Raw genomic sequence first — 57,671 nt, 5'->3', positions numbered from 1 at the left:
GAGGCGGCGCTACGCAAGATGATCGGCGGGCCCGCGGTGATGGCGGAGCAAATGCGACATCTGATTGAGGCGGCTGCTGCCCCGCACGTAACGATTCAGATTCTTCGTGACTCGGCTGGTGCGCATGCGGTGATGACCGGAGCATTTACGATCTTGGACTTTGCGACCGAACTCGACCCCTCGGTGGTCTACTTGGAAACTGCGACAGACTCACTCCACCTGGAGAAGCCGGAGGAACTACAGGCGTACGGTCGGATCTTTACCCGGGCGGTGGCGATTTCGGAGCCTCCGGAGGAGTCTGTTAGGTATCTGGCAACGATGGTTGATCAACTGGAGAGAGGCGATGGAACTAACCCCAACTGAGCTCGCCACGCTCACCTACCGCAAGGCCAGCTTCAGCGGCCCTCACGATAACTGCGTCGAGGTCGCCGAGTTGCCTAGCGGAGGCCGCGCGGTGCGCAACAGCAAGAGGCCGGAAGCGGCCACCGTGACCTTCACCACAGGCGAGTGGGACGCCTTCATCAAGGGCGTCAAGGCCAACGAGTTCGGCTAGGAAACAGGTTCATAACAAAAGCCCCCATCCTCCCGGATGGGGGCTTTTGCGTGGAACTAACCCGCCGTCAGTCTACGGGCCGTAACCACGATCGGCGCGGGTCGAGGATGGGAGCGAAATGGGAGTGAGCCACTCCCGGCCAGGCTCACTCAGACTCGGTGATCCTCGGCCTATCACACCCCTTGAGCTGCTATTTCTTCCCTATATGCAGGTAATGGCGCCGGAAAAACCTGCTTTGGGAGCAGGGGGCCGCAGGTTCAAATCCTGTCACCCCGACATATGCCGGGCATCGGTTTCGACCGGTGCCCGGTTTCTCGTTGTACGGGGTGCGAGTTTTCGGCCACGCGAGAGGGGCGGGGCACGCGGACGCGTGCGGGGAGGATCGCCTCACGGTGTGGGAGCCATGGTGCGGGAGCCATGGTGCGGGAACGTCAGTGGTGGGCGCTGAAGAGGGCCCAGACGGCCTTGCCGCCGCAGTTGAGGTAGTCCCAGCCCCAATCCTGGCTGTAGGTCTCCACGATGTAGAGGCCCCGGCCGTTCTCCGAGATGAAATCCGGTTCCTTGGGGGTCGGAATCTCGTCGCTCGGGTCCGTCACGGCCAGGAGCACATGGGGGGAGAGGCGCAGCAGGACGAGCGTGATCGGGGTGTTCTCCGGTTGCCCGGGCGGACACAGCGCGTAACGGACCGCGTTGGTGACAAGTTCCGAAACCACTAGCGCTGCGTCATCGCTGAGTTCTGCCAGTCCCCAGTCGTGAAGCGTCGAGCGCGTCACGTCCCGGGCGGTCTTCACCGAGTCTGCCTGGCTGGGCAGGGGACACGCGGTGGCGTCGGAGTGGTTGACCCCGAGCAGCTCGTCAAAGCCGATTTCGCAGGTCGCCTGCAGGTAGTCGGCAGCCGATTTTGGCTCCTCCACCATCCTGCCGGTACCTCCCGCTGTCATCGTGAGTCTCCGTACCGCTTGAGAGTTTTCAGAGCTTGTGCACCATAAGCCCAATATGCACTAAACCATCATGGGTCACCGGAACGTCTGCTGCAAGACCCAAATGCACGTGCAGTTGCAATGTGCAGCAGCATGGGGGTTAGGTCGGCGACTTGGCGAATTGGGCAGGGAGTTGAGACCTTGTCATAGCGGCCGGAAGTAGTGACACTGTGTGCGCTGGCCCAAGTAGAGAGGGAGGCGAAGTGGCGCAGCTTCAACCGGGATCAGGTCCCACAGCTCTGCGTATCCTCTTAGGCTCCCAACTGCGTCGTCTGCGCGAGGCCAAGGGGCTCTCGCGAGAGGAGGCAGGCCATCTGATCCGCGGATCCGAATCCAAGATCAGTAGGATGGAGCTCGGCCGGGTTGGTCTGAGAGAACGCGACGTGGCGGATCTGCTCACCTTCTACGGGGTGGAGGACGAGCGCGCTCGGTCGGCGATCATGGACTTGCTGCTCAGAGCCAACGAACCCGGTTGGTGGCACCGGTTCAACGACCTGCTGCCCTCATGGTTTCAGACGTACGTCGGCCTGGAGGAGGCAGCCTCCCGGATCCGTACGTACGAGGTGCAGTTCGTGCCCGGCCTGCTGCAGACGAAGGAGTACGCCAGGGCGATCGTCACCGCGGGGAGCGCAGGCATCGCGCCCGACGAGATCGCCCGCCGCGTCGACCTGCGGATGGAGCGCCAGCAGGTGCTCAAGCGGTCCGACGGCCCGTTCTTCTGGGCCGTCATCGACGAGGCCGCGCTGCGGCGCCCCATCGGCGGTGCGGACGTCATGCGGGGCCAGTTGGAGCACCTGCTCGATCTCATGCGGCGGACGAACATCACGATCCAGGTGATGCCCTTCAGCTTCGGTGGCCACAGCGCGGAGGGCGGCGCCTTCAGCGTGCTCCGCTTCAACGACAGCGAGCTTCCGGACGTCGTCTACGTCGAGCAGTTGGCCAGCGCCCTCTACCTGGACAAGCGCGAGGACGTCGACCGCTACAGCGAGGTCATGGAGCGGCTGTGCGCGGTCAGCACCACCCCCGGCGAGACGAACGACATCCTGAGGCGGATCATCAAGGAGGAGTGAGCGGCCGTTGGTCGCTCCATGGTGCCGCTCTGCCCTAGACTGGCCTGCGGCGCTGAACACCCGCCGCAGTGGAGCGTGCCCTAATCTTGCACGTCTCGATGGCTGTGCCAAGTGCCACTCATGTGGGCGCGGCGCGAGAGCTTGCCGCGGTAGCCGCTACGACTTGGCGCGCCCGCGATCACTCGAAGTTTGATCAAGGAGACGACCCCGTGAAGACCGCTGTGGAGGAGCTCAGCCCGACCCGGGTAAGGCTTACCGTCGAGGTGCCGTTCGAGGAGCTCGGCGAGAGCCTGCAGGCGGCGTACAAGAAGGTCGCGCAGCAGGTGCGCGTTCCCGGGTTCCGCCCCGGCAAGGTTCCGGCCCGCATCATCGAGCAGCGGTTCGGCCGCGCGGTGGTGCTGGAGGAGACCCTCAATGACGCGGTGCCCAAGCTGTACGGCCAGGCCGTCGACGAGAGCGAGATCTTCCCGGTCAGTCAGCCGGAGATCGAGGTCACCAAGATCGAGGACGGTCAGCAGGTCGAGTTCACCGCCGAGGTGGACATCCGCCCCCAGTTCGACGTCCCCGACTACCAGGGCATCGAGGTGACCGTCCCGGTCTCCGAGGTCTCCGACGCGGACGTCGACGTCCAGCTGGACGGCCTGCGTCAGCGTTTCGCCACGCTGACCGGCGTCGAGCGTGCCGCTGCCTCCGGCGACTTCGTCGTCATGGACCTGGCCGCCGCGATCGACGGCGTCAACATCGAGGAGCAGCAGGCCAACGACGTCTCCTACGAGGTCGGCGCCGGCTCGGTGCTGCAGGGCCTGGACGACGCACTGGTCGGCCTGTCCGCCGGTGAGACCAAGGAGTTCACCACCAACCTGGTCGGCGGCGAGAACGCCGGCGAGGAGGCCGTGGTCACCATCACCGTCAAGAACGTCAAGGAGAAGGTCCTCCCCGAGCTCGACGACGAGTTCGCCCAGCTCGCCAGCGAGTTCGACACCCTTGACGAGCTCAAGGCGAGCATCAGCGGGCAGGCCCGCCGCAACAAGCTGATCGACCAGGTCGTCCAGGCCCGTGAGAACGCGCTCGACGCCCTGCTCGGCAAGATCGACATTCCGCTGCCGGAGAGCGCGCTCAAGGCCGAGGTCGACAATCGCAAGCACAATCTTGAGCACCAGATCGCCGACAGTGGCCTGAGCAAGGAGGCGTTCTTCCGCCTCTACCAGACCACCGAGGAGGAGCGCCTCGCCGAGTTCGACGAGAGCGCCGCCAAGGCACTCAAGACGGGCTTCGTCCTCGACAAGATCGTCAAGAGCGAGGAACTCGGCGTCAGTGAGCAGGAGCTGACCAACTTCGTGGTGCGCCGCGCCATGCAGATGAACGTCGCGCCCAACACGCTGGCTCAGCACCTGGCCGACAACGACCAGCTCACGCTGGCCATGGTCGAGATCGTCCGGGACAAGGCCAAGAGCGTCATCGGCGACGCCGCGAAGGTGACCGACGAGGCGGGCAACGAGGTCGACCTCAAGGCCATCTACACCGAGATCAACGGTGAGGAGCCCGCCGCCGAGGAGGCCCCCGAGGCCGACGCCCCTGAGGCCGACGACGCGAAGTAGTCCCAGGCTGAGAGAGGGCGCCATCGAGCGCGCCCGACGCCCCCGCCGCGCTCCGCGTGACGGGGGCGTTCGCGTGCTCCCGGCTCCGGCCGAGGCCTGCGGTGCCGCTCGTCCGGGGCCGCAGGCCTCGGACGAGCCGAGGGCGATGTGGGGGGTGAGTGCGCCGCAGAGCGCTGCCTGACGGTCTCCGGTATTCCTTCGGCTCTCCCGACCTCCAAGGGGACTCGCGGGCTCCTGGGCCCGCTGAGGGCCGCGATCTTCCTCTCTTCGGCCCCGGAAGTGTCGTGCGTCCCTCCTTCGCGGCTCCCCGCGACCCGCTTCCGGCCTTCGCACACGGCCCCGTGAGCTCCGACGCGCCGTACGGACTCCGGTTTCCGAGCCTTTACCAGGGGGCGCGGCGGGAGGTTCCAGGCACGGCGAGGAGGCGGCGGCCAGCATGCGCCGTCAGCGAACAGTGCGTTGAGGGGGCATGTCCGGTAGGCCGCGCGCGTTAAGGTCACAAGCAAAGCCAATCGATTACGACGCATCGGAAGGTGACGCTGTGACCAGCCCGCCGACCTTCTACCAGCCGACCGGCTCCGGGCCCGAGTCGATGAGCCAGCCGAACGGCTCGTTCAGGCTCGAAGACCAGCTCTACCAGCGGCTGCTGCGTGAGCGAATCATCGTGCTGGGCACCCAGGTCAACGACGAGATCGCCAACCGAATCTGCGCCGAGCTGCTTCTGCTCGCCGCGGACGACTCAGAGCGCGACATCTGGCTCTACATCAACTCGCCAGGCGGTTCCGTGACCGCTGGTATGGCGATTTACGACATGATGGAATACGTGCCTAACAATGTGTGCACGGTCGCGATGGGTCTGGCCGCTTCCATGGGCCAGTTCCTGCTCTGCGCCGGTGAGCGGGGCAAGCGTTACGCCCTGCCGCACGCCCGCATCATGATGCACCAGCCATCCGGTGGTATCGGCGGTACCGCAGCCGACATCGCCATCCAGGCGGAGCAGATGCTCTACGTCAAGAAGACCCTCGCCGAGCGCATCGCGTTCCACACCGGTCAGAACCTGGAGCAGATCGAGGCCGACTCCGACCGTGACCGCTGGTTCACGGCCGAGGAGGCCAAGGACTACGGCTTCATCGACCAGGTCGTGCGCAGCGCTCGACAGGTGCCCTCCACGGGCGCCGTCTCCTGAAGGGGCACAAGGTGAGTGAGTTGATCCGGCCGGGAGACATCAACGGCCGCTACGTTCTTCCGTCCTTCACCGAGCGCACGTCCTATGGCATGCGGGAGATGAACCCGTACGCCAAGCTCTTCGAGGACCGCATCATCTTCCTCGGCGTGCAGGTGGACGACGCGTCGGCCAATGACGTCATGGCGCAGTTGCTGACCCTGGAGTCGCTCGACCCCGACCGTGACATCAGCATCTACATCAACTCGCCGGGTGGTTCTTTCACCGCCATGACGGCGATTTACGACACGATGCAGTTCGTCCGGCCGGAGATCCAGACGGTCTGTCTGGGGCAGGCGGCCTCGGCGGCGGCGGTCCTGCTGGCCGGCGGCACGCCCGGCAAGCGCTTCGCCCTGCCGAACGCCCGCATGCTGATCCACCAGCCCTCCACCGAGGGGGGCGGCCAGGGAAGCGACATCGAGATCCAGGCGCGTGAGATCCTCAGGATGCGCGCGCAGATGGAGACCATCATCGCTCAGCACTCGGGCAGGGCGCCGGAGGCGGTCCGCAAGGACATCGAGCGGGACAAGATCCTTGACGCTGTGGAGGCCAAGGAGTACGGGCTGATCGACGACATCATCCCGTCCCGCAAGAAACTCGCGAAGGCCGTAGCCTCCTAACGAGGCATATCGCACCGGAACCGTGCCGAATCAGGCACGTTCCGGTGCGACTCGCCGCTAGGGGGCTCACTGAGGGCTCAGAAGACGGTAACGTCGAAACCTAAGCGGGATGACTTTTCGATCGGGTATCGGGCCGGTCGGAAGAAACGGACCGCGGCAGCCAGGGCGGTCCCACGCAAAGGAGTATCTGGGGTGGCACGCATCGGCGACGGGGGAGACCTGCTGAAGTGCTCTTTCTGTGGAAAGAGCCAGAAGCAAGTCAAAAAGCTCATCGCCGGACCCGGCGTATACATCTGCGACGAGTGCATCGACCTCTGCAACGAGATCATCGAGGAGGAGCTCAGCGAGTCCTCTGAGCTCAAGTGGGACAGCCTTCCCAAGCCGAGGGAGATCTACGAATTCCTCGACGCCTACGTCATCGGTCAGGACCAGGCGAAGAAGGCTCTCTCCGTAGCGGTCTACAACCACTACAAGCGGGTGCAGTCCGGCGAGCGCGGGCGTGACGACGGCATTGAACTGGCCAAGTCCAACATCCTGCTCCTGGGCCCGACCGGTTCCGGTAAGACGCTGCTCGCACAGACGTTGGCGAAGATGCTGAACGTTCCGTTCGCCATCGCCGACGCCACAGCCCTGACAGAGGCGGGCTACGTGGGCGAGGACGTCGAAAACATACTGCTCAAGCTGATCCAGGCCGCCGACTACGACGTCAAGAAGGCCGAGACCGGCATCATCTACATCGACGAGGTCGACAAGATCGCTCGCAAGAGCGAGAACCCGTCGATCACCAGGGACGTCTCCGGTGAGGGCGTGCAGCAGGCCCTGCTGAAGATCCTGGAGGGCACGACCGCGAGTGTGCCGCCGCAGGGCGGCCGTAAGCACCCGCACCAGGAGTTCATCCAGATCGACACCACCAACGTGCTGTTCATCTGCGGTGGGGCCTTCGCCGGCCTCGAAAAGATCATCGAGTCCCGGATCGGCCGCAAGGGCATCGGTTTCAACGCCATCATCCGTTCCAAGGAAGACATCGACAGCTCAGACATCTTCGGGGACGTCATGCCCGAGGACCTGCTGAAGTTCGGCATGATCCCCGAGTTCGTCGGCCGGCTTCCGGTGATCACGAGCGTTCACAACCTTGACCGTGAGGCGCTCATCCAGATCCTCACCGAGCCGCGCAACGCCCTCGTCAAGCAGTACCGTCGCCTGTTCGAGCTGGACAACGTCGAACTCGAGTTCACAGACGACGCGCTTGAGGCGATCGCGGACCAGGCGATCCTGCGCGGCACCGGTGCCCGCGGCCTTCGAGCGATCCTGGAGGAGGTCCTCCTCTCGGTGATGTACGAGGTGCCGTCGCGGCAGGACGTGGCGCGCGTCGTCATCACCCGCGAGTCGGTGCTCGAACACGTCAACCCCACGCTCGTGCCACGTGACCAGCTCAACAAGCAGCAGCGGCCGCCGCGCGAGAAGTCCGCGTGATCCAGCCCGGATAAACCGGTTCGTACGGCTGACGCCCCCGCAGGGAGATCCTGTGGGGGCGTCGCTGTTCTCGGCGGTTTCCGGAGGGTCGGCCGGTGGGGTCGATGGCGTGGCGGAGCTCGCAAGGATGTGAACATGTCGCAAGTCTTCGGCTGGGGGACATCGAGTGCGCGGACATCCCTAGACTTGGACATCGTGACGACGCCAGAGCTGCCCACCCAGTACACACCTGCCGACGTGGAGACCCGGAGCTACGAGCGCTGGGTATCGGAGGGATACTTCACCGCTGACCCGAGCGGCGAGCGCGAGCCGTACAGCATCGTCCTGCCTCCGCCGAACGTGACCGGTGTCCTGCACATCGGCCACGGACTCGACCACTCGATCCAGGATGCGCTGACCAGGCGCGCTCGGATGCGCGGCCAGGAGACGCTCTGGCTGCCAGGCATGGACCACGCCGGTATCGCCACCCAGAACGTCGTCGAACGCGAGATCGCCAAGGACGGCCTGTCCCGGCACGACCTCGGTCGCGAGGCGTTCGTCGAGCGGGTCTGGCAGTGGAAGGAGGAGTCCGGGGGCCGGATCCTCGGCCAGATGAAGAAGCTCGGCGATGGCGTCGACTGGTCGCGCGAACGCTTCACCATGGATCCCGGGCTCTCACGTGCCGTTCAGACGATCTTCAAGAAGCTCTTCGACGACGGGCTCATCTACCGCGCCGAGCGCATCATCAACTGGTGTCCACGCTGCCTGACCGCGCTGTCGGACATCGAGGTCGAGCACAGCGAGGACGAGGGCGAGCTCGTCTCGATCCGCTACGGCGACGGTGACGACTCCATCGTGGTCGCCACGACCCGGGCCGAGACGATGCTCGGTGACACCGCCGTGGCCGTGCACCCCTCCGACGAGCGCTACGCGCACCTGATCGGAAGGGAAGTGGAGCTACCGCTCACCGGGCGCCTCATCCCGATCGTCGCCGACGAGCACGTCGACCCGGCCTTCGGTACCGGGGCGGTCAAGGTCACCCCGGCGCACGACCCGAACGACTTCGAGATCGGACGGCGCCACTCGCTGCCGTCCCTGACGATTATGGACGAGCGCGGTGTGGTCACGGCCCACGGCCCGTTCCAGGGGCTCGACCGCTTCGAGGCCAGGCCCGCGGTGGTGGCCGCGCTACGCGCCGAGGGCCGGATCGTGGCGGAGAAGCGCCCCTACCTCCACTCCGTCGGGCACTGCTCGCGCTGCAAGACCGTGGTCGAGCCACGGCTCTCACTTCAGTGGTTCGTCAACGTCTCGCCCCTGGCGAAGGCGGCGGGCGACGCGGTCCGTGACGGCCGGACGAAGATCCACCCGCCGGAGCTGGCCAAGCGCTACTTCGACTGGGTCGACGACATGCACGACTGGTGCATCTCCCGGCAGCTGTGGTGGGGACACCGCATCCCGGTCTGGTACGGCCCCGCCGGCGAGGTCGTCTGCGTGGGCCCGGACGAGCAGGCACCCGATGGCTATGTCCAGGACCCCGATGTCCTCGACACCTGGTTCTCCTCTGGGCTGTGGCCGTTCTCCACCCTCGGCTGGCCAGACAGAACACCGGAACTGGCGAAGTTCTATCCGACCTCCGTTCTAGTGACCGGCTACGACATCCTGTTCTTCTGGGTGGCCCGGATGATGATGTTCGGTGTCTACGCGATGGACGGCGAGCCGCCGTTCCGAACCGTGGCTCTGCACGGCATGGTCCGGGACCAGTACGGCAAGAAGATGTCGAAGTCGTTCGGCAACGTCGTCGACCCGCTCGACTGGATCGAGCGCTTCGGCGCCGACGCCACCCGTTTCACCCTGCTACGCGGAGCCAACCCCGGCTCCGACGTGGCGATCAGCGAGGAATGGGCAGGGGGGTCGCGTAACTTCTGTAACAAGATCTGGAACGCGACCCGCTTCGCGCTGATGAACGGTGCCGTGACGGGTGAGCTTCCGCTTGCGGAGCTGACCGCTGCCGACAGGTGGATCCTGTCCAGGCTCCAGGAGATCGTCGCGTCGGTGGACGCCGCGTTCGAGGACTTCGAGTTCGCCAAGATCTCCGATCTGCTCTACCACTTCGCGTGGGACGAGGTCTGCGACTGGTACGTGGAACTCGCCAAGATCCAGATCGCCTCAGGGCAGGAGCACACCCGGCTCGTGCTCGGCCATGTCTTCGACTCGCTGCTCCGTCTGCTCCATCCGCTGGTGCCGTTCGTCACCGAGGAGCTGTGGCGAGCGGTCACAGGGGACGAGTCGATCGTGGTCGCGCCATGGCCGACGGTCCAGGAGTCGCTGCGTGATCCCTCGGCGGAGGAGGAGATCATCGCGGTGCAGGGGCTGATCACCGAGGTGCGCAGATTCCGCTCCGATCAGGGCCTCAAGCCAGGGCAGCGGGTCGCCGCGCACCTCTCACTCGCCGGTACGGCTCTGGCCTCCCACGAAGGGGCGATCCGGTCGTTGCTCCGGCTCGACCAGCCGTCCGATTCGTTCGCCGCGACCGCCCGTCTCGATGTGAGCGGGGTCGTCGTGGAGATCGATACGGCGGGAACGATCGATGTGGCCGCTGAACGTAAGCGCCTGGAAAAGGATCTCGCGGTGGCGCGTAAGGAGGCGGCTCAGGTCGCCGCCAAGCTCGGCAATGAGCAGTTCATGGCCAAGGCACCGGACGATGTGGTGACCAAGGTGCGATCCCGTGCCGCACAGGCCGACCAGGACATCGCGCGGTTGCTCGCTCAGCTGGCGGCTTTGCCGGCGAGCTGACGGGCCGATGGCCTGAGTTCAGATGGCCTGAGTTCAGAGCGGTACGAGGGTTCTGACCGGTGGGTTGGGAAGAGAACGGCCCTGGTCAGGGAGACGGGTCGAGCTGAGAACCCGGAGTCTCTTGACTCCGGGTTCTCGTGTTTGAGAGCTGGGGTCTCAGGGAAGGCCTAGTCGTTACCAGGAAGTTGGTCATGGTGCCCCTAGGGGGCTGCTAGAGTTCTTCAAGCAGGGCAGGAGTCCTGCGCCCCCTCTGAAAATCTGAGAATCAGGCGTGTCTGCACGAATTGGACACTGGCCGGATGTTGGAGTAAGTTAGAGGGGTTGCCCTGGAAACAGGGTGGTCGCAATCCTAGCGGATTCGGCGGGTTGGGGTCGATGGTCGGAAAACCGGCAATTTGACACAAGCCCGGCAGATCCGATAAGATGGTGACACGGAATGGAACGCCCTGAAGTCTGGGACACCGCGAAGGCGGGTCCGCGGACGACGGTGTACGCGTCCGTTTCTTGAGAACTCAACAGTGTGTTAAAAGCCAGTGCATGAAGCACAACCCTGTCCGACCTGCCCTTTGGGGTGGGAGGACGGATTCCTTTGGTTGAACATCCATCATGTGAGATGGGTGCTTTCAGCCGGGAGCAACTGTTCAGACATTGTTTGGAGAGTTTGATCCTGGCTCAGGACGAACGCTGGCGGCGTGCTTAACACATGCAAGTCGAGCGGAAAGGCCCTTCGGGGTACTCGAGCGGCGAACGGGTGAGTAACACGTGAGTAACCTGCCCCTGACTCTGGGATAAGCCCGGGAAACTGGGTCTAATACCGGATACGACACCTCCCGGCATCGGGTGGGTGTGGAAAGTTTTTCGGTTGGGGATGGACTCGCGGCCTATCAGCTTGTTGGTGGGGTAACGGCCTACCAAGGCGACGACGGGTAGCCGGCCTGAGAGGGCGACCGGCCACACTGGGACTGAGACACGGCCCAGACTCCTACGGGAGGCAGCAGTGGGGAATATTGCGCAATGGGCGAAAGCCTGACGCAGCGACGCCGCGTGGGGGATGACGGCCTTCGGGTTGTAAACCTCTTTCAGCAGGGACGAAGTTGACGTGTACCTGCAGAAGAAGCGCCGGCTAACTACGTGCCAGCAGCCGCGGTAATACGTAGGGCGCAAGCGTTGTCCGGAATTATTGGGCGTAAAGAGCTCGTAGGTGGCTTGTCACGTCGGGTGTGAAAGCTTGGGGCTTAACTCCAGGTCTGCATTCGATACGGGCTGGCTAGAGGTAGGTAGGGGAGAACGGAATTCCTGGTGTAGCGGTGAAATGCGCAGATATCAGGAGGAACACCGGTGGCGAAGGCGGTTCTCTGGGCCTTACCTGACGCTGAGGAGCGAAAGCGTGGGGAGCGAACAGGATTAGATACCCTGGTAGTCCACGCTGTAAACGTTGGGCGCTAGGTGTGGGGACCTTCCACGGTTTCCGCGCCGTAGCTAACGCATTAAGCGCCCCGCCTGGGGAGTACGGCCGCAAGGCTAAAACTCAAAGGAATTGACGGGGGCCCGCACAAGCGGCGGAGCATGTTGCTTAATTCGACGCAACGCGAAGAACCTTACCAAGGCTTGACATCGCCCGGAAACACTCAGAGATGGGTGCCTCTTCGGACTGGGTGACAGGTGGTGCATGGCTGTCGTCAGCTCGTGTCGTGAGATGTTGGGTTAAGTCCCGCAACGAGCGCAACCCTTGTTCAATGTTGCCAGCACGCTCCTTCGGGGGTGGTGGGGACTCATTGGAGACTGCCGGGGTCAACTCGGAGGAAGGTGGGGATGACGTCAAGTCATCATGCCCCTTATGTCTTGGGCTGCAAACATGCTACAATGGCCGGTACAGAGGGTTGCGATACCGTGAGGTGGAGCGAATCCCTAAAAGCCGGTCTCAGTTCGGATTGGGGTCTGCAACTCGACCCCATGAAGTCGGAGTCGCTAGTAATCGCAGATCAGCAACGCTGCGGTGAATACGTTCCCGGGCCTTGTACACACCGCCCGTCACGTCACGAAAGTCGGCAACACCCGAAGCCCGTGGCCCAACCAGCTTGTCTGGGGGGAGCGGTCGAAGGTGGGGCTGGCGATTGGGACGAAGTCGTAACAAGGTAGCCGTACCGGAAGGTGCGGCTGGATCACCTCCTTTCTAAGGAGCATCGGCTGCGGTCGTCTTCGGGTGGTCGTGGTTCAGGTCGTGTCTGCAGGCGTATGTTCTGCACACGGCGCGCTCATTAGTGGAGCGCTGGCTATTCGGTTCGGCGGGATCGCTGATCGGTTAGTACCGCCTTGGTTCTTCGGAGCTGGGGAGTGGGAACGGCGGTTGCGGGGTTTCGCTGGGGTGAACACACTGTTGGGTCCTGAGGAAACGGACTTTGAGGTGGGCCCGCTTGCGGCGGGCTTGCTGTCTGTTTGGGCCTCATGCGGGACCGATCATCTGTCATACCGGCTCGTTCGTGGCGCACCGTGGGTGCGACCCGGGTGGGTGTTGGTGGCGGGTCTGGTCTGGTCGCTGTTTGTTGTTTGAGATTTGCATAGTGGACGCGAGCATCTTTGTGGCCAAGTTTTTTAGGGCACACGGTGGATGCCTTGGCATCAGGAGCCGATGAAGGACGTGGGAGGCTGCGTTAAGCCCCGGGGAGTCGCCAACCAGACTTTGATCCGGGGATGTCCGAATGGGGAAACCTAGCACCAGTCATGTGGTGTTGCCTCCGCCTGAATGTATAGGGCGGTTGGTGGTAACGCGGGGAAGTGAAACATCTCAGTACCCGTAGGAAGAGAAAACAAATAGTGATTCCGTGAGTAGTGGTGAGCGAAAGCGGATCAGGCTAAACCGTAGGCGTGTGATAGCCGGCAGGCGTTGCGTTTGCGGGGTTGTGGGACCCTCTGGGAGGGGCTGCCGTTCCTCCGGACAGTAAGAAATCCTTTCGATAGCCGAAGCTTCTGGGAAGTGGCGCCGTAGACCGTGAGAGTCGGGTAGGCGAAATCGGTTGGACTGTTGGAGGGGATCCCAAGTAGCACGGGGCCCGAGAAATCCTGTGTGAATCTGCCAGGACCACCTGGTAAGCCTAAATACTCCCTGATGACCGATAGTGAACAAGTACCGTGAGGGAAAGGTGAAAAGCGCCCCGGTGAGGGGTCGTGAAATAGTACCTGAAACCGTGTGCCTACAAGCCGTAGGAGCGTAAACATTCTTCGGAGTGTTTGTGATGTGACTGCGTGCCTTTTGAAGAATGAGCCTGCGAGTTATGGTGTGTGGCGAGGTTAACCCGTGTGGGGGAGCCGTAGCGAAAGCGAGTCTGAATAGGGCGTTTGAGTCGCATGCTGTAGACCCGAAGCGGAGTGATCTAGGCATGGGCAGGTTGAAGCGCGGGTAAGACCGCGTGGAGGACCGAACCCACCAGGGTTGAAAACCTGGGGGATGACCTGTGTTTAGGGGTGAAAGGCCAATCAAACTCCGTGATAGCTGGTTCTCCCCGAAATGCATTTAGGTGCAGCGTTGCGTGTTTCTTGCCGGAGGTAGAGCACTGGATGGCTAATGGGCCCGACAAGGTTACTGACGTCAGCCAAACTCCGAATGCCGGTAAGTGAGAGCGCAGCAGTGAGACTGCGGGGGATAAGCTCCGTAGTCGAGAGGGAAACAGCCCAGACCACCGACTAAGGCCCCTAAGCGTGTGCTAAGTGGGAAAGGATGTGGAGTCGCAGTGACAACCAGGAGGTTGGCTTAGAAGCAGCCACCCTTGAAAGAGTGCGTAATAGCTCACTGGTCAAGTGATTCTGCGCCGACAATGTAGCGGGGCTCAAGTACACCGCCGAAGTCGTGGCATTCACACGTATACTGAGCCTTTGTGGTTTAGGTGTGTGGATGGGTAGGGGAGCGTCGTGCGGCCGGTGAAGCAGCGGAGTGATCCAGCTGTGGAGGCTGTGCGAGTGAGAATGCAGGCATGAGTAGCGAATCAGAAGTGAGAAACTTCTGCGCCGGATGACCAAGGGTTCCTGGGGCAGGCTAATCCGCCCAGGGTAAGTCGGGACCTAAGGCGAGGCCGACAGGCGTAGTCGATGGACAACGGGTTGATATTCCCGTACCCGCTACGATGCGCCAATACTGAATCCAGTGATACTAAGGGTCCTTAACCCCTCCGAGCCTTCGGGTTTGGGGTGAGGGTGAACGCCTGGCCTGAATTGGTAGTAGGTAAGCGATGGGGTGACGCAGGAAGGTAGCCCAGCCCAGGCGATGGTAGTCCTGGGGTAAGCATGTAGGACGTGTTGTAGGCAAATCCGCAGCACATTAAGTCTGAGATGTGATGCCGAGCCGATTGTGGCGAAGTGGGTGATCCTATGCTGCCGAGAAAAGCCTCTAGTGAGTGTCGTGGCGGCCCGTACCCTAAACCGACTCAGGTGGTCAGGTAGAGAATACTAAGGCGATCGGGTGAACTGTGGTTAAGGAACTCGGCAAATTGCCCCCGTAACTTCGGGAGAAGGGGGGCCTTCGCTGGTGATGAGTTTTGCACTCTGAGCTGGTGGGGGTCGCAGAGGCCAGGGGGAAGCGACTGTTTACTAAAAACACAGGTCCGTGCGAAGTCGTAAGACGATGTATACGGACTGACGCCTGCCCGGTGCTGGAACGTTAAGGGGACCGGTTAGTCGCACGTGTGTGGCGAAGCTGAGAACTTAAGCGCCAGTAAACGGCGGTGGTAACTATAACCATCCTAAGGTAGCGAAATTCCTTGTCGGGTAAGTTCCGACCTGCACGAATGGCGTAACGACTTCCCCGCTGTCTCAACCGCAGACCCGGCGAAATTGCACTACGAGTAAAGATGCTCGTTACGCGCAGCAGGACGGAAAGACCCCGGGACCTTCACTATAGCTTGACATTGGCGTTTGGAACGTCTTGTGTAGGATAGGTGGGAGACGGTGAAGCTATCACGCTAGTGGTGGTGGAGTCATTGGTGAAATACCACTCTGGTCGTTTTGAACGTCTAACTTCGGTCCGTGATCCGGATCAGGGACAGTGTCTGGTGGGTAGTTTAACTGGGGCGGTTGCCTCCTAAAGAGTAACGGAGGCGCCCAAAGGTTCCCTCAGCCTGGTTGGCAATCAGGTGTCGAGTGTAAGTGCACAAGGGAGCTTGACTGTGAGACCGACGGGTCGAGCAGGAGCGAAAGCTGGGACTAGTGATCCGGCGGTGGCATGTGGAAGCGCCGTCGCTCAACGGCTAAAAGGTACCCCGGGGATAACAGGCTGATCTTCCCCAAGAGTCCATATCGACGGGATGGTTTGGCACCTCGATGTCGGCTCGTCGCATCCTGGGGCTGGAGTAGGTCCCAAGGGTTGGGCTGTTCGCCCATTAAAGCGGCACGCGAGCTGGGTTTAGAACGTCGCGAGACAGTTCGGTCCCTATCCGCTGCGCGCGCAGGAGACTTGAAAGGAGCTGTCCCTAGTACGAGAGGACCGGGACGGACGAACCTCTGGTGTGCCAGTTGTTCCGCCAGGAGCACGGCTGGTTGGCTACGTTCGGAAGGGATAACCGCTGAAAGCATCTAAGCGGGAAGCTCGCCTTGAGATGAGGTCTCCCACCCTGTGAGGGGGTAAGGCTCCCGGTAGACGACCGGGTTGATAGGCTGGAAGTGGAAGCGCAGTAATGTGTGGAGCTGACCAGTACTAATAGGCCGAGGACTTGACCACAAAGCAATTCTTGCTCGCGTCCACTAGGCAATTCTGAGACAGCAAACAGTGGTTTGTGTGTTTCATAGTGTTACGGCGGTTATGGCGAAGGGGAAACACCCGGTTACATTCCGAACCCGGAAGTTAAGCTCTTCAGCGCCGATGGTACTGCACCGGGGACGGTGTGGGAGAGTAGGTCGCCGCCGGACAATCTTTCATGTGAGGGCCCTCACCATTCGTGGTGGGGGCCTTCGTGTTTTCTGCCGGGAACCCGCACCGCCGGTTGGTGGGATTCTCATGTTTTCCAGGGGAGTCCCGAAACGGGACCGGCTTCGGGCCCTCGCCGGGTGGTGAGGGCCTTTTTTGCGTTGGGGGTACTCGTGTCCGGAACCTGACCGGGACGTCAGTAGGCTGGAGACGTGGACTATCGAGCGGTTGAACAAGCGATCATGCAGCGCGGGGTCGAGTGGAACTTCGAGCCCAGCCTCGACAGGATCGCCGCGCTTGTGGATCTGCTCGGTTCCCCGCAGCACTCCTATCCCGTCGTGCACGTGGCCGGTACGAACGGTAAGTCGAGCACGACCCGGATGATCGAGGCGCTTCTGCGCGAGCGCAATCTGCGTGTCGGCCGGTTCACCAGCCCGCACCTCGTCTCCATGCGCGAGCGTATCAGCGTGGACGGTGCTCCACTGAGTGAGGAACGCTTCGTCGAGGTCTACGAGGACATCGCGCCCTACCTGGAGATGGTCGACGCCCAGGGGCGACGGCTCTCCTTCTTTGAGACCCTCACCGCGATGGCGTTCGCGGCGTTCGCCGACGCCCCCGTGGATGTCGCGGTCATCGAGACGGGAATGGGCGGCATCACCGACGCCACCAATGTCGCGGACGGTGCTGTGGCGGTCATCACGCCCATCGCCCTCGACCACGTCGACTACCTCGGGCCCGATGTCGAGACGATCGCGGGAGAGAAGGCCGGCATCATCAAGGCCGGGGCGACCGCCGTGCTCGCGCAGCAGGAGCTTCCCGCGGCCGCGGTGCTGATGCGGCAGGCGGCCGACACGGGCGCCACCGTGGCACGCGAGGGGCTGGAGTTCGGAGTGCTGAGCCGGGAACTCGCCATCGGCGGGCAACTGCTCCAGCTCAAGGGCCTCAAGGGTACCTATGACGACATCCTGCTCCCCCTGTACGGTGCCCACCAGGCGAGCAACGCCGTCTGCGCGCTGGCCGCGGTCGAGGCACTGACCGGCGGGGACGAGCCTCTCGACGCCGAGCTGGTGCGGCAGGCTTTCCTGGGGGTGCGCTCGCCCGGCAGGCTGGAGGTGGTGCGCCGGGGACCCACGGTGCTTGTCGACGCCGCGCACAATCCGGCGGGGATGCGGGCCACTCTGGACGCGGTGCATGAGTCCTTCGACTTCGCGAAGCTCATCGGAGTGGTGGCGGTGTTCGAGGACAAGGACGTCGAGGGCATTCTGGAGCTGCTGGAACCGATGATGGACGAGATCGTGGTGACCCGGAACTCCTCGCCCAGGTCCATGGACGTGGACGATCTCGCTGCGCTGGCCGAGGAGATCTTCGGCCTTGACCGGGTGCACCAGGTCGAGCGGTTGGACAGTGCGATCGACCGGGCGATCGGCATTGTCGACGCTCTGGGGGAGTTCAGCGGGGCCGGGGTACTGATCACAGGCTCCGTGGTCACCGCCGGCGACGCGCGGCTCCTCCTCAAAGCGGACGAGACGCAGTAGTGAACGGCGAGTGCCAACGGCCGCCGACGGGGCGACTGAGAAGGAGTGAGAAATGATCACGGTCACTCCGGGCATGAGGCGTCTCTGCGCCAGCGTGCTCGGTATGGAGGCCATAGTCGTCGGGCTGTTCACGCCGGTGGCCATCAACACGCAGGGGATCGAACCGGCCGTCGCGGCCACCGTCGGGCTGGGCCTGGCGCTCCTCTGCGTGGTGGTCATCGGCCTGCTCAAGCGGCCTTTCGCCTACGTCGCGGGAAGTCTGATCCAGGTGCTCGCCATCGCCTCCGGCTTCATGGTCACGACCATGTTCTTCCTCGGAGCGATCTTCGCCGCGCTGTGGATCACAGCGATATTCGTCGCTCGCCGTGTCGAGGGCGTGACTTCTCGCTAAAGTCGGCCAACATGGCCGTCCCTCCCATTCAGCCGACTCGGGCGGTGGGCGCCGGGCCCACGGGCCTGGTGCGCGCACTCGGTGTCCCCTTGATGCTCGACGTCGTCCTCGGACTACTCGTCGCGGTAGTGCTGCCGTTGGCGATCGTCGCCATTCCCAACACCATCTCGGTGGTCGCCGCCCTCCTGCCGCCGGAGGTCTCGCAGATAGCGATGATCAGGGCACACGGGCTGGCGCTCCCCGCGATGGTCCTGACCATGCCGGTGGCCGCGGTACTGGTGCGCCGGGTGAGGGCGGCCCCGATGGTGGTCGCGGGGCTGACCCTGCTCGCCTTCGCGGACGCCGCCGGCGGCTATGCGGGGTCCACGGCGCTGGTGGGGATCCTGCGGGTCCTGCACGGTGTCGGCGCGGGCCTGCTGGTCCCCGCCACCCTGATGGCCGTCTGGGGGCGTTCCCCGTTCCTGCGGGTGGTGTGGGCGGCCACGCTGGCGGCCAGCCTCCTGGCCGCACAGGCGCTCGCGCTCTGGCCACTCGACCAGGTCGACTCCTGGCGCGTCACCCTCCAGCCGTACCCGATGCTCACCGGGGTGGCACTCGTGCTGGCCGCGCTCTACCTCGTGCTGTGGCTGAAGGACGGTGAGGGCGCTGCCGGCCCGGACCCGGGCGGCGCGGCGCGTGGGCGCACGCTGTGGGCGGTCGTGCCCGCCGCGGGCGTCGCGGCCCTCGCCCTGGGCAGCACGTTCGACTGGTCGGCGAGTCTCGTGATCCGCGCGGCCCTGGTGTCCGTCCTCGTGCTGCTCGCCCTGGCCTCCTCGGGTGCCTCACGGGGGGCCGTCGGCCGTGCGCCGGCCTACGCGATGGTCGCGGTCGGCGTCGTCGTCCTGCCCACCGCGGCTCAGGTCACCTACGTCGAGCTCGGTGGGCTGGGGGGTCCAGGTCTGTCCGGCCTGTGGTCGGCCTTCGCGATCGCCGCCGTGGTGGCTCTCCTGGCCGCCGCGCTGACGAACCGGCTGGGCGTCACGACCATGCCCATGGTCACCGCCGGTGGCCTGGTGGTGGTGGTCGCGGGCCTGTGTGCCGTACGGCTCTTCCTTCCCACCTCGGGCGGGCTCGCGCTGATCCTCCCGTTCGCGCTGCTCGCGGGGGGCACCTCGGTGGCCCTTACCGGCGCGCTGCGTTCCTGTGCCGAGGAGGCCGCGCTCCTGGCACTGTCGCTGTTCTTTCCTGCGGTGCTGGCGGGTTTCCTGCTGGGCAGCGGCGTTCAGGTCGCCCAGCTGCGGGAGGCCAGGACCCCGCAGGCACTGGTCGACGGGTTCGTGGGCGCTCTGCACCTGTGGACACTGGTCGGGGGTGGCCTGGTGCTCGTGGTGATCGTGCTCGCCGCCGTTCTGGCCCGTCTCCTGCCGGGGAGTCCGGACAGCCTGCCGGGGAGTCCGGACAGCCCGCCGGATGCCGGTACGGCGGACGTCTCGCCGATGGCGGGCCCCGCCTCCGGGCTGGTGCCCTCTCCCGCGGGGGAGGCCGATCCCGCCGGCGGAGCCTGGCAGGGAGCCGTCACGCGCGGACAGCCGGGGCCCACGGTGGTGCGGCCGCGCTCCGAGGCAGTGGCCGGTTCCCACACGCCGGCCCGCTCGAAGCCGGAGGCCAGGCCCATGAGCGGGTCCGTCGCCGCGGCCGGAGGAGGGACCGGGGCGGGCAAGGGCAACAGGTCCAGGCCTCGGCACGAGCCGGACCGCGTTCCCGAGAGCGACCCCGACACGGAGCCGGAGCCGGAGAAGGTGGTCGCGCCACCGGTGGTGGTGCCACCGCCCGCGCCCTCGCCGGAGGACGGCCCTGGGGGCGGCCCGGCCCTCCAGTGATTCCGTCGACCACGGGAAAGCGTGTGAAGGGCGGTAAACTTCGCGCGATTACCGCAGTCCGCGACCCATACATGTTCGAAGGAGAACTTCAGTGTCCGAGCGCACCCTTGTCCTGATCAAGCCCGACGGTGTGGCGCGTGGTCTCATCGGCGACGTGATCGCCCGTGTCGAGCGCAAGGGTCTGAAGGTCGTGGCGCTGGAGCTGCGTACCCTGGACGTCGAGACCGCCAAGACGCACTACGCCGAGCACTCCGAGCGGCCGTTCTTCGGTGAGCTGGTGGAGTTCATCACCTCCGGCCCGCTGGTCGCGCTGGTGCTCGAGGGGCCGCGCGCCATCGAGGCGTTCCGCTCCCTCGCGGGCCTGACCGACCCGGTCAAGTCCGCTCCCGGCACCATCCGCGGTGACCACGCTCTGGAGATCGGCGAGAACGTCGTGCACGGCTCGGACTCCCCCGAGTCCGCCGCAAGGGAGATCAAGATCTTCTTCCCGGATCGCTTTTAGGCGTCCGCTTTTATCGTGTTTGTCGGGCCCCGCCGTCCTTCTGGACGGCGGGGCCCGACGTATTTGGCTAACCCAAGATTTTGCTGCGGCAGGCCGGCTCATTGCGCTCAAGGGTGGGTGCGTCACGTTACGATTCGAGTGCGTTCCGTAGTTTTCGCCGACGACCTGACGGAAGGAGGCCGGCTTTCCTCATGGGCAGCAATCTTGCTTTTTTGGGCCGTGACATGGCAGTCGACCTCGGCACCGCGAACACCCTTGTGTACGTCAGAGGGCGCGGGATCGTGCTCAACGAGCCGTCCGTCGTAGCGATCAACAGCATCACCGGGAAGATCGTGGCCGTTGGCATCGAGGCCAAACGGATGATAGGCCGCACTCCGAGCAACATCATCGCCATCCGCCCGCTCAAGGACGGTGTCATCGCCGACTTTGATGTCACCGAGCGCATGCTGCGCTACTTCATCCAGCGGGTGCACAAGCGCCGCCATTTCGCCAAGCCGCGCATCATCATCGCCGTGCCGAGCGGGATCACCGGGGTCGAGCAACGGGCGGTCAAGGAGGCCGGGTACCAGGCGGGCGCCCGCAGGGTCTACATCGTCGAGGAGCCCATGGCCGCCGCGATCGGCGCCGGGCTCCCCGTGCACGAGCCCACCGGCAACATGGTGGTCGACATAGGCGGTGGCACCACCGAGGTGGCGATCATATCGATGGGCGGTGTGGTCACCAGCCAGTCGATCAGGGTGGGCGGTGACGAGCTCGATCAGGCGATCATCGCCTTCGCGAAGAAGGAATACTCGCTCATGCTCGGCGAGCGCACCTCCGAGGAGATCAAGATGGCCATCGGCTCCGCCTGCATGCTCCCGGAGGAGAGCCATGCCGAGATCAGGGGCCGTGATCTGGTCAGCGGCCTGCCGAAAACGATCGTGGTGTCGGCGGCCGAGATCCGCAAGGCCATCGAGGAACCGCTCAACGTGATCGTCGACGCGGTCAAGACCACACTTGACAAGTGCCCGCCGGAGCTCTCCGGAGACCTCATGGACCGGGGGATCGCCCTCACCGGGGGTGGGGCGCTCCTCAAGGGCATGGACGAGCGGCTGAAGGCCGAGACCGGCATGCCGATCCACCTCGTCGACAACGCACTCGACTCCGTGGCGTTGGGCACGGGCAAGTGCGTCGAGGACTTCGACGCCCTGCAGCAGGTCCTGGTTCCCGAGCCGCGGCACTGATGAAGGACACCCGCCGGGCACGGGTCAACCTGGGGCTGCTGCTGGCCGCCGCGCTCGTGTTCGTGACCATCGACCACCGTTCGGCCACGCAATCCCCGTTCGGGCCGCTCCGTACGGCCGGCACGACATTGTTCGGCACCGCGGAGAGTGTGGGGTCGGGGATCGTGCGGCCGGTCGGCGAGTTCTTCGAGACGATGGCCGAGGCTCCTTTGGCGCGTGGACGCATCGAGGAGTTACGCGCGGAGAACCAGCGGCTCAAGCGCGACCTGGCGGCGCAGAGCCTCGACCGGGGGCGATCGGAGGAACTGCGCAAGCTGCTCGGTGTCTCGGGCACCGGCGGCTACAAGATCCTGCCCACCCAGGTGATAGCTCGGCGCGGTGCTCCAGGTTTCGAGGAGGCCGTCGAGCTCGACGTGGGGCGCGCCGACGGGGTGCGCACCGAGATGACGGTGCTGAACGCCGACGGCCTGGTCGGCAGGGTGGTCCATGTGGGCCCGTCCACCTCGACCGTGGTCCTGCTCAGCGACCCCGCCTCGGCGGCCGGGGCCCGGCTGGAGGGAAGCAACGAGATCGGGGTGGTGCACGGGGTGGGGGAGAACGGCCGCCTGGTCCGTTTCCGGCTGCTCGACTCGACCGCGCCCATCATCCCCGGTCACCGCATCGTGAGTTTCGGTTCCCAGCGCGGCGCGCCGTACGTGGCGGGGGTGCCGATCGGAGTGGTGGAGCGGGTGGAGGCCACACCGGGTGAGTTGACCCGAATCGCGTACGCGCGGCCGTATGCCGACCTCACCGCGCTGGACGTGGTCGGCGTGGTGGTACAGGCGCCGCGCCGCGACCCGCGTGACACGGTGCTCCCCTCCGGCCGGGGAAAGGCGGCGGCTCCCCGCTTCCAGCGAGAGGGGCTCTGACGGGATGGGCCGCAACGCGATCTTCGTGACGCTGCTCCTGGGAATCATGATCTTCCAGGTGACCGTCGTCAACAGGTTGCCGCTGCCGGGACAGGCCGCGCCGGATCTGGTGCTGCTCGCCGTGGTGGGGTACGCGCTGGCCCGCGGGGCCGCGGCGGGGGCGGTCATGGGTTTCGCGGCCGGACTTCTCAGCGATGTGCTGCCGCCGGCCGCGCACCTGTTCGGGTACCACGCGCTGGTGCTCTGCCTCGTCGGCTTCATGGCGGGACGCGCGGTGGAGAGCCATCCGGGGGCGGGGCCGCTCGCGGCGCTGGCCTGCGCGGCCGCCGGTCCGGTGATCGCGGTGGCGGCCGGCGCCCTGCTGGGAGACCCGCGGACCGGCATGTCCATGCTCACGACGGCGCTGCCGCAGGCGGTGCTCTACAACCTGCTTGCCGCGTCGCCGGTGGTGTGGGTGGTGCGAAGGCTCGTCTGCGGGCCGGAGGCGCGCCCCGTCCAGGTGCTCGGATACGTCATGCGGAGCCGCTCGTGAGGCCGCGTACGAGGCACCTCGTGCTGCGGGACACGTGAGTGGCGGTGGGGAGGAACGGGCATGGGCCTGATGCGAGGGCGACTGGTCGTGGTGCAGTTACTGGTGGTGTCGATGCTGGCGCTGCTCGCCGTCCGGCTCTGGCAGGTACAGGTGGTGCGCGGCCCGGAGTACGTGGTGGCCGCCACCGAGACGCGCACGCGCGATGTCGTCGTTCCCGCGGTGCGCGGGCAGATCCTCGACTCGACGGGCCATCCGCTGGTGCGAAACCGGACCACACTGGTGGTCTCGGTCGACCGCACCCGCCTGAACCGGATGGAGGGCAACGGCAAGGAGGTGCTCGAGAAACTGGCCGCCGTGCTCGGCCGTCGCCCCGCCGAGTTGCGGGAGCGCATCAGGGCATGCGGGCCGGGGGTCACCCGTCCCTGCTGGCCCGGCTCCCCGTACCAGCCGATCCCCATCGACGCGGACGTCACCACGCGCGAGGCCCTGCAGATCCTGGAGCGGCAGGAGGAGTTTCCCGGGGTCACGGCCGAGGTGCAGGCGGTGCGGGAGTATCCGAGCCGGAGCGCGGGAGCACAGGCGCTCGGCTACCTGCAGCCGATCACGCAGGAGGAGTTGAACAGGCGCGACGGGCTCAGGGCGGCGTTCTCCGGGGTCGACCTGGTGGGCAGGGACGGCCTGGAGTCGGTCTACGACGTGTCCCTGCGGGGAACGCCGGGGATGCGGCGGGTGCAGGTCGATCGGCTTGGCAAGGTCACCGGGGTGGAGCAGCACGTGCCTCCGGTGCCGGGCGACACGCTCATCACCAGCATCGACTCCAAAGTGCAGGCAACGGCGGAGAAGGCGCTGGCCGAGGCGATGAAGGGCGCGCCCAGCGCCGACGGAGCGGCGGCGGTGGTACTGGACGTGAAGACGAGCAGGGTCGTCGCCCTGGCCAGCGCGCCGACGTACGATCCGGAGATCTGGACCGGGGGAATCTCCGAGGTGCACTACCAGCGCCTGCTGTCCGGCAAGGCGGGCAAGCCGCTGATCTCCCGGGCCATCAAGGGCGAGTTCGCGCCTGGTTCGACGTTCAAGGTGTCGTCGGTGGCGGCGATGCTCAAGGACGGCTACCCGCTGAACGGCCAGTACGACTGCCCGGGGTCCTTCATGGTGGGCGACCGGCCGTTCAACAACTTCCGGGGTATCGGGCTGGGAACGCTCACCCTGCACACGGCGCTGGTGAAGTCCTGCGACACGATCTTCTACCGGGCGGCCTACGAGCAGTGGCTGCGCGACGGCGGGCTCACCCCCAAGGCGAGGACCAAGGAGCCGATGGCGGCCATGGCGCGCGCCTATGGTTTCGGCCGCCCCACCGGTATCGACCTGCCGGGTGAGTCGGCGGGTCGGATCCCCGACCGGGCTTGGAAGAAGACGCTCTGGGCGGTGACCAAGGACACCAACTGCAAGCGGGCCAGGACCGGTTACCCGGAGGTGGCCAGGAGCAGTCCCAGCAGGGCCGCCTTCCTCAAGCGACTGGCGTACGAGAACTGCCTGGAGGGGTACCAGTGGCGGCCCGGTGACGCCGCCAACTTCTCCATCGGGCAGGGCGACGTGCTGGTGACGCCGCTGCAGCTGGCGGCGGCCTACGCGGCACTGGTCGGGGACGGCAGGCTGCGCAGCCCCCGGGTGGGCTGGGCGCTGGTGCGTCCCGACGGCACCAAGGTCAAGGAGATCGAGGTGCCGGTGGTGGGCAGGCTGCCGCTCTCACCGCGGGAGCGGGCCTACATCAAGGGGGCGCTGAGCGAGGTCGCCTCCGACGGCACCGCGGCCGGGGCCTTTGCCGGGTTCCCCATGGACAAGGTCAAGATCGGTGGAAAGACCGGCACCGCCGAGGTCTACGGCAAGGCTGACACGTCCTGGTTCGCCTCGTTCGCTCCGACGGACAAGCCGCAGTTCGTGATCGTCGCCATGGTGTCCCAGGGCGGGATGGGCGCCCAGACCGCGGCTCCGGCGGTGCGGAAGATCTACGAGGGCATCTTCGGGTTCAAGCCCGACGGCAAGCCGTCCTCCCCGATCCTGCCGAGCGGGCGCCCGGTGAGAGCGCTTCCGGTGATCGCGAAAGACGGGACGGTGGCGCGATGACATTCGCTGTGGCATCTGTGACACCGTCCGCGGTGAGGTCTGTGACGGCGTCGGCGGTGACGTCCGCCAGGAGGGCGGCGTGAACCGGATGGCGGCCTCGCCGCCCAGGGCGTCCCTGGCCGGCCGGATGGTGGCGGCGCTCTCCGCAGTGGGCCGGATGGACGGGATGATGCTGGTCGCCGTAGCCGCCCTGGGGGTGATCGGCACGATGCTGGTCTGGTCTTCGACCAGGACCTGGGCGGCCGGCTCCACGGGGCTGGTCAAGAAGCATATCCTCAACCTCGTCATCGGAGCCGTGCTGGCCGGTACGGCCGCGATGGTGGACCACCGGACGCTGAGAACCTTCGCGCCGCTGGTGTACGGCGTGACGCTGATCGGACTACTGCTGGTGATCACCCCCCTCGGCAGCACCGTGAACGGCGCACACTCGTGGATCATGCTGGGTGGTGGTTTCGCGTTCCAGCCCTCGGAGTTGGCCAAGCTCGGCCTGGTGCTGATGCTCGCCATGCTGCTCGCCCAGCCCGCCCGCGGCACCGACCGGCCGAGAAGTTTCGACGTCGTGATCGCGCTGGTGGTGGCCACCTTCACCATGGGACTGGTGATGCTCCAGCCCGACCTGGGAACCACGATGGTCATCGGGGTGATCACGGCCGGTGCGATCGTCGTGGCCGGCGCCCGCAAGCGCTGGATCGGCGGGCTCACCCTCGGCGTGCTCGGCGCGGGGGTCGCCGTGTGGTTCCTCGACATCCTGGAGCCGTACCAGATCGCCCGGTTCACCGCGTTCCTCAACCCGGCCAGCGATCCGCGCGGGGTCGGCTACAACAGCACCCAGTCGCTGATCGCGATCGGGTCGGGAGAGGTGTACGGCAAAGGGCTGTTCGGGGGTGGCCAGACCACCGGCCGCTTCGTACCCGAGCAGCACACAGACTTCATCTTCACGGTGGCGGGGGAGGAGTTCGGTTTCCTCGGTTCGGTCACCGTGGTGGCGCTGCTCGGGGTGATCCTGCTCCGGGGGGTGCGGATCGCGCGCGAGTGCGAGGATCGGTTCGGCGCGCTGGCGGCCGGATCGATCGTGTGCTGGCTGGCCTTCCAGTCGTTCGTCAACATCGGGATGACGGTCGGGATCATGCCGATCACCGGCCTTCCCCTGCCGTTCGTCTCCTACGGCGGTACCGCCACCTTCGCCAACATGATTGCCTTTGGGCTGCTTCAGGCGATTCACATGCGCCGACAGTCTTTCTAGCACCGGCATGGGCGACTGCCGATGGCACTCTCTCCAGGCGGATATTCTTGATGGCATGTCTGTCGAGTCGCTGTTTCCCCGCCTGGAAGCGCTCCTGCCCAAAGTGCAGAAGCCGATCCAGTATGTCGGAGGTGAGCTCAACTCGACAGTCAAGGACTGGGACGAGAGCACGGTTCGCTGGGCGTTGATGTATCCGGACGCCTACGAGGTCGGCCTGCCCAACCAGGGTGTCCAGATCCTCTACGAGATCCTCAACGAGCTGCCGGAGACGCTGGCCGAGCGGACCTACGCGGTCTGGCCCGACCTGGAGGCGCTCATGCGCTCCGAGGGCGTGCCCCAGTTCACGGTCGACGCACACCGGCCCGTACGGGCGTTCGACGTGTTCGGTCTCTCCTTCTCGACCGAGCTGGGCTACACCAACATGCTGACCGCGCTGGACCTGGCGGGCATCCCGCTGGAGGCGGCGGAGCGGGGCGACGACGATCCGATCGTCCTGGCCGGCGGCCACGCGGCGTTCAACCCCGAGCCGATCGCCGACTTTCTCGACGCCGCCGTACTGGGCGACGGGGAGCAGATCGCCATCGCGATCACCGAGGTCATCCGCGAGTGGAAGACCGAGGGCTCGCCCGGCGGGCGTGACGGGCTGCTGATGCGGCTGGCCGAGTCGGGCGGGGTCTACGTGCCGAAGTTCTACGACGTCGACTACCACCCCGACGGCCGCATCCAGCGTGTCGCACCCAACAGGTCGGGTGTGCCGTGGCGGATCCACAAGCACACGGTCATGGACCTGGACGAGTGGCCGTATCCGAAGAAGCCGCTGGTCCCGCTGGCCGAGACCGTGCACGAGCGGTTCAGCGTGGAGATCTTCCGCGGGTGTACCCGGGGTTGCCGGTTCTGCCAGGCCGGCATGATCACCCGTCCGGTGCGTGAGCGCTCGATCACCACGATCGGCGACATGGTCGAGGCGGGCGTGAAGGCCTCAGGTTTCAACGAGGTCGGCCTGCTGTCGCTCTCCTCGGCCGACCACTCCGAGATCGGTGAGGTCGCCAAGGGGCTGGCGGACCGCTACGAGGGCACCAACACCTCGCTCTCGCTGCCCTCGACCCGGGTCGACGCCTTCAACATCGACCTGGCCAATGAGTTCTCCCGCAACGGCCGACGCTCCGGCCTGACGTTCGCCCCCGAGGGGGGCTCCGAGCGGATGCGCAAGGTGATCAACAAGATGGTCACGGAGGAAGACCTGATCCGGACCGTCACCACCGCGTACACCCAGGGCTGGCGACAGGTGAAGCTCTACTTCATGTGCGGCCTGCCCACCGAGGAGGACGTCGACGTCGAGGGCATCGCCGACCTGGCCAAGAAGGTCATCAAGGCCGGTCGAGAGGCCACCGGGTCGCGCGACGTCCGCTGTACGGTCTCCATCGGCGGCTTCGTTCCCAAACCGCACACCCCGTTCCAATGGGCCGGCCAGGCCGACCACGAGACGGTCGACCGCAGGCTCAGGGCGTTGAAGGAGGCCCTGCGCGGTGACAGGGAGTACGGCCGGGCCATCGGCCTGCGCTACCACGACGGCAAGCCCTCGATCGTGGAGGGCCTGCTCTCCAGGGGGGACCGCCGGGTCGGGGAGGTCATCCGCGCGGTGTGGGCGGACGGCGGCCGGTTCGACGGCTGGAGCGAGCACTTCTCCTATCAGCGCTGGATGGACGCCGCCGCCAAGGTCGGCGTCGACGTCGACTGGTACACCACGCGTGAGCGCGAGGAGAACGAGGTCCTGCCCTGGGATCACCTCGATGCCGGCCTCGACCGCGAATGGCTCTGGCAGGACTGGCAGGACGCGGTCAACGACGTCGAGGTCGAAGACTGCCGATGGACCCCGTGCTACGACTGCGGTGTCTGTCCCACGATGGGGACAGAGATCCAGATCGGGCCCACCGGGAAGAAGCTGCTGCCACTGACGGTTGTCTGAGGTAGGCGGTGCGTGAGTACCGCCCACCGTAGAGATGACGACCACGACTTTGAAAGGACGACACCACCCTGAAACCCGCTCCCGACGGGCCGCCGCCCGCGCCAGTGGTGCAGCGCCTTCGTGTGCGCTACGCCAAGCGCGGCCGCCTGCGCTTCACCAGCCACCGCGACATCTCCCGGGCCCTTGAACGGGCGGTCCGGCGAGCCGATGTCCCGGTGGCGTTCAGCGCGGGCTTCTCGCCCCACCCGAAGATCTCCTATGTGGGAGGGGCCGCCCCCACCGGGGTGGCCAGCGAGGCCGAATACCTCGAGATCAGCGTGACTCGGGAGTGTGACCCGGAGTGGTTGCGAGCCGCTCTGGACGCCTCGCTGCCGCCCGGTCTCGACGTGCTCGACGTCGTGGAGGCGGGCCCCGCGAGCCTGGCCGACCAGATGGAGTGCTCGGCGTGGGAACTTCGGCTGCCTGAGGCCGATCTCGCCCTCACCGGGGTCGCGGTTGAGAAATTCGTCGCCACCGATCACGTCGAGGTCGAACGCCTTACCAAGAAGGGGATACGACGTTTCGACGCGCGGGAGGCGGTGCTGAGCCTCGCGGCATTTGAGGGCAAAGGGACAACAGCAGGTCAGGCGTCCAGTCGGCCATGTGTCATACTTCGCATGGTTGTACGGCACGCAACTCCTGCCGTTCGACCCGACGACGTTCTCACTGGACTGCGTCTTGTGGCTGACTTCGCGCCGCCGGTGCCCCCCGAGGTGACCAGGCTGGCGCAGGGCCCGCTGGACGTTCGCACCGGTGAGCCCGCTGATCCGTTCGGCCTGGACCGCGACATTACGCGCGGCGGCGAGACGGAACCGGTGGGCAGGCGCGTCGGCGGCGACATATAGGACTTGGCGCCGGGCTATGAGCCTGGCGGACAGTGAGAGACGAGAGCTCCCGCGCGGCGCGGAGACGCGCCCGGGAGCTGAACGGGAGAGCGCCCGCATGCTCGACAACGAGCCCAACGCCGAGGTCAACGGCCTCGGCGGGGATACGACAACAGAAGAGACGCAGCCACCGGCGCCCCGGCGCAGGGCCGCGAGCCGACCTGCCGGCCCTCCGCCGGAGGAGCCGGATTCGGTTCCCGAGGTCGTGTCGGCACCCGCACCTCGGGCGGCGTCCGACACCTCGCCGGAACCATCGCCGGCCGGTGCGGCCGTGCCCGCGGCGGAGTCCGCGGAGGCGGCGGCGGAGATGAAGGAGATGGCGCCCAAGCGCGCCATCAGGCGCAAGGCCGCCACGACGGACGGTGTCGCCACCACCGCGCGGCGTAGTCGTGCGAAGAAGGCGGCCGAACCGGTCGCCGAGCCTGTCGAGACGGGGATCGCCGGGGCGGAGCCCGCCGCCGTTCAGGAGCCCTTCGCCGAGCCCGCGCCGCAGGAGGCGCCTGCCGCCCCTGTCAAGCGCACTCGTACGCGCAAGAAGGCGGTCGTACGGGAGGCGCCGGCCGAGGCCGAGAAGGTCGCCGACAACGTGCCCACGGCCGTGGCGGAGGAGGTCGAGGCGGAGCTGCTGCTCGAGATGCCCGCCGACGAGCCGCTCGATGACGAGCCCGCCGGTGAGGACGTTGTCGAGGAGGTCGCCGAGGGACGGCGGCCGGGGCTGTTCGCCGACCCCTTCGGGCTGGTCGCCCAAGAACGTTCCGAGGTGCCCTCGGTGACCTTCCAGGCGCCCGCGGCGGTGTTCCAGCCGCTGTTCCAGGCCCCCGACCCGCAGCGGGCCACGCAGCCCGCCGCCCGGCCCGCGCCGGTCCAGCCTCCCGCGCCGCAGCCGGAGCCCGAGCCGGCCGTGGCGAAGGCCGAGATCGCCGAGGAGCCCGAGGACGACGACACGGACGGAGAGGACGACGACGCCGGTGGCCGTCGGCGTCGGCGCCGCAGGGGCGGTCGGGGCCGTGGCAAGACGCGCGACCTCGACGAGAGCGAGGAGACCGAGGCCGAGCCGGAGGAAGAGGACAGGCCCGAGGCCGAGCAGGACGACGACTCGGAGAGCGGCAGTTCGCGCCGGCGTCGCCGCAGGCGGCGCAGGGGCACCGATGAGACGGGCGAGGTCCCGGATGACCCGCCGAACACCGTGGTGCGCATTCGCGCGCCCCGCGCCGGGCGCAGCACCTCGGTGGACGAGGTGCAGAGTGTGCGCGGCTCGACCCGCCTGGAGGCCAAGAAGCAGCGCCGCCGCGAGGGGCGTGAGCTCGGCCGCAGGCGTCCGCCGATCATCACCGAGTCGGAGTTCCTGGCCCGCCGGGAGTCCGTCGAGCGCGTGATGGTGGTCCGTCGTACCGGCGGGCGCACCCAGATCGCGGTGCTGGAGGACGGCGTCCTCGTCGAGCACTACGTCAACCGCGAGGCGAGCCAGTCGTACGTGGGCAACGTCTACCTCGGCAAGGTGCAGAACGTCCTGCCGAGCATGGAGGCCGCGTTCGTCGACATCGGCAAGGGCCGCAACGCGGTGCTGTACGCCGGAGAGGTGAACTTCGACACCGCGGGGCTGGAGGGGCAGCCCAAGCGGATCGAGGTGGCGCTGAAGTCGGGCCAGTCGGTGCTGGTGCAGGTCACCAAGGACCCGATGGGGCACAAGGGCGCCCGCCTGACGAGCCAGATCAGCCTTCCTGGGCGCTACCTGGTCTACGTGCCCGACGGCTCGATGACCGGGATCAGCCGCAAGCTCCCCGACAAGGAGCGCACCCGCCTCAAGAGCATCCTCAAGAAGGTCATGCCGGAGAACGCCGGGGTCATCGTCCGCACGGCCGCCGAGGGCGCGTCGGAGGACGAACTGAGCCGCGACGTGGCCAGGCTGTCGGCGCAGTGGGAGAACATCCAGCGCAAGGCCAAGTCGGCCAGCGCGCCGGAGCTGCTCTCCTCCGAGCCGGACCTGACGGTCCGGGTGGTCCGGGACGTGTTCAACGAGGACTTCGCCTCGCTGGTCGTCGCGGGAGACGAGGTATGGGAGACGGTCGATGAGTACGTCCGTTACGTCGCCCCGCACCTGGCCGGCCGCCTCAGCAGGTGGGAGGAGGGCGGCGACGTCTTCGCCGCCTACCGGATCGACGAGCAGATCGCCAAGGCGATGGAGCGCAAGGTCTGGCTGCCCAGTGGTGGCTCGCTGGTGATCGACAGGACCGAGGCCATGACCGTGGTCGACGTCAACACCGGCAAGTTCACCGGCCAGGGCGGCAACCTTGAGGAGACCGTCACCCGCAACAACCTGGAGGCGGCCGAGGAGATCGTCCGCCAGCTCAGGCTGCGCGACATCGGTGGCATCATCGTCATCGACTTCATCGACATGGTGCTGGAGAACAACCGGGACCTGGTGCTGAGGCGGCTGCTGGAGTGCCTGGCCCGCGACCGTACCAAGCACCAGGTCGCCGAGGTCACCTCCCTCGGCCTGGTCCAGATGACGCGCAAGCGGGTCGGTCAGGGCCTCCTGGAGGCGTTCTCCACGGTCTGCGAGTGCTGCAACGGACGTGGCCTGCACGTCTCGGCCGAGCCGGTCGAGGGCAAGCCGGAGCCGCGGGGCACGCAGGGCAAGATGGCGGTCGAGAAGGCCGTCGCGGAGAAACTCGGCAAGGACGGTAGCCAGGCTGTGGCGGCCGGTGACCAGTCGGGTCGTGATACGGTGACCGATGCGCTTGACGGCGTCCAGAATGAGGACGGTCAGGCAGCACAGGCTTCTGGCCGGGGGCGGAGACGCTCCCGCAAGGCCAGGCCGGCCGAGTAGGTCCTGTCCCGCAGATCTTGCCGTGGCGAGGGTCTGCCGGGTGGTGTCTCGCAAGGCGGAAGAGGAGCTCATAGCGTGTTATGGGTGACGAAGCCGCCGCGGAGGCCCCGCCTGGGTGACCAAGGCAGGCAGAAGATCCAAGGAGCAGGACCTGGGGTCGGCACCCCCGACGTTCCGCCCGGTTCGACCAGGACACCGTCAATCCGGTACTCTGGTGAACCGGTGCGCTCATGGCGCGCCCTGTTCGCGCGCCTACCCGGTACGTCATCAATGACCATAGCCGGATGCGGGGCGCAGCATCCAGCGAGCAAGCAGTCAGAAGAAGGGTTCCGCGGTGTACGCGATCGTTCGTTGCGGCGGCAGGCAGCAGAAGGTCTCCGTCGGTGACGTCCTTGAAGTGGACAAGGTCGCCGGCGAGGTCGGTTCCACGGTTTCGCTGCCGACGGTCCTCGTCGTCAACGACGGCGACGTGACCACCGAGGCGGGCAAGTTCACGGTTGCCGCCGAGATTCTCGGTGAGACCAAGGGTCCGAAGATCCGGATTCTGAAGTACAAGAACAAGTCGGGGTACAAGAAGCGCCAGGGTCACCGCCAGCGGTACACCCAGGTGAAGATCACCGGCATCGACCAGGCCTGAGTTTCGGGAGTTTTGCGAGATGGCACACAAGAAGGGCGCGTCGTCCACTCGGAACGGCCGCGACTCCAACGCCCAGCGGCTCGGTGTGAAGCGCTTCGGTGGTCAGCTGGTCAACGCCGGCGAGATCATCGTTCGTCAGCGTGGCACCCACTTCCACCCCGGCGACAACGTTGGCCGTGGCAGTGACGACACGCTGTTCGCGCTGGCCGCAGGCCACGTTCTGTTCGGCGTCAAGCGCGGGCGCCGCGCGGTGAGCATCGTTCCGGTCGCGGAGTAGATTCGCACCGACAGACGTTGAGCGCAGGGGTGGATCGCATTCAGCGGTCCACCCCTGTTCGCGTTTTTCGTCGAAGTTCCCGTAGATAGAGGTAGGAAAGTAGACATGCCGGACTTTGTGGACCAGGTGGTCCTGCACATCAAGGCCGGTGACGGGGGAAACGGCTGCGCCTCTGTCCATCGGGAGAAGTTCAAGCCGCTGGGGGGCCCGGACGGGGGCAACGGCGGCCGCGGCGGCGACGTGATCCTGGAGGTGGACGCCAACACGGCGACGCTCCTGGAGTACCACCGCCGCCCGCACCGCAAGGCCGACAACGGCAAGCAGGGACATGGCGCCAACCGCGACGGCGCCAACGGTCCCGACATCGTCATCCCGGTTCCCGACGGCACCGTGGTCAAGGACGCCGACACGGGTGAGGTCCTCATCGACCTGATCGGCGCGGGCACCCGCTATGTGATCGCCGAGGGTGGGCACGGCGGGCTCGGCAACGCCGCGCTGGCCTCCACCAAGCGCAAGGCCCCCGGTTTCGCGCTGCTCGGTGAGCCGGGCGACGAGCGCGATGTGATGCTGGAGATGAAGAGCGTCGCCGACGTGGCGCTGGTCGGCTTCCCCAGCGCGGGCAAGTCCTCTCTCATCGCGGCGCTCTCCGCCGCCCGTCCGAAGATCGCCGACTACCCGTTCACCACGCTGGTACCCAACCTCGGAGTGGTCACCGCCGGCGCGACCGTCTTCACGGTCGCGGACGTCCCCGGCCTGATCCCCGGCGCCTCGCAGGGCAAGGGCCTGGGGCACGAGTTCCTGCGCCACGTCGAGCGTTGCAACACGCTGGTGCACGTGATCGACTGCGCCACGATGGAGCCGGGCCGTGACCCCGTCAGCGACTACGAGGCGATCGAGGCCGAGCTCGCGGCGTACGGCAAGCTGGAGGACCGGCCGCGCCTGGCGGTGCTCAACAAGTCCGACGTGCCCGACGCCCGCGATCTGGCCGACATCGTCGGGCCGATGCTCGAGGAGCGGGGGTTGCGGGTCTTCTCGATCTCCGCGGCCACCCATGAGGGGCTCAAGGAGCTGACCTACGCCATGGGGGAGATGGTCGCCGCGGCCAGGGCCGCCGCTCCGGTCCCCGAGCCGACCCGGCTGGTCATCAGGCCCAGGCAGCACGGGGACACGGGATTCGCCGTCCGCCGGGTCGACGAGGACACCTTCCAGGTCACCGGGGCCAAGCCGGAGCGGTGGATCCGCCAGACCGACTTCACGAACGACGAGGCCGTGGGCTACCTGGCCGACCGGCTGGAGCGGCTCGGCGTCGAGGAGGAGCTCACCAAGGCCGGGGCGAAGGCAGGGGCCGAAGTGATCATCGGTTCCATGGAGAACGGCTACATCTTCGACTGGCAGCCGACGCTCAACGCCGAGGCCGTGCGCCAGGGGCCGCGCGGATCGGACAACCGGCTCGGTTAGCGCGGTGCCGGGAACCCCGCTGTTCTTTCCAGTGATCGTCTTTGAAAGGTGCGTGTCGTGGACTCTGCGCGCGAACGGATCCGTACGGCTTCACGCCTCGTCGTGAAGGTGGGTTCGTCCTCGCTCACCACTCCGCAGGGAATGATCGACGTCGACCGGGTGGACGCCCTGGTGGACGTGCTCGGCGCTCGGCGGAAGTCCGGCACCCAGATCGTGCTGGTCTCCTCGGGTGCGATCGCGGCGGGCCTCGGCCCGCTGGGCCTGCCCGCCCGGCCACGCGACCTCGCCACCCAGCAGGCCGCGGCCTCGGTCGGCCAGGGCGTGCTGGTGGCACGCTACACCTCCTCCTTCGCCCGGTACGGCCTGCGGGTCGGCCAGGTGCTGCTGACCGCCGACGACATGATGCGCCGCTCGCACCACGTCAACGCCGAGCGCACGCTGGCACGCCTGCTTGAGCTGGGCATCGTCCCGGTGGTCAACGAGAACGACACCGTGGCCACCGACGAGATCCGCTTCGGCGACAACGACCGCCTCGCCGCCCTGGTCGCTCATCTGACCAGGGCCGACGCGCTGGTGCTGCTGTCGGATGTGGACGCTCTCTACGACGGCGATCCCCGCCGCCCCGGTGCCCGCCGGCTTACCGAGGTGCGCGGCCCCTCCGACCTCGTCGGGGTCGAGCTCGGCAAGGGCGGCGCGGTCGGCACCGGTGGCATGGTCACCAAGGTTCAGGCCGCCAAGATCGCCACAGGGGCGGGCGTTCCCGTGGTGCTGACCGCCGCCGCGCACGCGGCCCAGGCTCTCGCGGGAGCCGATGTCGGCACCTATTTCCATCCCGAGGGCCGCCACCCGGGCACCCGCCTGCTCTGGCTGGCTCACGCCACCACCGGCCGAGGCCGGCTCCACCTGGACTCCGGCGCCGTCGAGGCCGTGGTGAGCCGCCGCAAGTCACTGCTTCCCGCGGGGGTCACGGCGGTCGAGGGCGAGTTCGCGGCGGGCGACCCGGTGGATCTGTGCGGGCCGCTCGGCCAGGTGGTCGCGCGCGGCCTGGTCAACTTCGACGCGGGGGAGATTCCCGGACTGCTCGGCCGTTCCACCAGGGAACTGGCGGCCACCCTGGGGCCCGAGTACGAACGAGAGCTCATCCACCGTGACGACATCGTCATACTGGAATTCCACCACTAGTTCTTTTGGGAGCGCGAGATGTCCGAGGACTTCCTGAAGGTAGCCCTGGCGGCTAAAGAGGCCGCCGCCGAGCTGGCCCCGCTGCCGAGGGCGCCGAAGGACGCCGCGCTCCGTGTGATCGCAGACGCGCTCGTGGCCGGGTCCGCCGAGATCGTCGCGGCCAACGCGCTCGACGTCGAGAAGGCCAGGGAGAGCGGGATCTCCGAATACATGATCGACCGTCTCAGCCTTGACGAGGCCAGGATAGAGGCGATCGCCGAGGCGGTCCGCCAGGTCGCCGACCTTCCCGACCCGGTGGGTGAGGTGATCCGGGGCAACACGCTGCCCAACGGGCTGGAGCTGCGCCAGCTCCGGGTCCCGCTCGGGGTGATCGGCATCATCTACGAGGGCCGGCCCAATGTGACCGTGGACGCCGCGGCGCTCTGCCTCAAGAGCGGCAACGCCACCCTGCTGCGCGGCTCCTCCAGCGCGTACGAGTCCAACACGGTTCTCGTCAGGATCATGCAGGAGGCGCTGGCGGGCACCGAGGTGCCCGCAGGGGCCGTCCAGCTGGTCCCCGGATTGACCCGCGACTCGGTCAAGCAGCTCATCCGGGCCCGCGGCCTGGTCGACGTACTGATCCCGCGAGGCGGCGCCTCGCTGATCAATTCGGTGGTGGAGGAGTCCACGGTCCCGGTGATCGAGACCGGGGTGGGCAACTGCCACGTCTATGTCGACGCCGACGCCGACCTCGACCTGGCGATCCAGATCCTGATCAACGCCAAGGTCCAGCGTCCCTCGGTCTGCAACTCCGCGGAGACGTTTCTGGTGCACGCGGCCGTGGCCGACGCCTTCGTGCCGCGCGCGCTGGCCGCGCTGGCGGCGGAGGGGGTCACGGTGCACGGCGACGCCCGCGTCGCGGCGTACGGCGACGTGGTGCCCGCGAACGAGGAGGACTTCCGGATGGAGTATCTCTCGCTGGACATCGCGGCCGCCGTGGTCGACTCGCTGGAGGACGCGGTCGCGCACATCAGGAAGTACGGCTCGGCCCACACCGACGCGATCGTCACGCGCTCGGTCAGCGCCTCCCGCAGGTTCGTCGCCCTGGTCGACTCCGCGGCCGTGGCGGTCAACGCCTCGACCCGGTTCACCGACGGCGCGGAGTTCGGCTTCGGAGCGGAGATCGGCATCTCCACCCAGAAGCTGCACGCGCGCGGCCCCATGGGCCTGCCGGAGCTGACCTCGACCAAGTGGGTCTACACCGGCGAGGGCCATCTGCGCACCAGCGAGGGCACGGTCCTCGCCTCGGCCGAAACCGGCCCGAGATAGAGGGGGCCAGGTAGGCGACGGCCAAGCCCTGACCGTTTCAAACACGGGAACCGTAACCGGGAAGTGATTCAGCCGCCGGGTAAACCCGGCGGTCCCCTCGCTTCGCTGAACATGATGGTGAAGCCGGCATACCGGGGGGTTCGTCGGGGATCTCGTTCGGCGACCTCGGTGGTTGCCGAGCGTTACGGTGTGTCGCTCCGTGTGATAGCGGTCGCTTATGGTTTGACTGGGCTTCATGGAAATCGTAGTTGTATTCCTTTTCATAGCTTTTGTTCTTTTTGGCGTGGATCGGCTGCTGCTGTTTCTGGAGAGCCGCGGGCATGTCAACTGGCGCCGCACCCGGCGCCGCGACCTGTCGGCCGAACCCACCGCGAAGCTCGACAACCTGCTGGAAGACCCGGCCCGCGACCCCGGGCGCCGGCGCTGAGGTGCCCCGCCCGCGACCTGACCCGAGCCTGAGAATGCCGGCGGGGACGTGCGCGTCCCCGCCGTGCCGATCTTTTCGGGAGTCCGGCGTGCCATCGGGAAAACGTCACACTCGCCCGCTATGGTGTGGTCTCCTATGGCTGGACAGCAGGGAAGCGAGCGGTAGCGAGCGACCCGACAGGCGCAGCGGTCCCTGACCCATGTGGCCGACGCAGGAGGTCACATGGGTCGTCTCGGGCGGGTCGGTCCTTACACGTTGCTGGAGCGTCTCGGCCGAGGAGGCATGGGCGAGGTCTACCTCGCCACCTGCCGCCGTGGCGACAACGTCGCGCTCAAGGTCCTTCACGGCATGGTCGGCACCGACTCCGAGGCCCGGATGCGCCTGGAGCGTGAGGTCCGCGCCCTTCGCAGGGTCGAGAGCCCCTATGTGGCCCGAGTCGTCGACGCCGACCTCGACGGCGACCGGCCCTACCTGGTCATGGAGCACATCGAAGGGGAGACCCTGCTGGAGCGGGTGCGGCGCGGCGGTCCCCTGGAAGGCGGCCTGCTCACCCTCGCGCAGGGGCTGGCCACCGCTCTGTCGATCATTCACGCGGCCGGGGTCGTCCACCGCGACCTCAAGCCCGCCAACGTGCTGGTCAACGAGGACGACGAGCCCGTCCTCATCGACTTCGGCATCGCCCACGTCCTGGACGCCACCCGGCTCACCCTGACCGGCACCTTCCTCGGCACCCCCGGTTACGCCGCCCCCGAACTGTTCGCCGACGAGCCCGTGGGCGAACCCGCGGACGTGCACGCCTGGGCGGCCACCGTGGCCTTCGCCGCGACCGGCCGGCCCACCTTCGGCCGGGGCACGGTCGAGGCGCAGATGTACGCGATCCTCAACGGCCAGGCCGACCTTGAGGGGGTCCCGGCCGCGCTGCTGCCCCTGATCCGCGCGGCCCTGCACCGCGAGCCGGCCAAGCGCCCGACCGCGGCCCTCCTCGCCGGACGCCTCGGCCGCCTCGCCCGGGTGGTGCCGGGCGAGGCGGGGACCGCCCAGAAGGCGGACGACCCCGCCGGGGAGCAGCCCGGCCCGGCCAGGAAGCGGGAGAGCCGTTCCAAGCCCCGCGCCAAGGGCGACGAGTCCGCGAGGAGCGGCCGGCCGGCCAGGGCGGAGACAGGCAGGGGGAGGTCACCCGCCCCGGCGGACGGCTCCGCGGAGCCCGCGCGGGCCGTACGCTCTCCTGCCGCCTCGGAGGGCACGTCACGCGGCGGGCGGGCGGCGCTCGCCTCAGGCGAGGCGCCCCGCGCGGGGCGAGCGCTCCTCGCGGCGGGGGAGACGTCACGGGGTGGGCGTCAGGCTTCCCCGACCGCTGAGGTGCCCGGCGGCGGGCGTCCGGCCTCCGCGGCGGGGGAGGCCTCGCGGGGCGGGCGTCCCTCCTCCGCGGGCGGCAAGGCGACCCGGCGCCAGGCGGGCGGAAGGCGATCCGGCGGCGCGGCCGGGGAACTCCAGGCCCCGGGCCGGGCAGGGCCGCTGCCCACGGGTAACGCGGCACTGCTCCTGCTGGCCGTGCTGGCCGTGCCGTGCGTCGTGGCCACGGTCATCTGGCCGCCGGCCACCTTCGCCGTCACCGGCCTGTTCGCCACGCTGGCCCGCGCACTCTGGGCCGGGCACTGGCTGGTCAGGAAGCGCAAGTCGGCCAGGGTCCGGGTGGCCCTGCGGGTGCTGTGCTTCCCAGTGATCTTCGCCGTCTCGTTGCTGACCGTCCTGGTCTGGCCGGGGCTGCCGGCGGCCGCCCTCGCGGGTCTCGCGCTCTGGCTTACCCTCGGTGGCTCGCTGCCGCCGGAGTGGTGGCTGCACTCCGCCCCGGTCGCCGCCTCCGGGGTTGTGTTCGGCGTCGTCTGCGGCGGCCTACTCGGCAGGGAGATCGAGCGGATCGGCGCCCGGCTCGTCGAGCTCCGGAAGGAGGGCCTGCGCGCGCTCGCCGTGCTGGGCGGCTTCGTCGCCCTGTGCTCCGCGGCCGTACGCGTGATCGCCCTTCTCGTGTAGGGGTCCGTCAGGGCCGTGTCTCGCCGCGTGGCCGGCGGTCACCGCGGCACGCCGCGGCTCCGTCCTCAGCCTCGCGAGGCGGCAGCCGACCGAACCTCGCCATGGCAGGATCCGTGGGGCGGGGCCCAGGGTTCGGGGTCTCCACGCTCAGGGAAACACGCTCAGGGAAAGAGGAAAGGGTCCGGGGGCAGTCACCCGGACCCCGCTGGCGGAACCTTCCCTCAGTTTCCATCGCGGCGGGAGAAGCGGTTGAAGATGCGCTCCCCGGCGTTGACGGCACCCTCGGCCACGTCGCGCAGGACACCGATGAACGGGTCCTGGGACTGCGACCAGGATTCACGGTAGGAACGGGCGGCGGCCCTGACCTCTTCGGAGATCTTCGCGTTGGAGTCGTCGGTGCGGCGGGGGTATTCGCCGGCGACGATCGTGTCGTACTCGCCGCCGCGGCGCCACTTGTCGAGCTCGGCGACGCGGGAGACGGCGAACGGATGGGTGGTGCCCAGCAGGTTGAGGACCTTGAGCAGGCCGTCGCGGACGTCGCCCGCGGTGTCGTACTCCCGTGCCTGGTCGAGGAAGGCCTCGATGTTCATCTCGTGCAGCCGCGAGCCGCCGGCGAGCTTCATCAGGGCGCGCAGTGCCGCGTCGGGGTCCTGGCCGCAGAGCAGGCCGCCGCGGTCGGCGGAGAGCTCGGACTTGCGGTGCCACTCCTCCAGGCCGGCCACGATCGCGCGCAGGCCGATGTAGCCGAGCGGGATCCAGGCCACGCGCGAGGCCAGACGGGTCAGGATGTCGAGCATGGTGCGGTAGACCGCGTGACCCGACAGGATGTGGGCGGTCTCGTGGCCGATGACGAAGCGCTGCTCCTCTTCGTCCATCAGGTCGAGGAGGCCGGTCGTGACGACGATGAACGGGTCGTCGAAGCCGATCGCCTTCGCCTGCACCAGCGGGCTCTGCTGCACGTAGACCTCGGGAATGCGGTGGAGGTCGAGCGTGTAGGCCGCGTCGCGGCCCATGTCGTGCAGCGCTCGGAACTGCGTGTCACCGGTGCGTACGGCCGAGGCGAGGTAGATCAGGCGCAGGCGGCGCTCGCTGACCAGGCCGGACATCTGCTTGAGCACCGTGTCGAATCCGCTGAGCGATCGGAGGGCGACCAGCGCGGACCGGTCAGCGGGATGTTCGTAGGCGCGTGAGCTGATGCCGGGAAGCTGCACACGGTTGCGATCCGGGGTGGTGGTCATGTCCGGCATGCTACGTCGGGTCTGCCTGCCACGCGCGGGGGGTGATTAAAAGCTCTGTACGGCTTGCGCGTATGGTCCGTTTCATGATGAACGCGCCTACCGGGCAGGGGAAGCGGCGCCTGGGCGTCATGGGCGGGACCTTCGATCCGATCCACCATGGTCACCTGGTCGCGGCCAGTGAGGTCGCCCACCACTTCGACCTTGACGAGGTGGTCTTCGTGCCGACGGGACAGCCCTGGCAGAAAGCGGACAGGACCGTCTCCGCGGCGGAGGACCGCTATCTCATGACGGTCATCGCGACCGCCTCCAACCCTCGCTTCTCGGTGAGCCGCGTCGACATCGACCGCCCGGGACCGACCTTCACCATCGACACGCTCAGGGAGATCTCCTCCGCCTGGGGGCCCGACGTCGACCTCTACTTCATCACCGGCGCCGATGCCCTGGCCCAGATCCTGAGCTGGCGCGACGTCGACGAACTGTTCACCATCGCGCACTTCGTGGGTGCCACCAGGCCCGGCCACGTCCTGCACGACCCGGGCCTTCCTGAGGGCAAGGTCAGCCTGGTGGAGATCCCGGCGCTGGCCATCTCGTCGTCGGAGTGCCGCGAGCGGGTGGCCTCGGGCGAGCCCATCTGGTACCTCGTCCCCGACGGCATCGTCCAGTACATCAACAAACGTGGTCTTTACCATTGAGAGGGCGGCCGACCGGCGTTCGCATCATCCTTCCGCTGCCTTCGGGCATTTCCGGGAAGTTCGAGAGCCGCATTCATGATCGAATCCTCTCATCAGGTCGGATCCCGCTTGGATCAGGACGTGTTTCGCTGATTTTCGCTATGATTCGAGAAGTTTGCGTGGGACGAGTATCCGCAGCTCAACCGGCTTGATCGCTGAACGGTCCGGGCCCGTGCCCGTCCCACCGGAGATCGGCAAGCGCGGCCCCGACCGCGAAGGACGCCCCCGATCAGGCCGTCAATCCGTTTGCGGCACGGAATCGGGTGGCACACGATAGGCGTTGTTCAAACGGTGGCTCTTCAACGAGCGCCGAATCGGGCACCCTGATAGGTGACAGCGCCGACTAGCAGGAGGACTGACCCAAACCGTGACAGCAACCGACAGATCCATTCAGCTCGTCAGGCTCGCCGCCGAGGCGGCGGCGGACAAGCTGGCCGATGACATCCTCGCCTATGACGTGAGCGATCAACTCGTCATCACCGACGCGTTCGTGCTCTGCTCCGCCACCAACGACCGCCAGGTCCGCGCCATCGTCGACGAGATCGAGGACCGGCTGCGGATCGAGGCCGACGCCAAGCCCGTCCGCCGCGAGGGCGAGCGCGAGGGCCGCTGGGTCCTGCTGGACTACATCGACATCGTCGTGCACGTCCAGCATGAGGAAGACCGCACCTTCTACGCGCTTGAGCGCCTGTGGAAGGACTGCCCCTCCATCGCGCTGCCGGACAGCGTGACCCAGGTCGCCGCCCAGCGCGCCCGCGGGGCGGTAGCTGAGTGAGCCGTCGCGTCGTCTGTCTCAGACATGGTCAGACGCTGTGGAACGTCGAGCACCGCTTCCAGGGGCACAGCGACATCCCGCTCGACGAGACCGGGATCGCACAGGCCGCCCGCGCGGCCTCGCTGCTCGCCGCGCTCCGCCCGAGCATGATCGTTTCCTCCGACCTGCAACGGGCCTTCGACACCGCCTCGGCACTGGCCCGCGTCACCGGCCTGGACGTGGCGGTCGACAAGGACCTGCGTGAGCGGGGTGGAGGTCAGTGGGAGGGGCTCACCCGCCAGGAGATCTCCACCGGGTGGCCCCGGGAGTTCGCCGCCTGGGAGGCGCCCGGTGGTGAGGAGGTCGGCGACGTCGCCGACAGGGTGGCGTCGGCCGTGCGCCGCTGGGCGGCGCAGGTCGACTCCGACGGCCTGCTCGTCGTCGCCTCACACGGGGCGGCGATCCGGCTCGGCATCGCCAGGCTCATGAACCTGCCGCAGGAGTTCTGGCCCGCCCTGGGCGGCCTGGGAAACTGTTCGTGGTCGGTGCTGGAGGAGTCGCGCAAGGGCTGGCGCCTGCTGGAGCACAACGCCGGGACCCTCCCCGAGCCGGTCAGCAGCGACGACAGCCCCGAGGCCACCCAGGAGTGACCTCGTACGGTGCGGCTTGCGCCCCGGTGGCGGGCGCGGGCCGTGTGGCCGTCGATTAGGTGAACATGTCGGTGTCCTTATATGCTTCCCAAGCGCCGCGACGAGAGCACTCGAAGCGGTGACCAGGGGCTATGGCGCAGCTGGTAGCGCGCCTCCATGGCATGGAGGAGGTCTGGGGTTCGAATCCCCATAGCTCCACAGTTAAATGGCCTCTGACCTGCGCTTTGGTGCAGGTCAGACATCCCATGGCCGTTTGTGTCAAGCGGCCATGGGATGTGATGGCTTCACCACGCCGTCCGGTTCGCGCTCGCCGCGGATCTCGGCACGCCTCGCCGGGCCGACCGCGCGCCCGTGCTGAGCAGCGCGTGGGTCAACCGGGCCTCCTCGACGGTGATGGCCAGCACCGGGACCAGAGCCGACGCCTGCCGTTCGGCCTCGGCCATGGCCCGGCCGTGGGCGATCTCCCTGACGATGAGCCCGAGCGGGATCAGGAAGGCCAGGGCGATCATCGAGGTCCCGGCGACGGTGAGCAGGGCCAGGGTCCGTCTCACGGCGGTGTGATCAACATGACCCCCACACCGCGTACGGTGTGCAGGTAGCGGGGGGAGGACGCGCTCTCGCCGAGCTTGCGCCGCAGCCACGACAGGTGGACGTCGATCGTCTGGTCGTCACCGTAGGACTGTTGCCACACCTCGGTGAGCAACTCCTTGCGGGAGATCACCCGGTCGGTGCGGGCGGCGAGGTAGGCGAGGAGGTCGAACTCGCGTCTGGTGAGGGTGAGGGGGGCGCCGTCCAGGTGGGCCTCGCGCCGGTTCAGGTCCACCGACAGCGCGCCGACGCGCAGCAGCGGCGGTGGGGTCGCGCTCCGCGCCCGGCGCAGTACGGCGTCCAGACGGGCGTTCAGGTGGTCGCCGGAGAAGGGCTTCACCAGGTAGTCGTCGGCCCCCGCCCGGAGCAGGCGGACGATCTCCGCCTCGTTGTCCCTGGCCGTGGCGATGATGACGGGGACGCTGGATACGCTGCGGACCATCTTGAGAGCCTCCGCCCCGTCCAGGTCGGGGAGTCCGAGGTCGAGGACCACCGCGTCCGGGGGGTTCTGGGTGATCTCCCTCAGGGCGTCGAGGGCACGTCCCGCGCTGCGTACGGCATGCTGGCGCCTGCTGAGTTCCTGAATGATCGCGGATCGTACGTACTCGTCGTCTTCGACCACTAGAACTGTCGCCATGTCATGTAACGGTAGTGAATTATGGGACATATGACGCAATAATCCGTGACGTGCGGCAAACGCTGGGGTTTGTAGCGGTGTGGTGCGGGGCCACCGTCCTGGCGATCTCGGTCGCCTGGTTCGGCGTCCGCGACGTGCTCCGCAGCGAGGTCTTCGAGGACGCGAGCATCGAGCCCCTCAACGCCGTCGCCGGCCGTACCGGAGACTCCGGGCTCCCGCTGGGGGCGCCGACGGGCCGCAGACGGGGCCGCAGGTCGTCGGCGTTCCGACAGCCTCCTCGGCACCTGTCCGGACCCCGGCACCCCGTCTCACGCCGCCCGCGCGGGGTACCGCCAGGCCGCAGCCGGCCCGTTCCCCGTCGAGGACGGCCGCGCCGGTGCGCACGCGGGACACCGGGCTCTCCCGATCGGCGCCGTCCCCGTCGAGGCCCGGATCCGGCACGGCTCGGCGGTCTTCTGCATCGGTGGGGAGAGCCGCACGGACCTGTGGGAATACTAGGATTCGCCGATCTCGCGCAGCCGCGCGGCGGCCTCGGCGACACGATCCTCGCCGAAGACCGCGATGCCGTGCAGTTCGAGCAGGGCCGCGGTGACTCCGTGGCCGGGGACGCGCCGGCCACCGAAGGTGCCGTCGTAGACGGTCAGGCTGCCGCAGGAGGGGCTGCTCTCCTTCATGATCGCGACCTTCACGTCGAAGGACCTGGCGACGGCGAGTGCCGCCTGAGCGCCGGCGAGGAAGGCTGCCGTGACGTCGGTGCCCTCCGCGGTCAGCACCCGGGCCGCCCCCGAGAGCACAGCCGTGCCGCCGGCGCCGCCCTCGATCTCCGCGGCGGGACGTGGGACGGCCAGACCGCCCTCGACCTCCGGGCAGAACGGGATGAGCCGCCCCTGGCGCTGCCACGCGGCCAGCAGCGCGTCGCCGCTCGTCTTGGCGGCCCCGTCGTAGCGGACCTTCCGCCCCATCAGGCAGGCACTGACCAGGATCCTTTCCACGGCCTCAGAATAGGCGCCGCGAAAGGGAGACTGACCAGGATCCTTTCCACGGCCTCAGAATAGGCGCCGCGAAAGGGAGGGCGAGGGGGGCGGGCAGTAACCTACTGCCCATGCTTTTCGATCCCCTGAGGTCTCGATGATCGGCCCGCTCGCAACCGGTCTGATCCTGTTCTCTCTGGCGATCGGGCTGTTCAGCCTCCTGACCACCGCGCGGAACAGGGCGATGGGGAGAACGCTCCTCATCGCGCTCGGAGTGCTGGAACTCGGGCTGCTCGTCCAGGCCGGGTTCGTGATCGCCGCGATGGTGAGGGGCGAGGGGCCGGCGGGGACGGCCACGCTCATCGGCTACCTGGCGGGCAGTGTGGTGATCCCGCCGGTGGCGGCTTTCTGGGGGATCGGCGAGCGCTCACGCTGGGGCCCCGCGGTGATCGCGGTGGCGGGCTTCGCGATCCCCGGCATGGTCGGGCGGCTGCTCCAGATCTGGCAGGGACTGCCGTGAGCGAGCCGGCGATCGGCAGCGGACCCGGCCGCGCGCTGGTGGCGGTCTACGGTGTGTTCGCCCTGGCCGCGGGGGCCCGCGCCGTCGTACAGGTCGTGACGCGCCTTCAGGAGGCCCCGCTGGCCTACTGGCTGTCGGCGTTCGCCGCCGCCGTCTACATCGTGCTCACCGTCGCGCTGGCCAGGGGGAACCGGCCCCTGGCACTGGTCGCCTGCGGTATCGAGCTGGCCGGGGTGCTCATCGTCGGCACGCTCAGCATGGTCTACCCCGAGGCGTTCCCGCGCGCCACGGTCTGGTCGGGCTACGGAAGTGGATACCTCTTCATTCCGCTTGTGCTCCCGGTCCTGGGGCTTTACTGGCTTCTGCGGCGCCGCTAGTTAGATCCGGCCCGCACCGGGCAGGTCCGTCTCCCGAACCGACCAGACCGCAAGGGAGGCACGGTCGGCAAATACCTTCAGCGTGGAAACCTTGTCCTTGGGGATGGGAGGAAACGCGGCGCGGTGCCGCACGGTTCGGTATCGAGTCGCGCGGCGGCGAGACCGGTGCCTGGCGCGGGGATGTGCCGGGGCCGACACGAGCACTGCGTCCGTGTCGGCGGCACCGGCACGACAGGTCCGGGCCGTACGTCTGACGCAGGCTCGCCCGGTGTGACCCCAGGCATCCGGTGCCCGGACTGTCCGGGTTCTCTGGCATCGGAGCCGGAGTTGCGCCGGTGCGTGGGAGAGCCGGGCCACGCCCTGTAAAGGGGGGCGTGGCTCGGCTTTCACATTGTCAGCGGTTTCCGGTCACCTCCGGTCCGCCGCGCCGGTCAGGAACAAACAGCGGTTTCAGTCCTGTTAAAGTTGAGGTCAGCCAATCATCCTACGATTGGATGAAATCACGGAGAAGGACTGAAACCCGCATGAGCGTGCTAACCCATCAGACCAGGGGCCGCACAGGTGGAACGACAGGCTCGCTCGCCTGGCTGCTCGTGCTGGGAATCGTTCTCGCGGCGCTGAACCTGCGCACCGCCGTCACGAGCGTCGGGCCGGTTCTCGACCAGATAACCTCCGGCCTCGGCATGACCGCCCTCGGAGTCGGGCTGCTCACCACGCTCCCCGTGCTCATCTTCGCCTCGGTCGGCGCGCTGACCCCTGTGCTGGCCAGGAAGGTCGGCGAGCACCGCCTCCTGCTCCTCTCCCTCATCGTCCTGGGCGCCGGCCTGCTCATCCGCTCGATGGTGGACTCGGCCGAGGTGTTCCTCTACAGCAGTGCCCTGGCGCTGTCAGGCGGAGCGGTGGGCAACGTGCTCATCCCCAGCCTGATCAAGCGCCACTTCCCCGGCCGGGCCGGGACCATGACCACCGTCTACACCACGGCCCTCGCGGTGGGCACGATGCTCGCGGCCGCCGCGACCGTGCCCATCCAGCGGGCCACCGACGGCAACTGGCACGTTGCCCTCGGGGTGTGGGGGGCGCTCGCCGCCGTCGCCGCCATTCCGTGGCTTGCGCTCGCGCGCAGTGAGCCGGAACGGCGCGGCGCGGGCGAGGGAACGGGGGCCCGTGCCCTGCTCCGCAGCAGGCTGGCCTGGGCGGTCGCGGCCTACTTCGGCACCCAGAGCATGGTCGCCTACATCATGTTCGGCTTCCTGCCGAAGATCCTCATCGATGGTGGCTACACCAGCGGGCAGGCGGGTCTGATACTGGGCGTCTTCACCGCGATCGGTATCCCGGTCTCACTCATCGTGCCCTGGGTCGCGTCGAGGTTCTCCGACCAGCGGCCGGTGGTCGCCGCCTTCGTGGCCTTCTACACCGCCGGCTTCCTCGGTCTCTGGCTCGCGCCCGCCGGCCTGGCGTGGCTCTTCGCGAGCCTGGTCGGCGTCGGGATGGGATCCTTCCCGCTCGCGCTCACCATGCTCGCCATGCGCACCCGCACCCCCGAGGCGACGGCCGCGCTGTCGGCCTTCGGGCAGAGCACCGGGTATCTCATCGCGGGTGCCGGACCCCTGGTCATCGGTTTCACGCACGAGTCGACCGGCGGCTGGACGCTGCCGTTCCTGCTGCTGCTCGGGGTGGTCGCGGTGCAGTTCGTGGCCGGCTGGTATGCCGGTCGGCCGGCATACCTGGAGGACGAGCGGGTCCGCGCGCGCTGAGTCTCCTGTGCCGGTGCGGCTTGCGCCCTCTCGGGGGCGGCGCAAACCGCACCGGCATAGCGGTCAGGCGATCGAGTGCGGCTCCGGGGGCCCGCTCGCCGGATGGCCGCAGGGCGGATGACGTATTCACGGCCCTCCGGTGTGGCATAGCCCGGTAAACGGCTGTTTACTGCCGCGCTCTACCATGCGAGAGCAGAAGTCGGCAGCGAAGGAGCGTGCAGTGACGGGAACGATCGTCGCCGAACCGGACACCGCGCAGCAGGGCGGACATCTCTGGCTGACCCTGGTGGCGCTCTCCGCGGCAGGGATGGTCGTCTCCGTCCAGCAGACCGTGGTCATCCCGCTGCTGCCCCGGTTGATGGCCACCTTCGGTGTGTCGGTGGCCGAGGTCACCTGGGTCTTCACCGCCTCGCTGCTCGCCGCCGCGGTGGCCACGCCGCTGCTGTCGCGCCTCGGCGACATGTACGGCAAGAAGCGGATGATCCTGTTCACGGTCGGCCTGCTCGTCCTGGGCTCGTTGGTCTGCGCCCTGTCCGGTTCCCTCCCCGTGCTGATCGCCGGCCGGGCCCTGCAGGGCGCGTCGGCGGCGCTGGTCCCGCTGGCCATCGGCATGATCAAGGACACCTTCCCGCCCGCCAGGGTCATGACGGCCATCGGGGTGGTCAGCGCCACGATGGGCGTCGGCGGCAGCATCGGCATGATCGTCACCGGCCTGATCGCCGACCGCACCCCCAGCCACCACCCGGTCTTCTGGATCACCGCGGGGCTCGGCGTGACCGCGGCCGTTCTCATCGTGCTGAGTGCCCCCGGCGGCGGAACCGGTGCCGGAGGCCGCCCCGACCTCATCGGTGCGGCACTGCTGTCCGTCTGGCTCACCTGCCTGCTGCTGGCGATCTCCAAGGGCAACGACTGGGGCTGGGGTTCGGGAGCCGTCATCGGGCTGTCCGCGGGCGCGGGCGGATTCGGCGCCATGTGGGCCTTCAGCCAGCTGCGGCTCCGGGCGCCGATGGTACGGCTCCACCTGCTCGCCGGCCGCCACTCCCTCCCTGCCAACCTGGCCTCGCTGCTTCTGGGCTTCGCCATGTTCGGCTCCTTCACCCTGATCTCCAGCTTCGTCCAGACGCCCCCGTCCGCCGGGTACGGCTTCGGAGGGTCCGTCCTCGACGTGGGTCTCTACGCTCTGCCCAGCACCGTGACCATGCTGCTCTCCTCCTTCATGGCCGGCCGTCTCTCGGCCCGGTTCGGCCCCGCCTACTCCCTCGCCCTCGGCGCGGGCCTGTGCACGATCGGATTCGGCTGGTTCACCCTCTTCAACGACTCGGTACTCCAGTTGGTCGGTGCCAACGCGGTGCAGGGGCTGGGCTTCGGCATCGCCTACGCCGCGCTGGGCGCGCTCGCCGTGCAGCACGTGCCCATGGACCAGAGCGGTATCGCCAGCGGTATCAACTCCCTGGTCCGCTCCATCGGCGGCAGCCTCTCCGGCGCCGCCACCGCCGCGCTCCTCACCACCATGACCATCGCCGGCACCGCCGTCCCGTCCCGGGACGCGTACGTGATCTCCTTTGGCATCGTCACCGCGAGCGCCCTGGGGTCGGCGGCCGTCGCGCTCGTGTCCGGAATGATGGCGCGAGGGGTATCTGAAGTCGGTTAAGATTTCATCTGCATCGCAAGGGGCTATGGCGCAGCTGGTAGCGCGCCTCCATGGCATGGAGGAGGTCTGGGGTTCGAATCCCCATAGCTCCACAGTGGGCCGTTCTTGAGGCGGCGTGCAGGAAGTTGACGAGATCCCGTCCGGTCACCTCGACCGGACGGGATCTCGTTTTTCCGGGCCGGTGAGGCCGTCGGCGGGCTCGTCCGAGCGGGTGCGGCGACCGCGAAGAAGGGTGCCGGCGGTGTTCGGGAAACGATCATTCCTCGCACGGGAAGCGATCTTCCAGGGGGCCCGGTTCGGCCAGGTCACGCCCACTCGTGAACATCCCACAGTGTGATCGCGGGTCGGCAAGGGGCCCGGGATTTCCCCGAGGCCCTTTTTCGATCTTCCCGGTCAGTCCTCCAGCCCGGCGTGCAGAAGATGGCTGAGGAGGGTTCGGATGGCGGCGGTGTGGGGGGAGGGCAGGAGCTGGGTCAGGAAGATCACGGTCAGATGGTGACGGGGGTCGATGAGGAAGATCGTTCCGGCCGCGCCGGACCAGCCGTACTGGCCGGGGGCGCAGGTGATGCCGTGGGCGATCGGATCCAGGTCGGTGGAGAAGCCGAGGCCGAAGCCGAAGCCGTTGTAGCGGCCGGGGTCGGGGACCGTCACCGCGACCTGGGCGAGATCGACGCCGCCGGGCAGGTGGTTGGCGGTCATGAGGTTCACCGTGCGGCGGTCCAGCAGGCGGACGCCGTCGAGGGTGCCGCCGCCCAGCAGCATCTGGGTGAAGCGGTGGTAGTCGGCCATGGTCGACAGCAGCCCGCCGCCGCCGCACAGGAAACCGGAGCTCTTCAGCACCGTGTCCTCGGCGTGCTCGACCAGGTCGCCGCTCTCGTCAGGGGTGTACAGGCGGGCGAGACGGGCGCGCTGCGCCGTGGTCGGGGTGAAGGTGGTGTCGGTCATCCCCAGTGGCGCGAAGACGCGCTCGGCGAGGAAGGCGTCCAGGTCCTGCCCGGAGACGACCTCGATCAGGCGGCCGAGGACGTCGGTGGAGACGCTGTAGTTCCAGCGGGTGCCGGGTTCGAACAACAGCGGCAGCCCGGCCCAGGCGTCGGTGAGCTCGGCCAGGCCGCGGCCCGGCGGCTGCGGCGAGCCGAGGCCCCGGGCGCGGTACATCTCGTCCAGCGGGTGGTCCAGGAAGGCGCCGTAGGACAGGCCTGAGGTGTGCTGGAGCAGGTGACGGATCTGGATGGAACCCCGCGCGGGCTCGGTCTCGGGGGTGTCCGCGTCGCCGCCGGCGAAGATCCTCATGTCGTGGAAGGCCGGTAGGTAGCGCTCCAGCGGGTCGGCCAGGTCGAAGCGGCCTTCTTCGTGGAGGATCATCGCGGCGACCGAGGTGATGGGCTTGGTCATCGAGTAGATCCGGAAGATCGTGTCATCGCGGTCGTCCAGGCCGTGGGAGCGGCGGTGGACGACCTGCCCGTGCCGGCTCACCAGGAGTTGCCAGCCGGGCAGGACGCCGTGGTCGACGTACTCGCGTAGCCGCTCGTCGAGCGCGGTCAGGCTTGACGGGTCGAGGCCGTGGGAGGCGGGGTTCGCCGCGGTCTGCATGGGCCGGTTCCTCTCCGGGCGACGAGACGCGCCGTAATTGAAGCGATGTGCGCGATGCTGTCCCACAGCGCGGCACGGAGTCAAGAGTGTAGACGCATGTTCATATATGTGAACTAGAGAGCCCCTTTTATCTGCTTATGCCGCAAATCGGACATATGTGAAACTGGTTATCAAAAATATGCATAGTAGATCAAAAGTGTACGGCAAGTTCATGTATGTGAACTTCGGTTCTCATGCTTGACAGTTCGGTGCGAGTTGGCGCACGATTCCGCTCGTGTGAACGGTGCGTTACCAGAGGCGCATTCCGGAGGGCCGTAAACCAGAAGGGCAGTTCGCGATGATGAGGCAGCAGACAGGCTCGGCGTTGAGTTCGCTGCGCACCGGGGGGCGCGTCGACCCGCTGGGGATGCCCGGCACACCGCCGCGCCTGTCCTGGTCGGTCGCACCGGACGCCGGGATCGATCCCGGCACGTTCTTCGAGGTGTCCGTCGCCGTCTCGGAGCGCGCGCTGCGGGACGGTTCGGTGCTGTGGTCGGGTGGCGGCGAGCGTCCCTGGGTGGGCTACGGCGGGCCGGAGCCCGCCGCGCGCCGGCGGCTGCACTGGATGGTCACCGCCTTGGATCGTTCCGGCCGGTCCCTGGCCAGCGACGTCGCGTCGTGGGAGGTCGGGCTGACCTCGGCCGCCGACTGGCGGGCTGAGTGGATCAGTGCCGAGCCGGTGGCGTTCCCACGCGAGAGCTGGGACCCCTGCCCGTACCTGCGGCGCGAGTTCGACGTCGAGGACGTGGGCTCGGTCCGGGTGTACGCGAGCGCGCTCGGCCTCTACCGCCTCTGGCTCAACGGCGTCGAGCTGACCTCCGGCGAGCTGTACCGGCCCGGCTGGACCGACTACGCCGTCCGCGTCCACCACCAGACCTTCGACGGCACGGCGGCGCTGCGGCGCGGGCGCAACACCCTCACCGCCGTCCTGGCCAAGGGCTGGTACGCGGGACGCCTCGGCCTGCTCCGCGAGCCCGGCTACTACGGCGACCGACCGGCCTTCCTGGCGCAGCTGGAGGTCGACGGCGTCCCCATCGTCGCCACCGACGGCGAATGGCGTACCGGGCACGGCGCGCTCCAGGCCTCCGACCTGCTGCGCGGCGAGATCCAGGACCTGCGGCAGGAGCCCGCGGGCTGGCACCTGAACGGGTTCGACGACAGCGCGTGGGCCCCGGCCCGGCCCTTCGCCGGGGCACCCGAACTGGTGCTGCCGCAGCCGCACGACTCGATCACCGGTTACCGGACGCACCCCGGCCGGCTGGTCCACGAGCACACGCGCGGCCCGGCCATCTTCGACTTCGGGCAGAACCTGGTCGGCTGGACCAGGCTCACCACGCCCTGCACGCCCTCGGTCGAGCTGATCGTGCGGCACGGCGAGATCCTCACGCCGGACCTGCTGGTCTACCGCGACAATCTGCGCGGTGCCTTCCAGGAGGACCGTTACACCGTTCCCGACCCGGGACCGCACCGCCTGGAGACCTCGTTCACGATGCACGGTTTCCGCTACGCCGAGGTGTGGGGGCTGCCGTCGACGACGCCGTACGGCGCGTACCAGGTGCTGCCGGAGACCTTGGTCGAGGCGCGTTCCGTCACCGGGCTGCCCAGCCGGACAGGCTGGTTCGAGTGCTCCGACGACCGGCTGACCCGGCTGGCGAGCAACGTGGAGTGGACCGTGAGGGACAACTTCCTGGAGGCGGCGACCGACTGCCCGCAGCGGGACGAACGGCACGGCTGGCTGGGCGACGCGGGTGTGATCGCCCCGACCGCCGCCTACCACTTCGACGTCTCCGCGTTCGTGGCCAAGTTCGCACAGGACGCGGCCGACACCCAGGACTCCGACGGGGGCATCCGCAACTACGCGCCGGCCGTGCCGCCGAGCACGTTGAGACCGGGCGCGCCAGGCTGGTCCGACGGCTTCATCCGGTTGGTGCACCTACTCGTCCAGCGATACGGCGAGCTGGCCGCCGCGCGGCGCCTGTTCGAGCCCATGGTGCGCTTCCTCGACCACGTCGACCGCGCCAACCCCGACGGCCTGCGGGTCAACCAGACCGGCGCGGACTTCGGGGACTGGCTGTCCCTGCCCGAGCGCGACGGGCTGGAGCGGCACACCGGGTTCGAATACACCGGCGCGTACTCGACCACGCCCCGGCCGATCGTCGGAACCGGGCACAGCTACCGTTCCTTCGTCCAGCTGTCCGAGATCGCCCATTGGCTGGGCGAGGACGGCGAGGCGGCCCGGCTGGCGGCCAGGGCCGAGCAGATCCGCGCCGCCTACCTGGAGGCGTTCCTGCTGCCGGACGGCAGCATCAAGGAGGCGACCCAGACCGCCTACGCCCAGGCCGTCGGGTACGGCCTGGTACGGGGCGAGGCAGCGTGGGCGATGGCCGACCGGCTCCGCGAGAGCATCGAGCGAATCGGATACGTGACCGCCGGGATCCACGGCGTCGAGCACGTGCTGCCCGTGCTGAGCGCCCACGGGCACGCGGACCTCGCCACCGGGCTGCTGCTCCGCGACCAGATGCCCGGCTGGCTCTACATGGTAGGCCAGGGCGCGACGACGATCTGGGAGAAGTGGAACGGCATCGAGCCGGACGGGTCGCTGGCCACTGCCGAGATGAACTCCTTCAACCACTGCGCCCTCGGTGCGGTCGGCCGCCACCTCTTCGAGGGCGTGGCGGGCATCGACGCCACCGAGACCACCTGGACCGGCGAGGTCGCCGTGCGCGCCCGCTACAGTCGCGAACTCGACTGGGTCAGGGCCGCCTACGACAGCCCGGTCGGCCCGATCCGCAGCCACTGGAAACGGTCCGGCGAGGTCGTCGAGCACGAGCTGGAGGTGCCCGGCGCCGCGTACGCGACCGTGCACGCACCGGTCGGTGCCGCGCTGGAGGCCGGGGGCGCGACCGCCGGCATCGGGCAGGTCCGGCTCGGCCCCGGCCGCCACACGGTCCGCGTGCACCTGGGTTCGCGATGAGGATGCGGACGGTCGTGCTGCGGCTGGCCCGGCTGGCGGCCGTGCTGATCGTGGTGTCGATGCTGTGCTTCCTGAGCCTCAACCTGCTGCCGGGAGACCCGGCCCGGGCGATTCTCGGCGAGTCGGGCACCCCCCAGTCGGTGGCGGCCCTGCGCCAGGAACTCGGGCTGGACCAGCCGCTGGCCGACCGCTACGTGAGCTGGCTGGGCAACATCCTGCAGGGCGACTTCGGCCGCTCCTACGCCAACCGGCAGCCGGTCGCCGACATCATCCTCCAACGGGCCCCGGTCACCGTCGAACTCATCGTCCTCAGCCAGATCATCGCGCTCGCGGTGGCGGTGCCCCTGGCCGCCGTCGCCGCGATCAAGCGGGGAACCGCGGTGGACCGCGGCATCAGCTCGCTGGTGTTCGTGGCCGTATCGGTGCCCTCCTTCGTCCTCGCGTTCGTGCTGATCTGGGTGTTCGCGATCAAGCTCGGGCTCTACCCGGCCAACGGCTTCATCCCGATCAGCGCCGGACTGGGGCAGAACCTCGGCTCGTTGTTCCTGCCCGCCCTCGCGCTCGCCGCCGGCCCGGCCGCGCTCTACCAGCGGGTACTGCGGGCCGACCTCGTCGAGACGTACGGACAGGAGTTCATGAACGTGGCCCGTGCCAAAGGGATCTCGCCGCTGCGGATGGCCGTGCGGCACGCCTTCCGGCCCAGCCTGCTCGGGCTCACCACCTCACTCGGCGTGGTGGTCGGCATGCTGATCGGGTCGAGCGTGATCATCGAGAACCTGTTCAGCCTGCCCGGTCTGGGGTCGATCCTGGCCCAGTCGGTCAGCGCCCGCGACTACGTCACCGTGCAGGGGGTCGTGCTGGTGGCCGCCACGTCGTTCGTGCTGATCAACGCGGCCGTGGACCTGTTGTACGGCTTCATCGATCCCCGGCTGCGGAAGACGCGGACGGTGGGCCGCCAGGTCAGGCGCGCACGGGAGGTGCCGGTCGCGTGAGCACAGGACTTCTCCCCGCAGTGGGCGCCGCCGGCACCTGGCGCCGGCGGTTGCGCGCCTGGCGGCTGACCGACGCGCTGTCGCTGACCTGGCTCGGGCTCCTCGCCCTCGCCGCGCTGGCGCTGCCGCTGTTCCTCCAGCTCGACACCGAGACCATGTCGGCGACCGAGCGCCTTGGCGGTCCCTCCGCCCAGCACTGGCTCGGCACCGACAACTACGGTCGCGACCTGCTCGCCCGTGCTCTGTCCGGGGCGCAGATCTCGCTCGGGATCGGGTTCGGCTCGGTCGCCGCGGCCGCCGTCATCGGGGTGCCGCTCGGCATGCTCGCGGGCTACCTGAAGGGCCGGGTGGACGCGGTCGTCTCCTTCGTGGTGGACGTGATCCTCGCCTTCCCCGGGCTGGTGCTGGCATTGGCGCTGGCCTCGTTCCTCGGGGCCTCGGTCGGCAACGTGATGATCGCGATCCTGGTGCCGATGACGCCGGTGTTCGTCCGGCTGGCCAAGGCGCAGACGATGTCGGTGGCCGGCCGGGAGTACGTGGAGGCGAGTCAGGTGATCGGCACCCGGACGTGGTCGATCGTGGTGCGCGACGTGCTGCCCAACATCCTCCAGCCCGTCCTGGCGTACGCGCTGGTCAGCGTGGGCTCGGCGATCCTCATCGAGGGCGGCCTGAGCTTCCTGGGGATGGGCGTGCCACCGGAGCAACCCTCCTGGGGAAGCATGATCAACAACGGACGGATCTTCATCAGCGAGGATCCGCGCCTGGTCGCGGTGCCGTCGATGTTCATGCTGCTGACCATTCTCGGCCTGAACCTGATCGCCGACCGCTTCCTGTCCCGTTCCGACGCCGCGACGGCAGGTGTGCGATGACCTCCACCGTGACCTCCACCGTCAACGACACGCTGCTGAGCATCCGGGACCTGGTCGTGGAGTTCCCGACCGCAGCCGGGACGGTCCGTGCGGTCGACCATGTGAGTCTCGAACTCGGCTACGGCGAACGCCTGGGCATCGTCGGGGAGTCGGGTTCGGGCAAGAGCGTGCTGGCCCGTACCGCGATGGGGCTCACCCGATCGGGCACGGCCCGGATCAGCGGTCAGATCGTGATCGCCGGACATTCGGTGCTGGATCTCGGCGAGCGCCGCCGCCGGGCGCTGTGGGGACGCGAGGTCGCCATGGTCTTCCAGGATCCGCTGAGCGCGCTGCACCCGATCACCCCGATCGGCGAGCAGATCGCCGAGGCGGTCCGCCGAGACCCCCGGGTGACTCGCCGCCAGGCCGCGGTGCGGGCGGTCGAACTGCTGGAGACCGTGGGCATCCCGCAGGCCGCCCGGCGCGTCCACGCCCGCGCTCATGAGCTGTCCGGCGGAATGCGCCAGCGGGTGGCCATCGCGATGGCCGTCGCCTGCCGGCCCAAGCTCCTGTTCGCCGACGAGCCGACCACCGCGCTGGACGTCACCGTGCAGGCCCGCATCCTCGACCTGTTCGACGAGCTGTGCGCGAGCTTCGGGATCGGGCTGGTGATGGTCAGCCACGATCTCGGCGTCGTCGGCCGTCACACCGACCATGTCGCCGTGATGTACGCCGGGCGGATCGCCGAGCGAGGGCCGGTGCGGGCCGTCTTCGCCCGGCCGAGCATGCACTACACCAGCTCGCTCATGGCCGCGATCCCGCAGCACCGCGCGGCGGAGCAGTCCCTGCCGCGGCCGATTCCGGGGCAGCCGCCCAACCTGCTGGACCCGCCACCCGGCTGCCGGTTCGGGCCCAGGTGCGGGCACGCCTCGCCACACTGCCGCGACGAGCAGCCGCCGCTGCTCGCGCTCGGCGACGTTCCCGGCCACGAGTACGCCTGCTGGCACCCAGGAAAGGCGAGCCGATGACGGAACAGAAGCAGCCGATCTTCACGCTGGAGAACGGCTCCGTGCGGTACGGCGGCGGCCCCGAAGCCGTCTCGGATGTCTCGGTGCGGCTCTACCGAGGGGAGATCCTCGGTCTGGTCGGGGAGTCCGGCTGCGGCAAGTCCACCACGGCACGGGCGATGCTCGGCCTGGTCCCACTGAGCGGCGGCCGGTTGACGCTGCACGGCACGCCCGTGGGCGTCCACGATCGGCGGCTGCGGGCATCGGTGCAGGCGATCTTCCAGAACCCGGCCGCGTCGTTCAACCCGAAGAGGTCGCTGCTCGACTCGGTCGCCGAGCCGCTGCGGGTGCACGGCCAGGGCACCTCGAAGGAACGGCGCGCGCGGGCGCTGGCCGAGCTCGACCGGGTCGGCGTCACCGAGCAGATGGCGGTCCGCCGACCGAACGAGGTCTCCGGAGGCCAGTGCCAGCGGGCCGCGATCGCCCGGGCCACGATCCTGCGGCCCGAGGTGCTCGTCTGCGACGAGCCGGTCTCCGCGCTGGACGTCTCCATCCAGGCGCAGATCCTGGAACTGCTGGCCGAACTGCGCACCGAGCAGGGCCTGGCCATGCTGTTCATCTCCCACGACCTCGGCGTCGTCGCGTCCCTGTGCGACCGGACCGCCGTGATGTACGCCGGGCGGGTGGTCGAGCAGGGCGCCGCGCCGGACATCGCCAACAGGCCACGCCACCCCTACTCGGTCGCCCTCCAGGACGCCGTGCCGTCACTGGATCTGACCGCCGACCCCGAGCCCCGGATCCGTACCAGGA

45 protein-coding genes, 2 tRNA genes and 3 rRNA genes (2 of these 50 cut by a window edge) are annotated in these 57,671 nt (G+C 67.9%); 44 read left to right on the top strand and 6 right to left on the bottom strand.

The features are described from left to right. On the top strand, positions 1-363 hold the final stretch of the coding sequence (locus OG884_RS05560; RefSeq protein ID WP_326642789.1) for a helix-turn-helix domain-containing protein. Its footprint begins 507 nt before the window's first position; only the last 363 of its 870 coding nucleotides appear in the window; the start codon falls outside the window, past its left edge; its stop codon occupies positions 361-363. Next, positions 344-553 carry a DUF397 domain-containing protein gene (locus OG884_RS05555; protein WP_326642787.1) on the top strand — a complete coding sequence of 70 codons (210 nt, stop codon included), beginning with the start codon at positions 344-346 and terminating at the stop codon, positions 551-553. Before OG884_RS05560 ends, OG884_RS05555 begins: the two co-directional genes overlap by 20 nt. A gap of 431 nt (positions 554-984) precedes the next feature. Here the strand turns inward: OG884_RS05555 and OG884_RS05550 are convergent, their stop codons facing one another. Continuing rightward, on the bottom strand, positions 985-1,494 hold the full coding sequence (locus OG884_RS05550) for an ATP-binding protein (protein ID WP_326642785.1): 510 nt from the start codon (positions 1,492-1,494) through the stop codon (positions 985-987). Between the two features lie 242 nt (positions 1,495-1,736). Here OG884_RS05550 and OG884_RS05545 point away from each other — a divergent pair, with 242 nt between their 5' ends. The 28 genes from OG884_RS05545 to OG884_RS05410 all read left to right on the top strand — a co-directional run bounded on the left by OG884_RS05545 (position 1,737) and on the right by OG884_RS05410 (position 39,537). Next, entirely contained in the window at positions 1,737-2,603 is an 867-nt protein-coding gene (locus OG884_RS05545) for a helix-turn-helix domain-containing protein (RefSeq protein WP_326642784.1), read from the top strand. Between the two features lie 209 nt (positions 2,604-2,812). After that, positions 2,813-4,201, top strand: a complete 1,389-nt coding sequence (tig, locus tag OG884_RS05540; RefSeq protein ID WP_326642783.1) for a trigger factor — start codon at positions 2,813-2,815, stop codon at positions 4,199-4,201. Between the two features lie 541 nt (positions 4,202-4,742). After that, positions 4,743-5,387 carry a ClpP family protease gene (locus OG884_RS05535; protein ID WP_030917742.1) on the top strand — a complete coding sequence of 215 codons (645 nt, stop codon included), beginning with the start codon at positions 4,743-4,745 and terminating at the stop codon, positions 5,385-5,387. A gap of 11 nt (positions 5,388-5,398) precedes the next feature. Continuing rightward, entirely contained in the window at positions 5,399-6,043 is a 645-nt protein-coding gene (locus tag OG884_RS05530) for an ATP-dependent Clp protease proteolytic subunit (RefSeq protein ID WP_326642780.1), read from the top strand. Between the two features lie 192 nt (positions 6,044-6,235). Beyond that, the gene (gene clpX, locus OG884_RS05525; RefSeq protein ID WP_030917736.1) at positions 6,236-7,516 is read left to right on the top strand and encodes an ATP-dependent Clp protease ATP-binding subunit ClpX; all 1,281 of its coding nucleotides are present in this window, start codon (positions 6,236-6,238) and stop codon (positions 7,514-7,516) included. A gap of 135 nt (positions 7,517-7,651) precedes the next feature. Next, entirely contained in the window at positions 7,652-10,288 is a 2,637-nt protein-coding gene (locus OG884_RS05520; protein WP_442811637.1) for a valine--tRNA ligase, read from the top strand. Between the two features lie 649 nt (positions 10,289-10,937). Beyond that, positions 10,938-12,461 (top strand): 16S ribosomal RNA (locus OG884_RS05515). A gap of 408 nt (positions 12,462-12,869) precedes the next feature. Next, positions 12,870-15,995, top strand: a 23S ribosomal RNA gene (locus OG884_RS05510). A gap of 71 nt (positions 15,996-16,066) precedes the next feature. Beyond that, positions 16,067-16,183, top strand: a 5S ribosomal RNA gene (gene rrf / locus OG884_RS05505). Together the 16S, 23S and 5S rRNA genes form the textbook arrangement of a ribosomal RNA operon. 240 nt (positions 16,184-16,423) lie before the next feature. Next, entirely contained in the window at positions 16,424-17,716 is a 1,293-nt protein-coding gene (locus OG884_RS05500) for a bifunctional folylpolyglutamate synthase/dihydrofolate synthase (RefSeq protein ID WP_326646867.1), read from the top strand. Between the two features lie 52 nt (positions 17,717-17,768). Next, on the top strand, positions 17,769-18,107 hold the full coding sequence (locus tag OG884_RS05495) for a DUF4233 domain-containing protein (protein ID WP_326642775.1): 339 nt from the start codon (positions 17,769-17,771) through the stop codon (positions 18,105-18,107). Between the two features lie 11 nt (positions 18,108-18,118). Next, positions 18,119-19,966, top strand: a complete 1,848-nt coding sequence (locus OG884_RS05490; protein WP_326642773.1) for a hypothetical protein — start codon at positions 18,119-18,121, stop codon at positions 19,964-19,966. 91 nt (positions 19,967-20,057) lie between these two features. Further along, the gene (ndk, locus tag OG884_RS05485; protein ID WP_326642771.1) at positions 20,058-20,468 is read left to right on the top strand and encodes a nucleoside-diphosphate kinase; all 411 of its coding nucleotides are present in this window, start codon (positions 20,058-20,060) and stop codon (positions 20,466-20,468) included. A 191-nt stretch (positions 20,469-20,659) separates the two neighbouring features. Continuing rightward, complete coding sequence (locus OG884_RS05480) at positions 20,660-21,691, top strand: rod shape-determining protein (protein WP_030924806.1); 1,032 nt, start codon at positions 20,660-20,662, stop codon at positions 21,689-21,691. Further along, on the top strand, positions 21,691-22,599 hold the full coding sequence (gene mreC / locus OG884_RS05475) for a rod shape-determining protein MreC (protein ID WP_326642767.1): 909 nt from the start codon (positions 21,691-21,693) through the stop codon (positions 22,597-22,599). Before OG884_RS05480 ends, mreC begins: the two co-directional genes overlap by 1 nt. 4 nt (positions 22,600-22,603) lie before the next feature. Beyond that, positions 22,604-23,131, top strand: coding sequence for a rod shape-determining protein MreD (mreD, locus tag OG884_RS05470; RefSeq protein WP_326642766.1), 528 nt, complete (start codon positions 22,604-22,606; stop codon positions 23,129-23,131). A gap of 60 nt (positions 23,132-23,191) precedes the next feature. Then, on the top strand, positions 23,192-25,255 hold the full coding sequence (gene mrdA / locus OG884_RS05465; RefSeq protein WP_326642764.1) for a penicillin-binding protein 2: 2,064 nt from the start codon (positions 23,192-23,194) through the stop codon (positions 25,253-25,255). A gap of 88 nt (positions 25,256-25,343) precedes the next feature. Further along, entirely contained in the window at positions 25,344-26,498 is a 1,155-nt protein-coding gene (gene rodA / locus OG884_RS05460; protein WP_326646865.1) for a rod shape-determining protein RodA, read from the top strand. A 55-nt stretch (positions 26,499-26,553) separates the two neighbouring features. Continuing rightward, positions 26,554-28,464 (top strand): TIGR03960 family B12-binding radical SAM protein, encoded by a 1,911-nt coding sequence (locus tag OG884_RS05455; RefSeq protein WP_326642762.1) that lies wholly within the window; start codon positions 26,554-26,556, stop codon positions 28,462-28,464. 104 nt (positions 28,465-28,568) lie between these two features. Beyond that, positions 28,569-29,348 (top strand): TIGR03936 family radical SAM-associated protein, encoded by a 780-nt coding sequence (locus tag OG884_RS05450; RefSeq protein WP_326642761.1) that lies wholly within the window; start codon positions 28,569-28,571, stop codon positions 29,346-29,348. Between the two features lie 97 nt (positions 29,349-29,445). Continuing rightward, positions 29,446-32,217: an Rne/Rng family ribonuclease gene (locus OG884_RS05445; protein ID WP_326642759.1), complete on the top strand. Its 2,772-nt coding sequence runs from the start codon at positions 29,446-29,448 to the stop codon at positions 32,215-32,217. Between the two features lie 334 nt (positions 32,218-32,551). Then, the gene (rplU, locus tag OG884_RS05440; protein WP_030924785.1) at positions 32,552-32,854 is read left to right on the top strand and encodes a 50S ribosomal protein L21; all 303 of its coding nucleotides are present in this window, start codon (positions 32,552-32,554) and stop codon (positions 32,852-32,854) included. Between the two features lie 19 nt (positions 32,855-32,873). Further along, positions 32,874-33,131, top strand: a complete 258-nt coding sequence (gene rpmA / locus OG884_RS05435; RefSeq protein ID WP_030924780.1) for a 50S ribosomal protein L27 — start codon at positions 32,874-32,876, stop codon at positions 33,129-33,131. Positions 33,132-33,236: 105 nt separating this feature from the next. Further along, on the top strand, positions 33,237-34,589 hold the full coding sequence (gene obgE / locus OG884_RS05430; RefSeq protein WP_326642753.1) for a GTPase ObgE: 1,353 nt from the start codon (positions 33,237-33,239) through the stop codon (positions 34,587-34,589). A 57-nt stretch (positions 34,590-34,646) separates the two neighbouring features. After that, positions 34,647-35,771 carry a glutamate 5-kinase gene (gene proB / locus OG884_RS05425; RefSeq protein WP_326642751.1) on the top strand — a complete coding sequence of 375 codons (1,125 nt, stop codon included), beginning with the start codon at positions 34,647-34,649 and terminating at the stop codon, positions 35,769-35,771. A gap of 18 nt (positions 35,772-35,789) precedes the next feature. Beyond that, positions 35,790-37,079 carry a glutamate-5-semialdehyde dehydrogenase gene (locus OG884_RS05420; RefSeq protein ID WP_326642749.1) on the top strand — a complete coding sequence of 430 codons (1,290 nt, stop codon included), beginning with the start codon at positions 35,790-35,792 and terminating at the stop codon, positions 37,077-37,079. A gap of 235 nt (positions 37,080-37,314) precedes the next feature. Continuing rightward, the gene (locus tag OG884_RS05415) at positions 37,315-37,506 is read left to right on the top strand and encodes a hypothetical protein (RefSeq protein ID WP_326642747.1); all 192 of its coding nucleotides are present in this window, start codon (positions 37,315-37,317) and stop codon (positions 37,504-37,506) included. Between the two features lie 222 nt (positions 37,507-37,728). After that, a complete protein-coding gene (locus OG884_RS05410) occupies positions 37,729-39,537 on the top strand; it encodes a serine/threonine-protein kinase (RefSeq protein ID WP_326642745.1) in 1,809 nt (602 codons plus the stop codon). Positions 39,538-39,758: 221 nt separating this feature from the next. On the opposite strand, the gene OG884_RS05405 is transcribed toward OG884_RS05410, so the two are convergent. Next, entirely contained in the window at positions 39,759-40,784 is a 1,026-nt protein-coding gene (locus tag OG884_RS05405) for a M48 family metallopeptidase (protein WP_326642742.1), read from the bottom strand. Positions 40,785-40,858: 74 nt separating this feature from the next. Between OG884_RS05405 and nadD the strand changes: the two genes are divergently transcribed. The 4 genes from nadD (at position 40,859) to OG884_RS05385 (ending at position 43,108) form a co-directional block, all read left to right on the top strand. Then, a complete protein-coding gene (gene nadD / locus OG884_RS05400) occupies positions 40,859-41,467 on the top strand; it encodes a nicotinate-nucleotide adenylyltransferase (protein WP_326642741.1) in 609 nt (202 codons plus the stop codon). A 406-nt stretch (positions 41,468-41,873) separates the two neighbouring features. Then, positions 41,874-42,281 (top strand): ribosome silencing factor, encoded by a 408-nt coding sequence (gene rsfS, locus OG884_RS05395; RefSeq protein WP_030924760.1) that lies wholly within the window; start codon positions 41,874-41,876, stop codon positions 42,279-42,281. Further along, positions 42,278-42,910 carry a histidine phosphatase family protein gene (locus tag OG884_RS05390; protein WP_326642737.1) on the top strand — a complete coding sequence of 211 codons (633 nt, stop codon included), beginning with the start codon at positions 42,278-42,280 and terminating at the stop codon, positions 42,908-42,910. Before rsfS ends, OG884_RS05390 begins: the two co-directional genes overlap by 4 nt. Before the next feature lie 125 nt (positions 42,911-43,035). Beyond that, positions 43,036-43,108 (top strand) — tRNA-Ala (locus OG884_RS05385). An 86-nt stretch (positions 43,109-43,194) separates the two neighbouring features. Here OG884_RS05385 and OG884_RS05380 read toward each other — a convergent pair. The 3 genes from OG884_RS05380 to OG884_RS05370 all read right to left on the bottom strand — a co-directional run bounded on the left by OG884_RS05380 (position 43,195) and on the right by OG884_RS05370 (position 45,127). Beyond that, positions 43,195-43,461: a hypothetical protein gene (locus tag OG884_RS05380; RefSeq protein WP_326642736.1), complete on the bottom strand. Its 267-nt coding sequence runs from the start codon at positions 43,459-43,461 to the stop codon at positions 43,195-43,197. Continuing rightward, a complete protein-coding gene (locus OG884_RS05375) occupies positions 43,458-44,135 on the bottom strand; it encodes a response regulator transcription factor (RefSeq protein ID WP_326642734.1) in 678 nt (225 codons plus the stop codon). The genes OG884_RS05380 and OG884_RS05375 overlap by 4 nt, the downstream gene beginning before the upstream one ends. Positions 44,136-44,629: 494 nt before the next feature. Beyond that, positions 44,630-45,127, bottom strand: a complete 498-nt coding sequence (locus OG884_RS05370) for a DUF523 domain-containing protein (protein ID WP_326642733.1) — start codon at positions 45,125-45,127, stop codon at positions 44,630-44,632. Between the two features lie 136 nt (positions 45,128-45,263). Between OG884_RS05370 and OG884_RS05365 the strand changes: the two genes are divergently transcribed. From OG884_RS05365 to OG884_RS05345, 5 genes are all read left to right on the top strand, one after another. Beyond that, a complete protein-coding gene (locus OG884_RS05365) occupies positions 45,264-45,626 on the top strand; it encodes a hypothetical protein (RefSeq protein ID WP_326642731.1) in 363 nt (120 codons plus the stop codon). Further along, the gene (locus tag OG884_RS05360) at positions 45,623-46,003 is read left to right on the top strand and encodes a hypothetical protein (RefSeq protein ID WP_326642729.1); all 381 of its coding nucleotides are present in this window, start codon (positions 45,623-45,625) and stop codon (positions 46,001-46,003) included. Before OG884_RS05365 ends, OG884_RS05360 begins: the two co-directional genes overlap by 4 nt. 524 nt (positions 46,004-46,527) lie before the next feature. Beyond that, positions 46,528-47,757, top strand: coding sequence for a CynX/NimT family MFS transporter (locus OG884_RS05355; protein ID WP_326642727.1), 1,230 nt, complete (start codon positions 46,528-46,530; stop codon positions 47,755-47,757). Positions 47,758-47,977: 220 nt separating this feature from the next. Beyond that, a complete protein-coding gene (locus OG884_RS05350; protein WP_326642725.1) occupies positions 47,978-49,408 on the top strand; it encodes an MFS transporter in 1,431 nt (476 codons plus the stop codon). Between the two features lie 19 nt (positions 49,409-49,427). Beyond that, positions 49,428-49,500 (top strand) — tRNA-Ala (locus OG884_RS05345). A gap of 301 nt (positions 49,501-49,801) precedes the next feature. On the opposite strand, the gene OG884_RS05340 is transcribed toward OG884_RS05345, so the two are convergent. After that, entirely contained in the window at positions 49,802-51,001 is a 1,200-nt protein-coding gene (locus tag OG884_RS05340; protein ID WP_326642723.1) for a serine hydrolase domain-containing protein, read from the bottom strand. 337 nt (positions 51,002-51,338) lie between these two features. Here OG884_RS05340 and OG884_RS05335 point away from each other — a divergent pair, with 337 nt between their 5' ends. The 5 genes in view from OG884_RS05335 to OG884_RS05315 are tightly spaced (each overlapping or abutting the next) and all read left to right on the top strand, a layout consistent with a single transcriptional unit that may run on beyond the window. Beyond that, positions 51,339-54,014, top strand: a complete 2,676-nt coding sequence (locus OG884_RS05335; RefSeq protein ID WP_326642721.1) for a family 78 glycoside hydrolase catalytic domain — start codon at positions 51,339-51,341, stop codon at positions 54,012-54,014. Further along, positions 54,011-55,006: an ABC transporter permease gene (locus OG884_RS05330; protein ID WP_326642719.1), complete on the top strand. Its 996-nt coding sequence runs from the start codon at positions 54,011-54,013 to the stop codon at positions 55,004-55,006. Before OG884_RS05335 ends, OG884_RS05330 begins: the two co-directional genes overlap by 4 nt. After that, the gene (locus OG884_RS05325) at positions 55,003-55,875 is read left to right on the top strand and encodes an ABC transporter permease (RefSeq protein WP_326642717.1); all 873 of its coding nucleotides are present in this window, start codon (positions 55,003-55,005) and stop codon (positions 55,873-55,875) included. Before OG884_RS05330 ends, OG884_RS05325 begins: the two co-directional genes overlap by 4 nt. Beyond that, positions 55,872-56,882 (top strand): ABC transporter ATP-binding protein, encoded by a 1,011-nt coding sequence (locus OG884_RS05320; protein WP_326642716.1) that lies wholly within the window; start codon positions 55,872-55,874, stop codon positions 56,880-56,882. The genes OG884_RS05325 and OG884_RS05320 overlap by 4 nt, the downstream gene beginning before the upstream one ends. Continuing rightward, positions 56,879-57,671 carry the 5' portion of an ABC transporter ATP-binding protein gene (locus tag OG884_RS05315; RefSeq protein WP_326642714.1) on the top strand. The gene runs 164 nt beyond the window's last position, so the window shows 793 of its 957 coding nt (coding positions 1-793); its start codon is at positions 56,879-56,881; its stop codon lies beyond the right edge, outside the window. The genes OG884_RS05320 and OG884_RS05315 overlap by 4 nt, the downstream gene beginning before the upstream one ends.

The sequence above is a fragment of the Streptosporangium sp. NBC_01755 genome, assembly GCF_035917995.1.
Classification (GTDB): domain Bacteria; phylum Actinomycetota; class Actinomycetes; order Streptosporangiales; family Streptosporangiaceae; genus Streptosporangium.
Note: the sequence above shows the minus strand (reverse complement) of the source record. Positions and strands in the feature narration are given on the sequence as shown.

Bases quoted from the DNA above. Each gene is read 5' to 3' on its own strand.
- OG884_RS05555 (WP_326642787.1), top strand. From the start codon at position 344: ATGGAACTAACCCCAACTGAGCTCGCCACGCTCACCTACCGCAAGGCC.
- OG884_RS05550 (WP_326642785.1), bottom strand. From the start codon at position 1,494: ATGACAGCGGGAGGTACCGGCAGGATGGTGGAGGAGCCAAAATCGGCT.
- OG884_RS05520 (WP_442811637.1), top strand. From the start codon at position 7,652: ATGTCGCAAGTCTTCGGCTGGGGGACATCGAGTGCGCGGACATCCCTA.
- OG884_RS05500 (WP_326646867.1), top strand. From the start codon at position 16,424: ATGCAGCGCGGGGTCGAGTGGAACTTCGAGCCCAGCCTCGACAGGATC.
- OG884_RS05495 (WP_326642775.1), top strand. From the start codon at position 17,769: ATGATCACGGTCACTCCGGGCATGAGGCGTCTCTGCGCCAGCGTGCTC.
- OG884_RS05490 (WP_326642773.1), top strand. From the start codon at position 18,119: ATGGCCGTCCCTCCCATTCAGCCGACTCGGGCGGTGGGCGCCGGGCCC.
- OG884_RS05480 (WP_030924806.1), top strand. From the start codon at position 20,660: ATGGGCAGCAATCTTGCTTTTTTGGGCCGTGACATGGCAGTCGACCTC.
- mreC (WP_326642767.1), top strand. From the start codon at position 21,691: ATGAAGGACACCCGCCGGGCACGGGTCAACCTGGGGCTGCTGCTGGCC.
- mreD (WP_326642766.1), top strand. From the start codon at position 22,604: ATGGGCCGCAACGCGATCTTCGTGACGCTGCTCCTGGGAATCATGATC.
- mrdA (WP_326642764.1), top strand. From the start codon at position 23,192: ATGGGCCTGATGCGAGGGCGACTGGTCGTGGTGCAGTTACTGGTGGTG.
- rodA (WP_326646865.1), top strand. From the start codon at position 25,344: ATGGCGGCCTCGCCGCCCAGGGCGTCCCTGGCCGGCCGGATGGTGGCG.
- OG884_RS05455 (WP_326642762.1), top strand. From the start codon at position 26,554: ATGTCTGTCGAGTCGCTGTTTCCCCGCCTGGAAGCGCTCCTGCCCAAA.
- OG884_RS05445 (WP_326642759.1), top strand. From the start codon at position 29,446: ATGCTCGACAACGAGCCCAACGCCGAGGTCAACGGCCTCGGCGGGGAT.
- rpmA (WP_030924780.1), top strand. From the start codon at position 32,874: ATGGCACACAAGAAGGGCGCGTCGTCCACTCGGAACGGCCGCGACTCC.
- obgE (WP_326642753.1), top strand. From the start codon at position 33,237: ATGCCGGACTTTGTGGACCAGGTGGTCCTGCACATCAAGGCCGGTGAC.
- OG884_RS05420 (WP_326642749.1), top strand. From the start codon at position 35,790: ATGTCCGAGGACTTCCTGAAGGTAGCCCTGGCGGCTAAAGAGGCCGCC.
- OG884_RS05415 (WP_326642747.1), top strand. From the start codon at position 37,315: ATGGAAATCGTAGTTGTATTCCTTTTCATAGCTTTTGTTCTTTTTGGC.
- OG884_RS05410 (WP_326642745.1), top strand. From the start codon at position 37,729: ATGGGTCGTCTCGGGCGGGTCGGTCCTTACACGTTGCTGGAGCGTCTC.
- OG884_RS05405 (WP_326642742.1), bottom strand. From the start codon at position 40,784: ATGCCGGACATGACCACCACCCCGGATCGCAACCGTGTGCAGCTTCCC.
- nadD (WP_326642741.1), top strand. From the start codon at position 40,859: ATGATGAACGCGCCTACCGGGCAGGGGAAGCGGCGCCTGGGCGTCATG.
- OG884_RS05375 (WP_326642734.1), bottom strand. From the start codon at position 44,135: ATGGCGACAGTTCTAGTGGTCGAAGACGACGAGTACGTACGATCCGCG.
- OG884_RS05365 (WP_326642731.1), top strand. From the start codon at position 45,264: ATGATCGGCCCGCTCGCAACCGGTCTGATCCTGTTCTCTCTGGCGATC.
- OG884_RS05355 (WP_326642727.1), top strand. From the start codon at position 46,528: ATGAGCGTGCTAACCCATCAGACCAGGGGCCGCACAGGTGGAACGACA.
- OG884_RS05340 (WP_326642723.1), bottom strand. From the start codon at position 51,001: ATGCAGACCGCGGCGAACCCCGCCTCCCACGGCCTCGACCCGTCAAGC.
- OG884_RS05335 (WP_326642721.1), top strand. From the start codon at position 51,339: ATGATGAGGCAGCAGACAGGCTCGGCGTTGAGTTCGCTGCGCACCGGG.
- OG884_RS05330 (WP_326642719.1), top strand. From the start codon at position 54,011: ATGAGGATGCGGACGGTCGTGCTGCGGCTGGCCCGGCTGGCGGCCGTG.
- OG884_RS05320 (WP_326642716.1), top strand. From the start codon at position 55,872: ATGACCTCCACCGTGACCTCCACCGTCAACGACACGCTGCTGAGCATC.